We start from the raw sequence: 56359 nt of genomic DNA on the forward strand, positions 1-56359 counted from the left end.
TTCCCGGCAGCGCTGCGTTTTCAGCAGCAGAGAAGCGAGATTATGAACCGTGTTTCGCAGCTCGTCAACAACTTTCTGCACTACATCGTTGCGACTGCGGGGCCATCTTTCTGCGCCGTCGGGCTCGTGACTTCCGAACTCCAACAGCACCGCTTCCCTTCCTCCCGCGCCGTGTTTCCGTTGGCGCGAAAGAGGCGTGATTCTATGCATCCCCCGGCAATCGCGCAAGGGGTTTCGCAAAAAATATAAGGCGCCGCACGCTATCGCGTGCGGCGCCTTATATAGAAGCAGCCGAACCGTCAGGAGGCCGCGCGCACCTGGCGCGCGACGATCTCCATATAGTGGTCGAGATCCGGTGTCACCCTGCCTTCTTCCTTCGCCGCGTCGTCCCAGCGGCGCAGGCGCAGCGCGTCCTCCGCGAACGGGCGCTGCTGGAACGCTACCGCCTCCTCTTCACTGAAGATGCCACCCTGTAACGCCAGGCTGCGCACAGAGTCCGGCGACAGGCTCTCGAAGTAGCCGGCATCCGTGCGGCACAGGCACCGCTTCGCGTCGACGTGCAGCCGGATCGGCTCGAGCACCGCATCGTTGAACAGCGGCCGCAGGAACGGCAGCACATAATACTGATGCAGATCGTCGATCCCGCGCGCGCTCGGCGTCTCGCCCTGGCGATTCAGCAAATGGCCGAGGTCGTGCAGGAACGCCGCCGCAACCAGCGCTTCGTCCGCCCCGGACGCCTCCGCCAGCCATCCGCTCTGCAATGCATGCTCGAGCTGCGTGACCGGTTCGCCGCTATAGGCCACATGGCCATGCTCGCGATACAGCCCGTGGATCTCTTCCACCGTCAGCGCCATCTGTTTACTCCCAAGGCAGCGAAAACGTCTTCAGGTTCGTGAAACTCTTCATCGCCTCCTGGACGCCTTCCTTGTAGCCGAGCCCCGAATCCTTGATCCCGCCGAACGGCGACAGTTCGATCCGGTATCCCGGCACTTCCCACACGTTCACCGTGCCGACGTTCAGTTCGTTCACGAACCGCACGACGGCCGCCGTGCTGTCCGTACAGACACCCGACGACAGCCCGAACGCCGTCCCGTTGCTGATCCGGATCGCGTCGTCGATCGTGTCGAACGCGATGACGGGCGAGACGGGGCCGAAGGTCTCCTCGCGCACGATCGTCATCGACGGATCGACGTTGTCGAGCACGGTCGGCGCATACAGCGCGCCGCGCCGAACATTTCCGGTCAGCAGGCGCGCGCCCTGCGCGACCGCCTCGTTCACGCGCGCCTCGAACAGCCGTGCCGCCGCTTCGTCGATCACCGTGCCCATTTCGTTCTCGGGATCGAATGGATCGCCGTATTTCCATGCGCGCGTCTTCTCGACGAGCAAGTCGGTGAACGCGGGCGCGATCGAGCGCTGCACCAGCATCCGCTTGACGGCCGTACAGCGCTGGCCCGAATTCCGGTACGAGCCGAGCACCGCGAGCGACGCCGCGCGGTCGAGATCGGCATCGGCGAGGACGATCAGCGGATCGTTGCCGCCCAGTTCCAGCACGATGCGCCGGTAACCGGCCCGTGCGGCAATCGCCTTGCCGATCGCGACGCCGCCGGTGAACGTGATCAGCGACGCATGCGGATGCGTGACGAGTTCGTCCGCGAGCTCGGCCGGATTGCCGGTCAGCACCTGCAGCATCGGCTCCGGCAGCCCCGCTTCATATAACAGGTCGGCCAGATAGAACGCCGACAGCGGCACCTTCTCCGACGGCTTCACGATCACGCGATTGTTGGTCGCGATCGCCGGCGCGATCTTGTGCGCCACCTGGTTCATCGGATGATTGAACGGCGTGATCGCGACGATCACGCCGTCGAGCGGCTGCCGCTGCGAGAACACGCGCCGCACCTTGCCGTGGGGCGTCAGGTCGCACGAGAAACTCTGCGCATCGTCGCGCAGCGCCTCGACCGCCGCGAACTTCAGCACATCGGCCACACGGCCGATCTCGTAGCGCGAATCCCGTTTCGACAGCCCCGACTCGAGCGTGATCAGGTCGGACGCTTCCTCGGTGCGCTCGCGCAGCAGCGCGCCCGCACGTTCGAGAATCTGCGAACGCTCGTAGCGCGTGAGCGTCGGCCGGTAGGCCATCGCGTAATCGAACGCCGCGCGCACGTCGTCGACACTGGCGAGCGGCGCGGTGCCGACGCGTGTTCCGGTGTACGGATCCGTGACGTCGAGCGTGCGCTCGCGCATCGCACGCGTGCCGCGCCAGCGCAATGCTTCCGCACGAAACGACGGATGATCCTGCCGCGGATGAGCCATCATGTCGCGATCCGGTTCAACACGAAATCGAACACGTCGAAGTTGCGCGGGCGACGTGCGGGATCGTCCCGCTCGATACGGCGATTGAACAACAGCGGCACTTCCTGCTCGGACACGCCGCCATGCGAACGCAGCGGCACCGTGAGGCCCGACAGGTCGTGTTCGCGCTCGCGCGTGCCGAGCGTCATGTCGCGGCGGCCGATCACGACGAGATCGCCGATCCGGTCGGCCGGCAGTTCGAAGCGCGCGGCGGCTTCCGCGTTGTCGAGCACGAGCTCGACGCCGTCGAGGCCGCCGACGCGCCACATCGCCTCGGCCCGGTCGACACCCGGCGCCAGGTAGATCGTCGCGAACGAACCGAGCGCACCGTGGTGCACGACGTACGGATCGGTGATCGGCAGGATCACGCGCGCAGCCTGCGCGCCGTACCAGCCGTCGAAGGCATCCTGCAGATAGATCACGTTCGGCCGGCCCGTCGCCGGATCGTGCTTCGCGTTCATCCCGTGGTCGGCCGTGAGGCCGATCGCCCAGCCGAGCGCGTCGAGCTGGGCGAGGTAGCCGTCCATCATCGCGTAGAACGCGTTCGCGCCGGCACTGCCCGGCGCGCACTTGTGCTGCACGTAGTCGGTGGTCGACAGATACATCAGGTCGACCTGGCGCGTCTGCGCGAGCCGTACGCCGGCCGCGAACACGAATTCGGACAATGCCGCGCTGTACACGTCCGGCGACGGCAGGCCGACCCAGTCGAGCACGTCGACGATCCCGTTTTCCGCGAGATTGGCCTGTGCGGCCTTCTCGGCCGAAAAGCAGATGCCGTTCAGCCGCCAGCCGAGCAGCCTGCGCAGCTTGTCCTTCGCGGTCACGACGGCCACCCGCGCGCCGACGTCGGCCGCCGCCGCGAGCAGCGTACCGGCCCGCAGATAGGCCGGGTCGTTCATCATGACTTCGGCGCCGCGCCCGCCGTCGGCGGCCGGGTCCCAGAAATAGTTGCCGCAGATGCCGTGGACCGACGGCGGCACGCCGCAGACGATCGACAGGTTGTTCGGGTTGGTGAAGGTCGGCACGACGCAATCGGCGCGCCAGGCCGTGCCCTCCGCGATCATCCGGCCGATGAACGGCGCGACGCCCGCTTCCACCGCGCGTTCGAGATAGTCGTACTCGCAGCCGTCGACACAGACGACGACGGTCGGCTCGATCGGCAACCGGTAGCACCGACCATTGACGTCGATCGTGCGTCCGGCGAGACCGGTCGACGCGCCGGCGGGCGACGCATCGCCGGGATGGCGCAACGCGAACGCGGCGTTCATGATGCCGCCCGCGAGCCGCGCGGCACGCGCGCGGCGATCAGCAGCAGCGCCGCGAGCGACGCGCCGAGCATCAGCAGCGACAGCGCCGACGCCGGCAGGTAATAGCCGCGCTCCACCTGGCCGATCACGACGATCGGCACGGTCGCGAAGCCGGGCGGATAAACCGTGAGCGTCGCGCCGAGCTCGCCGAGCGACAGCGCAAAACCGAGCGCGAGGCTCGCGCGCAGCGCCGGCACGAGTTGCGGCAGCAGCACGCGGCGCAGCACCATCGCGGGCGGCGCACCGAGGCTCGCGGCGGCTTCGCGCAACACGGTCAGCTCCGGACGCAACGCGGCGGCGGCGCAGCGATAGCAGAACGGCAGAATCAGCGCCAGTTGCACCAGCACGACGATCGCCGCCGAGCTCGACAGGTCGAGCGGCTTCTGGTGATACGCGATCAGCACCGCGAGCCCGAGCACGACGCTCGGTACGCCGTTCGGCACCATCACGAGCGCGTCGACGACCGCGCCGAGGCCGCGCCGGTCGCGCCCTTCGAGCGCGAGCGCCAGCCACAGCCCGAGGATCGTGCCGAGCGCCGATACGCCGAAGCCGATTTCGAGGCTCGTCAGCAGCGCGTCGTATTCCTGCGAGCCGAGCCGCTCGAACCAGCGCAGACTGTAGCCGGCCGGCAGGATCGTGCCCGACCACTGCGTCGACACGCTCGACAGCGCGACGACGATTACCGGCAGCACGAACAGCCAGAAGCATGCGAAGGCGGCCAGCGCGAGCGCGACGCGCGACGCATGCTTGAGCAGCGCGTCGGTCCAGCCGATCGGGTGGCGCGGCACGGCGTGCTCGATACGGAATTCAGCGGACATCGTTTCCTCCCGTCGCACGCCGGTTCACCCGGCGATAAACCGTATACAGCGCCAGCGACAGCGACAACATCACGACCGCGCCGGCCGATGCGGTCGGCAGATCGAGATCGACGGTCGCGCTGCTGTAGATGGCAACCGGCAACGTAACGAGCCGCGCACTGCCGAGCACGAGCAGAATCCCGAATTCGTTCAGCGTCAGCAGGAAGCACAACACGGTGCCGGCGGCGATACCCGGCCACGCGATCGGCAGCACGACGCGGCGCGCGAGCATCCAGCCGGGCGCGCCGAGGCTGCGCGCGGCTTCGATCAACCGCAGGTCGAGCGTCGCGAACGACGCGAGCGTCGGCCGCACGACGAACGGCGTGTAGAACACGGTCTGAGCAAGGATCACGCCGCCGATCCCGAACAGGAAGTCGAGCGGCGGGTTCTCGAGATGGAACAGGTGCTGCAGCGCGATGCTGATCGAGCCTTGCGAGCCGTACAGGAAGATCAGCGTGAACGCGACGAGGAACGACGGAAACGCGACGTACAGCTCCAGGAAGCGCGTGACGAGCGACGCGCCCGGGAACGGCCTGAAGAACAGCAGCGCAGCCAGCAGCACGCCGAGCACCGACGCGGTGCCAGCGCTCGCGAACAGGACGCCGAGTGTCGTCAGCAGCACGTTGCGCGTGTCGGGATTGCCGAAGAAGGTCCGGTACGCGGCGAAACTCAACCCGTGATCGCCCGAGACGCTCAGCAGCACGAGCTTCACCAGCGGATAGACGACGAGCGGGCCGAGCACGACGATCGCGAGCGCGGCCAGGTGCAGGTCGCCCATGCGCCTGCGACGCCGCGCGGCGGCGGCATGGGCGGCGGCCGACGCGAGCACGTGCGGCGGCAGGCCGGTTTCAGGGCTCGATAAGGACGACATCGTCTGCCTCGCAATGCAGGGACACGCGCGCACCGCGCTCGGGGGCCGCGCCGCGGCCGCGTTGCATCGTGACGCGCACGGGCTCGTCGGGCGCCGCGTCGATCACGACCGCGATCGACAGGTCCGCGCCCTGCCATTCGACCGACGACACGGTGCCGTGCAGGCCGCCCGCCGCGGGCGGCATCACCGTCAGCCGCTCGGGGCGCACGCATGCGACCTTGCCGCGCACCTCGTGGCGCGGATCGCCGAGCGGGAAGATCACGTGCGGCGGCAGCAGGTTCGCCGGGCCGAGATAGCGCGCGACGTAACCGTCGCGCGGCGCGTCGTACAACTGCTGCGGCGTGCCGAGCTGCGCGATGTGGCCGTCGCGCATCAGCAGCGCGCGGTCGGACAGCACGAGCGCGTCGTCGCGGTCGTGCGTCACGCAGACGACGGTCAGGTTCGGCAGGCGCTCGTGCAACGCCTTCAGTTCGCTGCGCACCGACGCACGCAGGTTGGCGTCGAGCGCCGACAGCGGCTCGTCGAGCAGCAGCACGTCGGGCTCGATCACGAGCGCGCGGGCCAGCGCGACGCGCTGCTGCATCCCGCCCGACAGTTGCGCGGGCAGATGGTGGCCGGCATCGCCGAGTTGCACGAGCTTGAGCGCATCGGCGACGCGACGGGTCACTTCCGACGACGCCATGCCGCGTGCGCGCAGCCCGAATGCGACGTTCTCGAACACCGACAGGTGCGGGAACAGCGCGTAATTCTGGAACAGCAGACCGAGGTTGCGCTTGTGCGGCGGCGCATAGGTCAGGTCGCGCCCGGCCACGGTGAGCGTGCCGGTCAGGCCGTCGGCCTTCACGAACCCGGCGATGAAGCGCAGCAGCGTCGTCTTGCCGCAGCCGCTCTTGCCGAGCACGGTCAGAAATTCACCGGCGCCGATCGACAGCGACAGATCGTCGAGCACCGTGCGTGCGCCGTAGCGCACGCTCAGGTGTTCGATCTGCACGCCGCCCGGCGCGCCGGACCGCAACGTCGCGTGCGGTTCGGCGGCGCCGAATGCGCCGGGATGGGTCAGGGTGGTTTCCACCGGGTTCATCCTCTTGCTTGCTGATACGGACGGCGTGCGCCGATCACTTCGGCTTGACGACGTCGAGCTGCTTGCCCGAGCTGCCGATCACGTCTTTCTTCCAGCGCTCGATCCACACCGGCTTCTTCGCCATCACCTGGGTCCAGTCGACCGGAATCAGCTTCACGCCCGCGATCGCCTTCTTGACCGCTTCGCCGTTCTTGCCGGCCAGCGGCACGTCGGTGCGGCCCGGGATGCCGTACATGTCCGGCACCTTCGACTGCACTTCCGTCGACATCAGGTAGTCGATCAGCTTCCGGCCGGCGTCCTGGTTCGGGCCGCTCTTGATCAGGCCGATGCCGTACGGGAGCTGGAACGTGGTCGGCTGGTCGCCTTCCTTCGCGGCCAGGAAGATCGGCTTGACGGACAGCGCGCCGTGCTCGGCGTCGTCGAGGTCCATCTGCAGGTCGCCGTTCGCGACGCTGATCTCGTTACGCGACAGCAGCACGTTCAGGTAGCCCGTGCCCTTCGTGTGGAACTTCACGCTCTGCGACAGCTTCGCGAGGTAGTCGAAGGCCTTGTCCTCGCCCATCAGCGACGTCGTCAGGATCAGCACGGCCATCCCGTCGCCGGCCGTGGCCGGGTTCGAGTACGCGACCTTGCCGGCGTAGGCCGGCGCGAGCAGGTCGGCGAACGTCTTCGGCTGGTTCTTCACGACGTCCGGGTTGATCGCGAACGAGAAGTAGTTGTTCACGAAGGTCGCCCACGTGCCGTCCTCGGCCTTCGCGATGGCCGGCACGTTCTTGTAGTTCACGCTCTGGTACGGCTGCAGCAGGCCCATCTGGCCGGCTTGCTGGATGAACGGCGGCAGCGTGACGATCACGTCGGCCTTCGGTGAATTCTTCTCGATGTTCGCGCGGTTCACTACCTCGCCGCTGCCTGCCGTCACGATGTTGACCTTCACGCCTTCCTTCTTCTCGAAGGCCGGCAGCACATCGCGATAGAGGTTCTCGAGGCCGTCCGCCGTGTACAGCACGACCGCGTTCGCCGCATGCGCCGGCATCGCGGCGCCTTGCAGCAGACCGGCGGCGCAGGCGGCCAGCGCGAGCTTGCGGAACGCGCCGGCAGCGGCGCGCGAGGGTTTCTGCAGTGTCATCTCACTTCTCCGTAGGCGGAACACCAAACGGCCGGGGCACGATCCGGCTCTCCTGTCGTCTCCGGGCAGGCCGCCTGGCGGCCCGCCTCGCTACCGCGCTCAGGCTGGGTGCGGCGCGGCAACCGAAGGATCACAGCGTTCGATGACAAACCCGTGACGAATGCCACAATTTCCAAAAAATGACACATTTTGCCACTATCATGCAAGTCATTCAGAAATGCCGTCCCGCGTTTCATTCGCCCTTTGCCGGAGATAAAAACCATGCCCGACCCGATCCTGCTCACGCCTGGCCCGCTCACCACGTCCGCCACAACACGCCACGCAATGCAACATGACTGGGGGTCGTGGGACGCCGCTTTCAATCGACTGACGGCCAGCGTCTGTGCCGACCTCGTCGCCATCGCGGGCGGCGGCGATGCGTACGTGTGCGTGCCGATGCAGGGCAGCGGCACGTTCTCGGTCGAAGCCGCGCTCGGCACGCTGGTGCCGCGCGACGGCGTCGTGCTGGTCCCCGACAACGGCGCGTATTGCGCGCGCATCCTGAAGATTCTCGGCCGGCTCGGTATCGACGCGATCGCGTTGCCGTTCGGCGAAGACGCGGCCGTCGACGCAGCGGCCGTCGAAGCCGCGTTCGCCCGCGAGCCGCGCATCACGCACGTCGCGCTCGTGCACCTGGAAACGAGCGCCGGGATCCTGAATCCGCTCGATGCGATCGCGGCCGCGTGCCGGCGGCACGGCAAGCGACTGATCGTCGATGCGATGAGTTCGTTCGGCGCGCTGCCGATCGCGCTGGCGGACAGCGGCATCGACGCGCTGATCTCGGCCAGCGGCAAATGCCTCGAAGGCGTGCCGGGAATGGGGTTCGCGATCGTGCGGCGCGATGCGCTCGACGCGAGCGAAGGCAATTCGCCGTCGCTCGCGCTCGATCTGCACGATCAATACGCGTATCTGCGCAAGACGGGGCAATGGCGCTTCACGCCGCCGACGCACGTGATCGCCGCGTTGCGCGCCGCGCTCGACCAGTACCTCGCCGAAGGCGGCCAGCCGGCGCGCGGCGCACGCTATGCGGACAACTGCCGGACGCTGGTCGAATCGATGCGCGCGCTCGGCTTCGTGCCGTTCCTCGACGCCAGCGTGCAGGCGCCGGTAATCGTCACGTTCCACGCGCCCGACCATCCGGCCTACGATTTCCGCCGCTTCTACGACGCGGTGCGCGACGCGGGCTTCATCCTGTATCCGGGCAAGCTCACGCGCGTCGAGACGTTCCGCGTCGGCTGCATCGGCGCGATCGACGCGAACGATATCCGGCGTGCGGTCGCCGCCATCGCGGCCGCAGTCGAATCGCTCGGCATCGCGATGCAGCACGCATGAAAGTGCGTACGTGCCGGCCGCCCGCCGACACGCGCAAATAAAAACGCCCGACGGCCGATCGGCCGCCGGGCGAACGCACCGAATGTGCGGGGAACCGGTCCTTACAACTCGATCCGCTTGATGTCGCCGACGACGAAGATGTACGACAGCGCACCGACCAGCGCGATCACGCCGATGAACACGAGCGCGCCGACGAACGAGCCGGTCGACGCGACGATGAAGCCGACGACGAGCGGCGTGATGATGCCGGCGAGGTTCGCCGCGAAGTTGAAGATGCCGCCCGTCACGCCGAGCAGGCCGTCCGGCGCGATGTCCGACACGAGCGTCCAGCCGAGTGCGGCCATCCCCTGCGCGAAGAACGCGACCGACATGATCGCGATCACCGCTTCGTTGCTCTGCACGTAGTTCGCGAGAATGATCGTCGACGCGAGCAGCAGGCCCGCGATGATCGGCAGCTTGCGCGCGAGGTTCGCGGACTTGCCGCGGCGCAGCAGCCAGTCGGAGAAGACGCCGCCGAACATCACGCCGACCGACGCGGCGATGAACGGCATCACCGCGAAGAAGCCGATCTTCAGCCAGCCCATGTGGCGCTCCGTTGCCAGATAGGTCGGGAACCAGGTCAGGAAGAACACGAGCGTCGAGTTGCCGGCGAACTGGCCGAGGCAGATGCCCGCGAGCTGGCGCTTCTTCAGCAGTTTGCCGGCCATCGCCCAGCTGAACTTCGGCTGCGCGGCCTTGCCGCTCTTGTCGTCGGTCTTGCGCGCGCCGTGCACGAGGCCGCCGCCCGCCTCGATATAGGCCAGCTCCGCCGCGTTCGCGCCCGGATGGTTGCGCGGCTCGTGGTAGAGCTTCCACCAGACGAGGCCGAACGCAATGCCGACTGCGCCCACGACCCAGAACAGCGAGCGCCAGCCGAACGCGCCCATCAGCGCGAACAGCACGGGGCTGAAGAACGCGAGGCCGATGTATTCGCCGACGGTATAGGTGCCCGTCGCCATCGCGCGCTCGTTCTGCGGGAACCACGTCGCGACGACGCGGCTGTTGGTCGGGAAGCACGGCGCCTCGGTGATGCCGAGGCCGAGGCGACACGCGAGCAGCGTCGCGACGCCCGGCACGAAGCCTTGCAGGAACGTGCACAACGACCACAGCGTCATCGACCAGTAGTAGGTGATCTTGCTGCCGAAGCGGTCGAGGAACAGGCCGCCGGGAACCTGCATCGCCACGTACGTCCACGAAAACGCGGAGAACATGATGCCCATCACGGCCGCGTTGATGCCGAGCTCCTTGGTGAGCTGCGGCGCAGCCACGCCCAGCACGGTGCGGTCGAGATAGTTGATCATCGTGCCGATCGCGAGCAGCGCGAGGATCTTGTAGCGCGCCGACGTGCGCCGGACCGTGCCGGCCGCCTGCGCCGGCGCGGCGCTCGTGTGGGTGGTGTGCTGCATGGTCGTCTCCTGGTCTCTTTCTGTGTCTGTAAGGGGTCAGCGCGCGACGAGCGACTGAAAGTGATCGAACATCCGCTCGGCGTCGGGCGTGCGCCCGGTGAAGATCTCGAACGCGTCGACGGCCTGGTACACGGCCATCCCGCCGCCCGGCAGCGTCGCGCAGCCGGCCGCGCGCGCGGCATGGATCAGCTCGGTTTCGAGCGGGAAATACACGATGTCGGCCACCCACATGCCCGCGTGGAGCAGTTCGGCCGGCAGCGGCAGGCCCGGATGCTTGACCATGCCGGTCGGCGTTGCGTGGATCAGGCCGGTCGCGGCGCGCATCGCGGCCGCGAGATCGCTACCCGGCGCGACCCGGGCCGCGGGGAAGCGCTGCTGCAATTCGCCCGCCAGCGCGGTGGCCCGCGTGCCGTCGACGTCGAAAATCGTCAGTTCGGCCGCGCCCATCTGCAGCGCCGCGTGCGCGACAGCCGCGCCCGCGCCGCCCGCGCCGAGCTGGACGACGCGTTCGAGCGACGCGCCGGGCAGCCCGCGGCGAAACGATTTCGCGAAGCCCGACCAGTCGGTGTTGTGGCCGATCCTCTTGCCGTCCTTGAACAGCACGGTGTTCACCGCGCCGAGCGCACGCGCGTCGTCCGACAGCGCGTCGAGATGCTCGATCACGCGCTGCTTGCACGGGTGCGTGATGTTCAGCCCGTTGTAGCCCATCCGCTGCGCGGCCTCGAGCAGCTGCGGCAGCGCGTCGACGTTCACGCCCAGCACGTCGAGATCGATGCGCCGGTACACGTAGCCAAAGCCCTGGCGGAATCCCTCTTCCTCGTGCATCGCGGGCGACAGCGAACCGCCGATGCCCTGGCCGATCAGGCCGATCAGAAACGACGGGCGGCTCATCGGGCGGCTCCCTGCGCGAACAGCGTCGCCAGGCGCTGCAGCGCGAACACGTAGCCTTCGGTGCCGCAGCCGCAGATCACGGCTTCGGCGATCGCCGACACATACGAATGGTGGCGAAACGCCTCGCGGCGATGGACGTTCGAGATATGCACCTCGATCACCGGCTTCGCGATCGCGGACAGCGCGTCGGCCAGCGCCACCGACGTATGCGTATAGGCGGCCGGGTTGATCACGATGCCGCGCGTGTCGTGACGCGCGGCATGCAGCCAGTCGATCAGTTGATGCTCGGCGTTCGACTGGCGGAACTCGATTTCCAATCCGAGCCCTTCCGCCGCCGTGCGGCAGCGCTGCTCGAGATCGGCGAGCGTTTCCGCGCCGTAGATGTGGGGCTCGCGCGTGCCCAGCAGATTCAGATTCGGGCCGTTCAGCACCAGCACCTTGTGCTTGCTCATGTGATTTTGCTCCAGAAACGGGGGCGAATCGTGAGCCGACTTCGTCCCCTGACGTCGAGATTTGGCGCTAGTGTGCGCTTGCGCAAGCGCAATGTCTTTTCGGGTTTTCGCTAATTTGTACCATCTAGTTAGTTTGTACAATATGCATCACTAGCCCAGTAAATTCGGGATATGGCGCCCGCGCCGAACTCAACGACTGGTTCATTCAGGGTCGGTTCGACCGGCGTCATGCCCCGCTCATCCGCAGGAATCGCCCATGCAGCGCTCGATCGCCACCGTGTCCCTGTCCGGCACGCTCGCCGAGAAGCTCGCCGCCATCCAGGCCGCGGGCTTCGATGGCGTCGAAATCTTCGAAAACGACCTCGTCTACTTCGACGGATCGCCGGCCGACGTCCGGCGCATGGCCGCCGATCTCGGCCTCGACATCGTGCTGTTCCAGCCGTTTCGCGACTTCGAGGGCGTGAGCGCGGCCCAGCTCGCGCGCAATCTCGACCGGATCAAGCGCAAGTTCGACGTGATGCATGCGCTCGGCACCGACCGCATCCTCGTCTGCAGCAGCGTGTCGGCCGATACGATCGCCGACGACGGATTGCTCGTCGACCAGCTCGGCGCGCTCGCCGAGGCCGCGCGGCAGGCCGGTGTGGTGGCCGCGTACGAAGCGCTCGCGTGGGGCCGCGTCGTGAAACGGTACGGCCACGCGTGGCAACTGGTGAATGCGGTGAACAGCCCGCACCTCGGCCTCGCGCTCGACAGCTTCCACACGCTGTCGCTCGACGATTCGCCGGACGCGATCGCCGACATCCCCGGCGACCGGATCGCGTTCGTGCAGATCGCCGACGCGCCGAAGCTCGCGATGGACGTACTCGAATGGAGCCGCCACTACCGCTCGTTCCCGGGCCAGGGCGACTTCGACCTGGCGCGCTTCACCGCGCGCGTGATCGAGTCGGGCTATACGGGGCCGCTGTCGCTCGAGATCTTCAACGACGGTTTCCGCGCGGCGCCGACCGCGCTCACGGCCGCGGACGGCCATCGCTCGCTGCTCTACCTGGAAGACCTGACGCGCGCGCGGCTCGCACGGGAGGGTCGCGCGCCGGCCGCCGGCCAGCCGCTGTTCGCACCGCCCGCGCCGCCGGCACACGTCGGGTTCCAGTTCATCGAATTCGCGGTCGACGCGCAGGCGGCGGCGACCGTCGGCGAATGGCTCGGCCGGATGCGCTTCCGGCTCGCCGGCCGGCATCGCTCGAAGGACGTGACGCTGTTCCAGCACGGCGCCGCATCGATCGTGCTGAACGCCGAGCGCGACTCGTTCGCCGATGCGTTCTTCCAGCAGCACGGGCTGTCGCTGTGCGCGTCCGCGTTTCGCGTCGACGACGCCAAAGTGGCGTTCGAACGCGCGGCCGGCTTCGGCTACGCGCCGTTCTCGGGCCGGGTCGGGCCGAACGAACGCGTGCTGCCGAGCGTGAAGGCGCCCGACGGCAGCCTCGAATATTTCGTCGACGAAGCGCCGGATGCGCCGACGCTGTATGAATCGGACTTCGTGCTGACCGACATCGACGGCCCGAGCGAAGTCGGCCCGCTGACGGGCATCGACCACGTGTGCCTCGCGCTGCCGGCCGACGCGCTCGACACGTGGATCCTGTTCTTCAAGACGGCGTTCGGCTTCGAAGCCGAGCGCAGCTGGCTCGTGCCCGACCCGTACGGGCTGATGCGCAGCCGCGCGGTGCGCAGCGCCGATGGCTCGGTCCGGATCGCGCTGAACGCATCGGTCGACCGTCACACGGCCGTCGCCGAATCGCTCGACCGCTACCACGGCACCGGGCTGAACCACGTCGCGTTCCGCACCGACGACATCGTGAAGACGGTCGCCGCGTTCGCGGCCGACGGCGTGCCGTTCCTGCGCATTCCGGCCAACTACTACGACGATCTCGCCGCGCGTTACGCGCTGCCGGACGAACTGATCGACACGCTGAGCTCGCACCACCTGCTCTACGACCGCGACGAGCACGGCGGCGAATTCCTGCATGCGTATACGGAACTGGTCGACAACCGCTTCTCGCTCGAGATCGTCGAGCGGCGCGGCGGGTACGACGGCTACGGCGCCGCGAATGCGGCCGTGCGGCTCGCCGCGCAGGCGCAGCGCAGGAAATAAGGAACGGACCGGCGTTTGGGGGCCGGACCGCGTTCGCACGTCGGCAGTCGAGCGGACGGGCGCCGCTCGCCCGCGCCATCGTGGCAAAGCGCGGCCACGGGGCCGGCCGCGCGGCCGGCCCGCGCACATGCCGGAAGCCGCGCGTCGTCTGACGTTACATCCGGTAACCCACGCCGCAGTGCAGCATTGCGTCGCCCGCCACGGTTTTAAGAATCGCTTAAGTCTTCGACGGCACCATCCGCAACCAGTACCCGATGGTTATCTTGAAAAGGAGGAAAGCGATGAGCGCCGTAGAAGCACCCGCGGGCCGCCCGGCCGCGCCCCCTGCAAAGAAGACGATGCTGCGCCGCCTGCTCAGTCATCATGAAATCGCGACGTTGCTCGTGCTGCTGCATGCACCGATCGGCGCGAACGCCAAACCCGAATTGCCCGCGCTGCAGGAAGCCGGCCTCGTCGAAATGGTCAAGCTCGACCCCGATACGGCCCCGAGCTTCCGGCTGACCGAAGACGGCACGGCCGTCCTGAAAGGGCTCGGCTACCGCTGAGCCGCCGCTTTCCCCCTTCCCTTCGTTTCCCGCCCGCCCCCGATCCCCGCGACCCGCCGGCCACGCCGGCGAGTAGCATCACCCCGCGCGTTCCTGCAGCATCAGCCGGTATTCCGTCGGCGTCACGCCGACCGTCGCCTTGAACTGGCGCGTGAACGCGCTGTGATCCGTGTAGCCGCATAGCGCGGCCACGTCGGTCACCTTGTCGTGGGTGACCAGCAGCGCGGTGGCCGCGTCGAGCCGCGTCTTCAGCAGCACCTGGCGCGGCGTCAGGTGGAACACCTTGTGGAAGTAGCGTTCGAGCTGCGCGACCGACATCCCGGCCATCTGCGCGAGCTGCTTCAGGTTCAGCGGCTGCACGTAGTGATCCTGGATGTGCTGGACCACATCGGCGAGCCGGCTGTACGCCGGGTGCGATCCCTCGTGCGCCTTCAGGTCGCGCGAGATGCCCGCGAGGCCGACCACCCGGCCCGCGGCGTCGCGCAGCGGCTCCTTGCAGGTCAGGCACCAGCCCGGCTGGCGGCCCGGATACAGGTGCAGCTCGAGCTGGTCCATCAACTGCTGGCCGGCATTGATCGTCGCCATGTCCTGTTCGAAGTAACTCCGGCCGAAGCGGCGCGGAAACACCTCGTCGGCCGTCTTGCCGAGCAGGTCGCGCTTGTCCTTGTAGCCGCAGCGCATCGCCAGCGTGCGATTGACGAGCGCGTAGCGGCCGCTCGCATCCTTCACGAAGAACGCGACATCCGGCAGCGCATCGAATACCGGTTCGAGCAGGCGGAAATGCGCGAGCATCGCACTGAGATCGGCGTTGTCGGGCTGGTGGCGCAACGTATCGGACAGGCTCATGGGCGGTACGGCAAGCAAGGTCGTCATCCCGGCAACCGCGAAGCGAGTGGCAGATGGCGTCGATTATAGGAGCGCCCCTTCGATCGCGTCGCGCCGAACGCGGGGCAGGCAAGACGGCGGCCGGTTGCGTCGTGTGTCCCGGCCGGTTGCATCGGTCAGCGGGACAGGTTGCGCGCGCAACCACTACTACGCCATTACGCGGCAGGTGTGCGGCCGGCAGCCGTTCCCGCCGCTACCGCCGCCGCAGCGCATCGACACGCCGGCGCCACGCTCCCGAATCCGTCATCCTAAAAATGCCGACGACCCGCGTCTTGGCGGGTTTGCGCATTCGTCATGACGATTTCGGCATATATCAGGGTTATCGACGATATGCCGATATCGTCGCCAGCCACGCATCGAACGCGCAAGACGCACGCATTTTCGTTACCTAGACTTCGCTTCACGGTCACGAGACGACATCCCGCCGCTGCCGCAATCGGCACGCGCGGCCCACCGCATCCGCCGCCGCGCACGCCGATTCCGGCACAGCGCGCGCAGCACGCGACAAGCACGCACGGCCTGCACGTCGGCCTGCGGACCGATACGTCTCGCCCGGTTTACCGGCGCCGGCCCGCATGCCGGCGGCGGCCCAACCACGCCATCAAGGGGAAGTGAAAGTGAAGCTGAAGGTATCGCACGTCGCGCTGGCCGCCGCCTGCGCACTGTCGGGCGCGCACGCCGTCGCCGCCGACGTCGTCAAGATCGGTTTCGCCGCACCGCTGACCGGCCTGCAGTCGAATTACGGCACGGACATGCAGAAGGGCGTGCAGCTCGCGATCGCCGATTTCAACGCGACGCATCCGACGATCGGCGGCAAGCCGGTCACGTTTCAGCTCGACTCGCAGGACGACCAGGCCGACCCGCGCACCGGCACGACCGTCGCGCAGCGGCTGATCGACGACAACGTCCGCGGGATCATCGGCCACTTCAACTCGGGCACCAGCATCCCCGCGTCCGACCTGTACGATCGCGCGGGGCTGCCGCAGATCTCGATGGCGACGTCGCCGCAATACACGGCGCGCGGCTACAAGACCACCTACCGGCTGCTGACGAGCGACGCGCAGGCCGGCCGCATCGTCGGCACGTATGCGGTGAAGACGCTGCGCTTCAAGCGCATCGCGATCATCGACAACCGCACGGCCTACGGCCAGGGCATCGCCGACGAATTCGCGAAGGCCGTGGAAGCGGCCGGCGGCACGATCGTCAAGCGCGACTTCACGAACGACAAGGCGCTCGATTTCTCGGCGATCCTGACCAACCTGAAGGGCGTGAATCCGGACGCGGTCTTCTACGGCGGCGGCGACGCGCAATCGTCGCCGATGATCCGCAAGATGCGCCAGCTCGGGATGAAGTCGGCGTTCGTGACGGGCGAGATGTCGCGCTCGCCGACGTTCCTGAAGGTCGGCGGCGACGCGGCCGAAGGCGCGATCGTCTACATGGGCGGGCTGCCGAAGGAAAAGATGCCGGGCTTCTCCGGCTACGCGGCACGCTACAAGGCGCGCTTCAACGAAGACGTGATCACGTATTCGCCGTACTCGTACGACGGCACGATCGCGCTGCTCACCGCGATGAAGGAAGCGAATTCGACCGATCCGAAGGTGTATACGCCGTACCTCGGCAAGGTGTCGATCAAGGGCGTGTCGGCCGCGAGCATCGCGTACGACTCGAAGGGAGACCTGAAGGATGCGCCGGTGACGATCTACAAGGTCGAACGCGGCGCGTTCAAGCCGGTCGATACGATCGCCGGCAACTGATTACGCCGGCCCTGCCTCGCGCGGCGCACTGGCGGCTCACCGGCCGCACACGCCGCGCGCGCTTCGGCTGCATGGTCCGAAGCCGTTCTCGGCGCGCGCCCGCGTGCAGGCATTTCGCGCTCCTGTAGAATCCCCCCACCCGCTTTGACGCCTCGTCTCCGCCGTGCCCCATCCCGGTGCGGCGGCGCGTGTCGCGTGCCTCACCCGGCACGCGGCATGCTTCGACGACGCAAGCCGCGCCTTGTCAGTCCATGCCGATAGCGGGCCCTGGAGACGCAGCACCGACAACAACATTCGAAAACCGATCGTCCTGACCATGCAAGCTTCCGAAATGAGCGGCGTGCCTCGCGCCGCCGAACGCGCGCTCACGCGCAGCGACTACAAGACCCTTGGCCTTGCCGCACTCGGCGGCGCCCTCGAGTTCTACGACTTCATCATCTTCGTGTTCTTCGCGCCGGCGATAGGACAACTCTTCTTCCCGCACGACATTCCCGACTGGCTGCGCCAGTTGCAGACGTTCGGCATCTTCGCGGCCGGCTATCTCGCGCGCCCGCTCGGCGGCGTGATCATGGCGCACTTCGGCGACCTGTTCGGCCGCAAGCGGATGTTCACGCTGAGCGTGCTGATGATGTCGGTGCCGACGCTGCTGATGGGCATGCTGCCGACCTACGACACGATCGGCATCCTCGCGCCGGTGTTGCTGCTGCTGTTCCGCGTGCTGCAGGGCGCGGCGGTCGGCGGCGAAGTGCCGGGCGCGTGGGTGTTCGTGTCCGAGCACGTGCCGTCGCGCCATATCGGCTACGCATGCGGCACGCTGACCGCGGGCCTGACGGCCGGCATCCTGCTCGGCTCGCTCGTCGCGGCCGGCATCAACAGCCGCTACTCGACGGCCGAAGTCGGCGCGTTCGCGTGGCGCATCCCGTTCCTGCTCGGCGGCGTGTTCGGGCTGTTCTCCGTGTACCTGCGCCGCTGGCTGCACGAAACGCCGGTGTTCGCCGAGATGAAGGCGAAGAAGGCGCTCGCGGCCGAAATTCCGCTGAAGGCGGTATTGCGCGACCACGGCCGCGCGGTGATCGTGTCGATGCTGCTCACGTGGATGCTGTCGGCCGCGATCGTCGTCGTGATCCTGATGACGCCCGCGCTGCTGCAGAAGCAGTTCCACCTGACGCCGGCGACGACGCTGTTCGCGAACAGCGTCGCGACGCTGTGCCTGACGGCCGGCTGCATCGCCGCGGGTTCGCTCGCGGGCTGGATCGGCGCGAAGCGCGTGCTCGGCATCGGCGGCATCGGGCTGGCCGCGTGCTACTACCTGCTGTTCGCGCAGGTCGCGGCCGATGCGTCGACGCTGCCGCTCTACTACGGGATCGCGGGCTTCATGGTCGGCACGATCGGCGCGGTGCCGTTCGTGATGGTGAAGAGCTTCCCGGCCGTCGTGCGCTTCTCGGGCATCTCGTTCTCGTACAACGTCGCGTATGCGATCTTCGGCGGCCTCACGCCGGTGATCGTGTCGCTGATGATGAAGTCGAATCCGCTCGCACCGGTCGTGTACGTCGCGGCGATCTGCGTGCTCGGCGCGATCGCCGTGCAGTTCTCGAAGGATGCGAAGGACGTGCAGGGCACGCACTGAACGCCGGCGCCCGCGCCCGCTGGATGAACGAAGGGCCGAATCCCGCGGCGTGCGGGATTCGGCCCTTTTGACTTGCCTTCGCGTAGCGGCGCGCGCCCGGTCAGTTCAACGCAGCACCCCGTACGACGAACTCGGCCGACGCAACGCGTCGATGCTCGCGCCGCCGGCGCCGGTGACGAACAGCAGCAGGAAGCCGCCGGAAATCGCGACGTTCTTCCAGAAGTGAATCACCATGTCGTGCTGGACGGCCGCGTTGGTCGCGTCCCAGAAATTGTGCCCGACCATCGCGGTCGCGATCGTGTAGACCGCCATCAGCAACGCGAGCGGCCGGACCTTGTAGCCGACGATCAACAGCAGGCCGCCCAGCCCCTCGATCGCGACGACGATCGGCGCGACGACCTGTTGATAGGGCACGTTCATCGTGTGCAGATACGCGACGAAATCGCCGTAGCCGAGCAGCTTCATGATGCCGCCCCACAAGAACAACGCCGCCAGCGCCAGGCGTGCGAAAAAAATGACGCCGGAATCGACGGTACGCGTCATGCCTCTCTCCTCGTATGCAATTCGGCCGCCCACGCGGGGCGCGCCCGTGCGGTTCGGCGCCGCGCGGCCCCGGAAGGGCGCGCGGCAAATGGGCCAGCATAGAGGGTCTTTTCGCGGTGTCCAAGAAAAAGGTTGTAGCAAATCTTTACACCGCGGCGGCGGCGCCGACAGCCCGGCGCGCCGAAAAAACGCGTTTAGCCCGCGTCGCTCAACAGCACGCCCTTCTTGAAGATGAAGCAGCCGTAGCCGCGCTGTTCGCCGGTCACGATCACCGCATATGCCTGCTGCGCGCGCTCGTAGAACGCGAAACGCTCGACGCCGGTGAGCGGCACTGAACGCCCCTCCGCGCGGTCGATCTCGGCCTGCACTTCGCGCTGCACGGGCGGCACCGCGGCGGCATCGCCGACGACTTCCATCCGCCACGCGGGCGTGTCGACGAACGTGTCGAGCGGCAGCACGGACAGCACCGCGCGCACGACGCGCGCCGAATCGGCGCCGTCGATCCGCAGCGCACGGCCGACCACCGTGTGCTCCGCGACGGATTCCGCGGGGAAATTCGCATCGCAGATCGCGATTTCGTCGCCGTGGCCCATCGCGCGCAGCGTGTGCAGGATGTCGGCGTGCAGCAGCGGATCGAGATTCTTCAACATGTGGGCTAGTCTCCGGGTTCAGGAACGAATCGCATAACGTTACCCGATCCCGGCGACCGCGGTGCGTACATCGTTCAGGTCACGAAGCCGCGGCCGGCATTTCGTCGATGAAACCCGTGACCGATGCGAGGCGGCCCGACGCGTCGACGGTGCCGAAGTCCGAGCCCTTCACGATCGCCGCGCCGTCGGGCGACACGAGCGCCCACGAGAATCGCAGGTGCTGGCCGAACGCGTCGACGTCGGTCGTACGCCGGAAGCGGTATGCGGGGAAACGTTGCTGCACGGCGGCGATCATCGTGTCGATGCCCGCGTGGCCGTCGCCGGCCATCAGCGGATCGCGATAGGCCGCGTCGCTCGCGTACGTCGCATCGATCAGCGCGCGGCGGCGCACGACGTCGGGTTCGTTCCAGGCGGCGAAGTAGCGGTCGATCAGATCGGCGTGAACGGACGATGCGGATTGAGCGGTGTTCATGGCGAGACTCCTTGTGTCGGTGACTGACGTTGTCGCGGACGTTTCGTGTCCGCGTGCCGCTATCGTCGCCCGGCCGGCGGGGGCGGTCGATTACGCGGGAGGTAAGGAAATCGCGCCGGCCACGTGCCGCATGCCCGCGCCCGATCGCCACGTGCATCGCAACGAAAACGGGCGCCCGAAGGCGCCCGCATCGTCTTGCCGCCCCCCCGCATACGCGTCAGGTCACCGGCGCCGGATTGAACAGCGTCAGCGCATTCGCGAGCTTCCATTGCTCGGCCCACGTGCGGCGCTTGCCGCTGGCGACGTCGAGCATCAGCCGGAACAGCGCCCAGCCCGTGTCCTCGATCGTCGCCGCACCGGTCGCGATCTGCCCCGCGTCGAGATCCATCAGGTCGTGCCAGCGGCGTGCGAGATCGCTGCGCGTCGCGACCTTGATCACCGGCACCTGCGCGAGGCCGTACGGCGTACCGCGGCCGGTCGTGAAAATGTGCAGGTTCATCCCCGCCGCGAGCTGCAGCGTGCCGCAGATGAAATCGCTCGCGGGCGTCGCCGCGTACAGCAGCCCCTTTTGCCGCGCGCGATCGCCGGGGCGCACGACGCCGGCGATCGGCGCGCTGCCCGACTTCACGATCGACCCCATCGCCTTCTCGACGATGTTCGACAGGCCGCCCTTCTTGTTGCCCGGCGTCGTGTTCGCGCTGCGGTCGACGCGGCCGCGCTGCAGGTAACGGTCGTACCAGTCCATCTCGCGGATGATCTCGCGCGCGACGTCCTCGTTCGCCGCGCGCGACGTGAGCTGCGCGACGCCGTCGCGCACTTCGGTCACCTCCGAGAACATGATCGTCGCGCCCGCGCGCACGAGCAGGTCGGCCGCGAAGCCGACCGCCGGATTCGCGGTGAGCCCCGAGAACGCGTCGCTGCCGCCGCATTGCACGCCGACGACGAGATCCGACGCCGGGCAGGTTTCGCGACGGCGGCGGTTCAGCCGCTCGAGATGCGATTCGGCCATCTTCATGATCGAATCGATCATCGAGTTGAAGCCGACGTGCGCGGCGTCCTGCAGGCACACCACGCCGCCGTTGTCGGTCGCGCCGTCGGCCGCCACCGGAATCGCGCCCGGCGGCAGCAGGCGCTCGGGCTGCAGCTTCTCGCAGCCGAGGCTCACGGTCATCACTTCGCCGCCGAAGTTCGGATTCAGGCTGATGTTGCGCAGCGTGCGGATCGGGATGTCGGCGTCGGGCGCGTCGATCGCGACGCCGCAGCCGTACGTGTGTTCGAGCCCGACCACGTCGTCGACGTTCGGGTAGCGCGGCAGCAGTTCGTCCTTGATCCGCTTCACCGCATGCTCGACGACGCCCGACACGCACTGCACGGTCGTCGTGATCGCGAGGATGTTGCGCGTGCCGACCGAGCCGTCGGCATTGCGAAAGCCCTCGAACGTATAGCCTTCGAGCGGCTCGAGCGGCGGCGCGGCACGCGTGGCGAGCGGCAGGTCGTCGAGGCCCGGCGGCTCGGGCATGCGCATCGTGCGCTCGTTGACCCAGCTGCCGCGCCGCAGGTCGGTCAGCGCGTAGCCGATCACCACGTTGTAGCGCACGACCGGATCGCCGGCCGCGAGGTCGACGAGCGCGACCTTGTGCCCCTGCGGCACGCCTTCGCACAGCGTCAGCCCGTCGGCGAACGTCGCGCCTGCGGGCAAACCGCCGTCGTTGACGACGATCGCGACGTTGTCGTCCGGATGCACGCGGATGTAGAGAGGGGAAGCAGTCATGGATTTCCTGGCGCTATCTGCGATATCGTTAGTCATCATACGACATTCAACCTCATTCGACGATGCTGCGTAAACCCCTATCCGGAAAGACCCTACCCTTGACCAGCCAGCAAACCGCTTGCGCCGCTCATTCTTGCGTTGTACGATGACATACAACGACATCGCCAATATGGCCCGGATGCCGTACCGACGAACCCCGCACTCGCGCTAGACGGACGACCCAACCATGACTTCACCGCAAGAACTCAAACAGATCATCTCCCACGGCCTGCTGTCGTTTCCGCTGACGGATTTCGACGCCGACGGGAGCTTCCGCCCGTCCACCTATGCCGAGCGCCTGGAATGGCTGGCGCCGTATGGCGCGAGCGCACTGTTCGCGGCCGGCGGCACCGGCGAATTCTTCTCGCTCACGCAGCGCGAGTATTCGGACGTGATCCGCGTCGCGACGGAAACCTGCAAGGGCAAGGTGCCGATCCTCGCCGGCGCGGGCGGCGCGACGCGCGTCGCGATCGAATATGCGCAGGAAGCCGAGCGCCTCGGCGCGAGCGGCGTGCTGCTGATGCCGCACTACCTGACCGAAGCGAGCCAGGAAGGGATCGCCGAGCACGTCGAGCAGGTCTGCCGCGCGCTGAAGATCGGCGTCGTGGTGTACAACCGCGCGAATTCGAAGCTGAATGCGGACATGCTCGAGCGCCTCGCCGACCGTTGCCCGAACCTGATCGGCTTCAAGGACGGCGTCGGCGAAATCGAAAGCATGGTCACGATCCGCCGCCGCCTCGGCGACCGTTTCGCGTACCTCGGCGGCCTGCCCACGGCCGAAGTCTATGCGGCCGCGTACAAGGCACTCGGCGTGCCGGTGTACTCGTCGGCGGTGTTCAACTTCATCCCGAAGACGGCGATGCAATTCTACGAAGCGATCGCGAAGGACGACCACGCGACGGTCGGCCGCCTGATCGACGAATTCTTCCTGCCGTACCTGAAGATCCGCAATCGCCGCGCGGGCTACGCGGTCAGCATCGTGAAGGCGGGCGCGAAGCTCGTCGGCCACGACGCGGGCCCGGTGCGCGCACCGCTCGTCGACCTGACCGACGAAGAAGCGGCCGAGCTCGACGTGCTGATCAAGAAGATGGGCCCGCAGTAAGCGGGATTCGCCGGCGGCGCGGGGCCTTGATCGGCGCGGCGCGCCGGCTCCCGCACGCGTCCGTATCCGTATCACGCGATGGCCGCGCGGCTCGACGAGCCGGCGCGGCCACTTCATTACATCTGCGCGATCGCGCCGATGATCCGCTGCCGCACGCTCGCGAGCGTCCGCTGCGTCTCGTCGATCCCTTTGCGCGCCGCAAGCGGCCGGCCGCGCGCCGGCGACTCGGCGCTCATGATCTGTTCCAGCACGTCGCGGTCGACGACCGCATCGAAGAACCGCCCGACGGTAAACATCGCGTACTGCTTCGCGGTCGCCAGATGCGTGTTGGCCTGCGTGAGCGCGTCGGCACGCTGCGCGCCGTTCGGCCCGTCGATGCTGCGGCGATGCTTCAGCGCGAACACTACCGCCTGCATGTCGTACCTGAAGCGCTCGACGGCTCTGCCGAAGATCAACGAATGCGGATCGGCACCCGCGACGGGCCGCCCCTGGTTGATCGTCACGTCGAATTCGCTGCCGCCCAGCTCGCGCTGCAGCGCGAACAGCGCGTCGGCCAGCACGCGCCCTTCGCTGTATTCGCCGATCTGGGTACGGACCGATTTCGCGACGTCGCCGATCGCTTTCCACAACCCGGCTGCGAACAGGTGGTCGCCACGCTTGCTGATATTCATCGGATGGTTCCTTGTTGGTCTTGTGATCTCTCAGGCTCGCCTGCGGGCCGAACGGCCCGCGGCTTCGCTACTGTAAGAGAAGGTCGGGGTAGCAGGGAAGATGGGAGCGATAACATGCGTCGCGGTTGATATGGGTGTGGATATCTGTGTCGACTGACGGAAAAATCAATGCATTCGAGTCTCCGGGGCACATCAGTGTGCCAACCCTATCCATCAACAACGCATTGCTTGCCAAAGCGCAGCAATTGACCGGTATTGCCGAAACGTCAGCTCGAGTCAGAGAGGGCTGCTCCCCGCTCATTGCGCGCGAAAGTACACGGCGACTCGCCGGCTCGGCGGCACTGAACCGTGCATCGGAGCCCTTCTGCGTAACCAATTGGATGCCCGGACGATTCTTACCGGCACTTCCGTTTGGATTGACTACCTACGAACCTGGAATGCGGCGCCCGACTGTGTGCGCTACGCGACTTCACACTTGGAAACGAGTTCCTCGCGTACTTCCGTCGACTTCGCTTATCGACTGCAGAAACAACCGTCGAGCCTCACTACGCTATGTTTCTCCGAAGCGAAGCGGTCGCCTAACCTTGCGCTGAACTGTAGATTTATCTATGTTTCATGTACCCTAATAGGGTTACGGGGATTATTCACTGCACACAGGTATAAGTAGATGTCATGGATTGACGAATTTGTTGAGATGCTTTTCCCGCTTGATGCATCCTCTCTGAGAATCGAACAGGCGTTCACGCTGAAGCATCAGAATCTACCGAAGACGGTTTTCAAATATCGAGGCGTTAACAAGCACTCGCTAAAAAATCTGCGAGACAACACCATATGGCTGGCAGACCCGCGATCATTTAATGATCCATACGATTGCTCCGTCTTTGTGGATTTCGACAGGATGGCGAAGGATCTTTACAAAAATCCGCCTCGGGAACTCATCGAACGACTCACGAAACACCTCCCAGCACAACGAGTGATTGATATTCAGGCCGCCATGCGAAATGCGGATAACACGCAAGATGCATTACTTGATGAAGTACTAAGAGACATGCCCGCAGAAAAGATCGAGGTAGCAAAGGCGGCTCTGAAGGCCATAAACACCATGACCTATCATGACATGGCATCGAAGAGTTCTGAGGCCTTCAAGAATGGATTTAAGGTATGCTCATTCTCCGCACGAAAAGATTCAACATTAATGTGGTCACACTATGCAGACTATCACAAAGGTTTCTGCATTGAGTACTCTTTAGAGAATACAACGCCGAAAGATTTCCTCTCCAGATTTATGTATCCAGTAATATATTCCGAGCGTCCATTTGACGCAACCGACAATATAAGTAACTTCGCAGAAAAATCACCCAACAGCCTTTACTTAAACAAAGCCGGCCTAATTAAATCCACAGATTGGGAGTATGAGCGCGAGTGGAGATTAATATTTTCAAATGGAGTAATGAAATCCGAGCAAGCCTACGATATGCCGCCCCCGACGGCAGTCTATCTCGGATCGCATATAAGCCAGAAAGATCAGGATGATATCTTGAATATCTGCAAAGAAAAGGGTATTCCGGTCAAGAAAATGAAGCACTCGCCGTCCGTTTTCCGTATGGAGGCCCTGGACATCAATAAGGCGTCCACGGGTTGAATCCGTAGCCAACCTCCGACAGCACATATCCCCCTTCCCGGCAACCTGTGACACGACGAACGAAAAAACGGAAGCGACCGCCGGTCGCTTCCTCTTCTTCGTTCCCCCCCATCCACTCCGGTGTCAGCGTCAGTCATCGAAACGATGCTTTCAGTCGTCCCGCCACGTCACTCCGCCTTCCCGTCGCGCAGCCGCGGAATCGCCAGCGGATTGCCTTCCCGCAGCCCTTCGGGCAACAGGTCGTCCGGGAAGTCCTGATAGCACACCGGCCGCAGGAAACGCTCGATCGCGGTCGCCCCGACCGACGTGACGGACGGGTTCGACGTGGCGGGGAACGGGCCGCCGTGCACCATCGCATCGCACACTTCGACGCCGGTCGGGTAGCCGTTGACGAGCAGGCGCCCGGCCTTGCGTTCGAGGATCGGCAGCAGCCGGCGCGCGAGCGGCTTGTCGTCGGCGTCGATCTGCAGCGTGGCCGTCAACTGGCCTTCGAGCGCGTCGAGCACGCGCGCGACTTCGTCGAGATCGCGGCAGCGCACGATCAGCGACGCCGGCCCGAACACCTCGTGGCTGAACGCCGGCTCGGCCAGGAACGCCTGCGCGCCGACTTCGTACAGCGCGCCGCCCGCCTGGCAGTCGGTCTGCGCAGCCTCGCCCGCGCCGATTTCGCGCACGCCGGGCAGCTCGGCGAGCTTGCCGCGACCGTTGCGGTACGCATCGGCGATGCCGCGCGTGAGCATCACGCCGGCCGGCTTCTTCGCGAGCGCCTGCGCGGCGACCGTCTCGAAGCGGTCGAGATCGGGGCCGTCGATCGCGAGCACGAGGCCCGGATTGGTACAGAACTGGCCGACGCCGAGCGTCAGCGAATCGACGAAGCCCGTCGCGATCGCATCGCCGCGCGCGGCCAGCGCGGCCGGAAACAGCACGACGGGGTTGATGCTGCTCATTTCCGCATAGACGGGAATCGGTTGCGGGCGCGCGTTCGCGAGCTGCACGAGCGCCATCCCGCCCTGCCGGGAACCGGTGAAACCGACGGCCTGGATCGCCGGATGGCTGACCAGCGCCGCGCCGGTCACGCGGCCGGGGCCGACCAGCAGCGAGAACACGCCGGCCGGCATGCCGGTTTTCGCGACCGCGGCGCGAATCGCACGGCCGACCAGCTCGGACGTGCCGAGGTGCGCTTCGTGCGCCTTCACGATCACCGGGCAGCCGGCCGCGAGCGCCGACGCGGTATCGCCGCCGGCCACCGAGAACGCGAGCGGGAAATTGCTCGCGCCGAACACGGCGACGGGCCCGAGCGCGATTTTCTGCAGCCGCAGGTCCGCACGCGGCAGCGGCGTGCGGGCCGGCTGCGCGGGATCGATCGACGCGGCGAGGAAGCGCCCGTCGCGCACGACGCGCGCGAACAGCCGAAGCTGGCCGACGGTGCGGCCGCGCTCGCCCTGCAGCCGCGCGACCGGCAGGCCCGTTTCGGCATGCGCGCGCTCGATCAGCGCGTCGCCGAGCGCGACGATTTCATCGGCGATCGCGTCGAGAAACGCCGCACGGGCCGCGAGCGGCTGCGTGCGGTACGCTTCGAACGCGTCGCGTGCGAGCTCGCACGCGCGATCGACGTCGGCCTGCGTCGCGACGCCGAACGCCGGGACGTCGATCGGCACGCCCTTCGTCGGGTCGAACGCGTGCAAGATTCCGGCCGAGCCGGCCACCGCTTCGGCGCCGATCAGCATCTCTCCTGTCAGTTGCATGGGGTGTGCTCCGTGGTTCGGGAATGGATTGCTCATTGTAGCTCAACAGATACGATGTCTGCCGACGGTATCGCGCCGCCCGCGAAGGCGCCGACGATACACCCGCCCGCCTCGCGGGGGCAGAGAATCACGGTCTTCCCATATTGTGACGACGATCCTCAAGGGAAAACCCGAGGTTTCTGGATTCGCACATTCTCAATAAACTTTCGCCCATGTCATACGACGACGTACGTTTAAAGTGAGCAATCAGACCTCCCCTCGCGATCTCCCGCTCGACCTCGCGCGCACCGCGCGTCGAACCGCCGTGCGCTACTGGATCCTGGCGATGCTGTTCGTCGTCACGACGCTCAACTACGCGGACCGCGCGACGCTGTCGATCACCGGCACGCCGATCCGCAAGGCGTTCGGCATCGATCCGGTGACGATGGGCTACATCTTCTCGGCATTCAGCTGGGCGTACGTGCTCGCGCAACTGCCGAGCGGCTGGCTGCTCGATCGCTTCGGCGCGCGGCGCGTGTATGCGGCGAGCATCTTCCTGTGGTCGGCGTTCACGCTGCTGCAGAGCACGATCGGCCTCGGCGGCAGCGCCGCGTTCGCGGTCGCCGCGCTGTTCGCGATGCGCTTCGCGGTCGGCATCGCGGAAGCGCCCGCGTTTCCGGCGAACGCGAAGGTCGTCGCGAGCTGGTTCCCGACCGCCGAGCGCGGCACGGCATCGGCGATCTTCAACGCCGCGCAGTATTTCGCGGCCGTCGTGTTCTCGCCGCTGATGGCGTGGCTCACGCATGCGTACGGCTGGCACCACGTGTACCTGTGGCTCGGTCTCGCCGGCATCGCACTGGCACTCCTGTGGCTGCGCGTGATGAAGGATCCGGTCGACCATCCGGGCGTAAACCGCGCGGAACTCGAGCATATCGAACAGGGCGGCGGGCTGGTGCGCTCGACGGGCCGGCCGGCCGGCGCGCGCGGCAGCGGCGGCGCGTCCGAAGGCAGCCGCGTGGCGGGTTGGTACTACGTGCGTCAGCTGCTGTCGAACCGGATGCTGCTCGGCGTCTATCTCGGCCAGTACTGCGTGAACGTGCTGACGTACTTCTTCCTCACGTGGTTCCCGATCTACCTCGTGCAGGCGCGCGGGATGTCGCTGCTGAAGGCCGGCTTCATGACGTCGCTGCCGGCGATCTGCGGGTTCCTCGGCGGCGTGCTCGGCGGGATGCTGTCGGACGCGCTGATCCGCCGCGGCGTGTCGCTGACGCTCGCACGCAAGATTCCGATCGTCGGCGGGATGGCGCTGTCGATGGCGATCATCGGCTGCAACTACGTCGACAGCGAAGCGCTGGTCATCACGCTGATGGCCCTGTCGTTCTTCGGCAAGGGGATCGGCTCGCTCGGCTGGGCCGTCGTCGCGGACACCGCGCCGAAAGAGGCGATCGGCCTGTCGGGCAGCCTGTTCAACATGTTCGGCAATACGGCGGGCATCGTCGCGCCGATCGCGATCGGCTACCTCGTCGGCGCGAGCGGCTCGTTCAACGGCGCGCTCGTGTTCGTCGGGTTGAACGCGCTCGTCACCGTGTTCAGCTATCTCGTGATCGTGAAGGACATCAAGCGCGTCGAACTGCGGCATCGCGACGCGTGAGGTTCGATCTTCGAGCAACGGCGGCCGCGTAGCAGCGGCCGCCGTTTTTTTGCATCGAATCGACGTCAGGTCGACGCATGCACGACGCGCAGCATGTCGTGCACGCCGGACGTCATCAGCGCGAGGAACGCGAGCAGGCCGACGTAGCAGAGTGCGTAGGTCGTCTTCGTCTCGATCGACGTCGCGTAGTACACCCGATTCTCCGGCGCGTCGGGATCGTAGCGCCACGCGCGCTTCAGTTGCGGCAGCGCGAGGATCGCCATCACGATCAGCAGCGGGCTCGGCCGATACACGAACAGCGCGATCAGCACCGGCACGCCCGCGAACCAGATGCGCGGCGACAGCACCGCGGTGATCCGGCCGCCGTCGAACGGCGACAGCGGAATCATGTTGAAGAGATTCAGGAAGAAACCCGTGTACGACAGCGCGAGCAGCAGGTTGCTGTCGTAGTGGCGCGCGGCCGCATAGCAGGCCAGCGCGCCGAGCGTGCCGACGAACGGCCCGGCGAGGCCGACGTATGCCTCCGTTTCCGCGTCGTGCGGCATTTCCTTCAACTGGATCCACGCGCCGACGAACGGGATGAAGGTCGGCAGCCCGACGTCGAGCCCGCGCCGCTGCGCGGCGACGTAATGGCCGGCTTCGTGCACCAGCAGCAATGCGACGAAACCGGCCGCGAAGCGCCAGCCGTAGAACAGCGCATAGACCGCGATCGAAGCGAGCATCGTGCCGGCCGATACGAGCACCTTGCCGAGCTTCAGGCCGCCGAAGATCAGCAGCAACAGCTTCGTCATTCCTTGCGCTCCGTGGCGGCCGCGTCGGATGCGTCGGCGACGGCCGGCACCGCGGTCGCCTTCGGCTTGCGCCCGAAGAAGCGCTTGAGCGCCGCGCCGCCGGCCAGCAGCGCGACCGCGCCGATCTTGAAGAACTTCACCGCGAACGCGCCGATCAGCGCGAGCAGCCCGAGCTTTTTCGCGCCGACGCCGACGATCAGCGCCGCGAGCCCGTACTCGGCGACGTGGTCCGTCGACTGGTTGAAATCGGCATAGCGCTTGCCGTCGTTGAAGCTGATGTTCGCCAGCAACGCGTCGGCCGACGCCTTGTACTTCGGCAGGTCGGCGAGCGTCGACGCCATCGTCAGCGACAGGTAGCCGTCGCGGCCGAGCACGAGCGTCCGATAGTTCACGCCGTCGTTGCCGGCATTCGGCGCCGCGCCCTTGTCGCGGATGATCGCCGACCACACGAGCCGGTGCGTGGCCGCGTCGTATGCGGGCGCCTTCGCCCAGCCGACCACCTCGGTTTCGGGCAGGCCGCGCTCCTTGCGCGCCGGGTTGTTCGCCTCGGTGCCGGCCTGCAGGCTTTTCAGCAGCTCGTCGGGCTTCCAGTCCTTCGCGTCGTCGTCGCGGATGTAGCCGCTCGGCTCGAACGACACGACCGAGATCCAGTCGGCGTCGGGATCGTCGGGCAGCACGAGGCCGACCAGCTTCGATTCGTCGATCGCGTTGCCCATCGAACGCAGGTAGCGGCCGGCCTCGGCGGCCGGCACGAACGATTCGCCGGCCTTCAGTTTCAGCACGGCTTCGTGTTTCACGTCGATGTCGGTCGGTCCCTTCACGACCGCTTCGTTGGCGGCCGCGGCGGCGGCCCTCATTTCCACCTGCGCAGCTTCGGTCTGCGCGTGGCCGCTGGTCGCGGCGAGTGCGAGCGTCGCCACGCAGGCGAGCCGGACGGCGAGTTTTTTCATTGTTGGATTCCCCTGGAATGCCTTGTTGTCGATGTGCGCGGCGGCCGGCCCATGCGTTGTCGTCGCGGGTCCGGCGCCGCCTCTCAGGTGGCACGGGGGCTATGGTAACGCAGCGGCCGTGCGCGCCGGGGTGGGCGTGGCGCGGCGCTTACCTCGCAGGTAATGCCAAAGCGGCGCGGGATTGCCTATCATCTGCGCCATGAACCCGACCGCCGCCCTCCATTCGCCCTCCCCGTCCGCCGGCCGCGCGTCCGGCATCGGTCCGCTGCTGCGCACGTGGCGGCAACGCCGTCGCCTGAGCCAGATGGCGCTCGCGCTCGACGCGGACGTATCCGCGCGCCACCTGAGCTTCGTCGAATCGGGCCGCGCGCAGCCGAGCCGCGAGATGGTGCTGCATCTCGCCGAACGCCTCGACGTGCCGCTGCGCGAGCGCAATGCGCTGCTCGTCGCGGCCGGCTTTGCGCCGCTGTTTCGCGAACGGCCGTTTTCGGACCCGGAACTGGATGCGGCGCGTCATGCGGTCGAGGCCGTGCTGCGTGGGCACGAGCCGTACCCGGCGCTTGCGGTGGACCGCCACTGGACGCTGCTCGCGGCGAACCGGATGCTCGGCGCGCTGGTCGCGCAGGCCGATCCGGCGCTGCTGCAGCCGCCCGTCAACGTGCTGCGGTTGAGCCTGCATCCGGACGGTCTCGCGTCGCAGATCGTCAACTGGCACGAATGGCGCGCGCACATCCTGCATCGGCTGCAGCGGCAGATCGATGCGAGCGGCGACCGCACGCTGCATACGCTGCGCGACGAACTCGCCGCGTATCCGGCGCCGGCCGGCCAGCCCGACGACGCGCCCGCGCGCACCGATTTCGCGGAGATCGCCGTGCCGCTGCGGCTACGCACGGCAAGCGGCGAGCTGACGTTCTTCAGTACGACGACGGTGTTCGGCACGCCGGTCGACGTGACGCTGTCGGAACTGGCGATCGAGGCGTTCTTTCCGGCGAATCCGGACACGGTGGATGCGATGCGGGCGTTGGCGGACGCGTTGCCGGCGGCGTAACGCCGGCCGGCGCGCCGGCATCGTGCCCCGATCAGCGACGCTCGAGCGCCAGCTTCACGCCCAGCGCCAGCAAGACGACGCCGCTGACGCGATGCATGCGCGTCAGGATGCGCGGGTTGCGGCGGATCGACGCCGACAGCAGGCCGGCGAACAACGCGACCGGCCCCTTGACGAGAAACGTCAGCCCGGCGAACGTCGCGCCGAGCACGAACAGCGACAGCATCGGATGCGGGGCGCCCGCCGGAACGAATTGCGGCAGGAACGCCAGATAGAAAAGCGCGACCTTCGGATTCGACACGTTGGACAGCGCGCCTTGCGCGAACGTCCGGAGCCGCGATGCCGGCGCATTGCCGTTGCCCGCGAGCGTCAATTCGCCCGACGAACGCAGCAGCGTGATGCCGAGGTACAGCAGGTACAGCGCGCCGATCACCTTCAGCGCGGTGAACAGCCATTCGGATGCCTGAAGCAGCGCACCCAGCCCGAGCGTCGCGAGCATCGTATGGACGAGCAGCCCGACGCTGACGCCCGCGGCGGTCACGAGGCCCGCGCGCGTGCCGCCGGACAGCGTGCGCGACATCACGAGCACCATGTCCTGGCCCGGCGTCAGAATGATCAGAAGGGAGGTGACCATGAACGGCAACCAGGCGACGTGCGGCATCGGGAAGCTCCTGAAAGTGGCGCCGCGGCGGGCGGGGATCGCGCGCGCGGGTTCGGGCAGTCGTCGGATTATCGGCAACTTCCGTTGGAGATTGGATGCAAAGTCGGCTATTTTCGGCCATGAATTTGGAGTTATTCTCCAATACTCATATTGCGGGTAGCCAAAAATGCCAATCAAACTGGACGCGATCGATCGACGCATTTTGCGTGCATTGCAGCAGAATTCGAACCAGACGAACGCCGACATCGCGCAGCAGGCCGGCCTGTCGCCCACGCCGTGCCTGCGCCGTGTTCACCTGCTCGAGGAACAGGGCGTGATCGACGCCTACGTCGCGCTGCTGAACCCGGCGGCCGTCGAGCTGCGCTTCACGGCATTCGTGCGCGTGACGCTGGAGCGCCAGGACAAGACGACGGTCGAACGCTTCGCGCGCGAGATGGAACGGGCGCCCGAGGTGCTCGAATGCCATCTGATGGCCGGCAGCTACGACTATCTGCTGCGCGTGATCGCGAAGGATCTCGACGACTATCAGCGCTTTCAGATGGAAACGCTCACGCAGATCGAAGGCGTACGCAATGTCGAAACCGAGATCCCGCTGAAGCGCATCAAGCAGACGGTGCGGCTGCCGATCTAGGTGTCGAGGAACGTCACGGCCTTCCCGGCCGGCCGGCCGTTCAACTCGCCGTCACGCACGACGCCCCGCCCGCGCACGACCGTATGCACGGGCCAGCCCGTGACCGCGCATCCGTCGTACGGCGTCCAGCCGCTCACGCTCGCGATCCATTCGTCGCGGACGGTCTGCCAGAGCGCGTCCCGACGATGCCGCTCGCGCACCGGCAATCAGAACTCGTTCTGGATGTGCTTGTAGCCGCGCACCAGCGCATTGTTCGTCCGCGCGACGTCCTCGGAGAAATCGCTCGCGTCGGGCGTCACTTGCGGCAACGCGGCGAGGTCGGTTTCCGGCCCGATGCGTTCGGTCGAGCGCACGTAGAAGCCCGGCGGCAGGCGGCAGCCGTCGACGACCGCGTTGTAGCGCACCACGCAGCCGTCGTCGATCGTGCAATTGAACAGCACGCTGTTGAATCCGACGAACACGCCGTCGCCGACCGTGCACGGCCCGTGGACGATCGCGCGATGCGCGATCGACGTGTGCCGGCCGATCGTCACGCTCGCGCCCGATTTCGAATGGATCACGACGCCGTCCTGGATGTTCGAATGCGCACCGATCACGATCGGCGCGATCTGGCCGTCCGCATCCGTCTCGTCGGCGCGGATCACCGCGTACGGGCCGATGAACACGTTCTCCTCGACGATCACGCGCCCGCACAGGATGGCGGTCGGGTCGACGAACGCGTTCGGATGAATCTGCGGCAGGTCGCCGCGCGGGTTTTTTCGGATCATGAGGATTCCTGCCGGGAAAGAACCTGACCGCGCTTGAGCCGCTCGAACAGACCCGGATCGCGCCACTGCGCGACGATCGCGGGCGCGAACACGATCGCGTCGAGGTCGATGCGGCCCATGCGCGGGTTGAATGCATCGTCGCGGAAGCACTGTGCGTAGCCGGTCTCGGTTTCGTGAACGATCACCGAATGCAGTCGCACGTCGGCTTCGCCGTTCGACATCGGCGTGCCCGACAACGCGGCATCGACGAGCCGGAACAGCACGCGCGAGAACTGCTCGGCGCTCGGCGACACCGGCAGCCGCACCCAGCGCTCCGAATGCAGTTGCATGCTTTCGACGTAGCGCGGATCGTCGTCCGACCACAGCGTCACCGCATGGTCGAACGCGTCGATCAGGTCGCGCACGTCGCCCTTGAGCAGCCCGAAGTCGTAGATCATCTGCCCGTGATCCAGCGCATGCGCTTCGAGCAGCAACTCGACACGGTACGAGTGGCCATGGATCGAATGCGAGCAGCGTCGCGTGCTGCAGCCGCGTACGACGTGTGCGTTCTCGAACCGGAACAGCTTGCGGATCAGCATGCGTCGCTCCCTTCGCGTACCGGTGCGGCCCACGCCACTGCATCGTGCGGATGCAGGCTTTCGAGATGGCGCACGTGCACGCGCGGGCTCGCATGGCGATCCGCCAGCGCGGCCTGCACGCGGCGCGCGGCATCCTCGACGAACATCAGGTTCTCGCCGTTCAGCACCGCGAACGCCTGCTCGTCCGCACGCTTGACGGCCGTCTGCACCGGTGTGCCCAGCGCACGCTCGACGCGATCGACGAGGTCGATCAGCCCCAGTGTCGCGCCATCGGCCGGCAGCGCCACGCCAACGACGGCTTCGCTGCGCTGGCTGTGCGGCGTGGCGGCCGTCGCATGCCGTTTCAGCCACGCGGCGACCGCCGCCGGCTCCACGCGATCGTCGCGGCCGAACGCCGTCAGAAACGCCTGTTCGACCCAGTGCCGCGACAACGCGGCCGAGCACGGGCACGTCGACGAATAGACGATCGTCGCCTGCGCACGCAGCGCGAACGCCTCCCCGGCCAGCGTCGCGTCGATCTGCACCGGATAAGCCTTCCAGCCGGCCAGCCCGTCGGTCACGAGCGCGGCGCGACGGGCCAGCAGGTCGAAGCGCAGCCGCACGCGCGCGCTGCGCGTATCGCAGTCGCGGTGGCTGTCGATCATCGCGCGCAGCATGCGCTGCAAGCCCGCCGGCGACAGCGCTTCGCCGTCGGCCAGCCCGTCGAGCAGCCCGTACAGCCGCGACATGTGGATGCCTTTCACCCGCGGCGCAGGCAGATCGACCTGGACGTCGGCACGCGCATGCACGTCGCGCCGGCAGCCGGGCTCCGCCACGACGACGGGCAGATCGATGCCCTGCATGCCGACCCATTCGAGCGGGCCAGGGCCCGGCGCGGCATCGGTCAGGGAAATATCGGGAAGCGCTGCATTCATGTCTGGAATCCGGTGGAGCGCCTTCTCCATCCGGATCGATGCAGGCAGCGCGCGTTCAGGTCAGGGCCAGTCGCGAAACGGGTTGTCCCACGTGGTCCAGTGTTCGGGGCCGGTCGCCATCTCGGCGTCGGTCAGCAGACACGCGTCGAAGCGCGCGCGCAGCGCCGGCTCGTCCATGTCCATGCCGATCAGCACGAGTTCCTGCCGTGCGTCGCCGACGTGCTCGTCCCAGCGCGCGCGGATCTGCGCGACGGCTTCCGGATCCTGCGGCCAGCGCTCGGGCGGCACCGCCGCCCACCAGTGGCCGGCGGGCCCGTGCCGCGCGACCGCGCCCGCCTGCGACCACGAACCGGCGACGGTCGGATGCGTGGCCAGCCAGAAGAACCCCTTCGAGCGGACGACGCCCGGCCATTCGCTTTCGACGAGATCGAGGAAGCGCTGCGGATGGAACGGCCGCCGCGCGCGATAGACGAAGCTGCGAATGCCGTATTCGTCGGTCTCCGGCGTGTGCGTGCCGCGCAGTTCCTGCAGCCAGCCCGGCGCGCGCGACGCCGCGTCGAAGTCGAACAGGCCCGTGTCGAGCACACGTTCGAGCGGCACCTTGCCGAATTCGGCGATCTCGATCCGCGCTCGCGGGTTCAGCCCGCGCAGCAGTGCGACCAGCCGCTCGCGCGCGCTGTCGTCGATCAGGTCGATCTTGTTGATCACGAGCACGTCGCAGAACTCGATCTGGTCGATCAGCAGATCGACGACCGTGCGCGCGTCCTCGTCGCCCATCGACTCGCCGCGCGATTGCAGGCTGTCGCGCGACGCGTAGTCGCGCAGGAAATTGAACGCGTCGACCACCGTCACCATCGTGTCGAGCCGCGCGACTTCGCCGAGACTGCGGCCGTCCTCGCCTTCGAACGTGAACGTCTCGGCCACCGGCAGCGGCTCCGAGATGCCGGTCGATTCGATCACGAGTTGATCGAAGCGCCCTTCGCGCGCGAGCCGGTCGACCTCGATCAGCAGATCCTCGCGCAGCGTGCAGCAGATGCAGCCGTTGCTCATCTCGACCAGCTTCTCGTCGGTGCGCGACAGCCCCGCGCCGCCGTCGCGCACGAGCGCGGCGTCGATGTTGACCTCGGACATGTCGTTGACGATGACCGCGACGCGACGGCCCTCGCGATTGTTGAGGATGTGGTTGAGCAGCGTCGTCTTGCCGGCGCCGAGAAAGCCGGACAGGACGGTCACGGGAAGCCGCGTGGACGGGTGAAGGGCGGGACTCATCGGGCAATTCCGGAACGGGACGTTGGGGATGAAATGATATATTGTATCGCTACGATATAACATATCATTTCGGACGTCCAGCAGGCCGGCTCGTCGATGCGGCAACAGCGAAAGCAGCAGCACACGGCGCCGTGCCGGTGCCGCCGCGCTGCGTATCACGTATAGAGCGACGCGGGCGGCAATTCCGCGGTGAGCGCGAACCGGCCCACGTCGCGCAGCCGGTAGTCGAGCGGATCGTGCAGCGTATGCGTGCGCGCATTCCGCCAGAAGCGGTCGAGGCCGAGCGATGCGGCCGTCGCGCGCGCGCCGCACGCATCGAACAGCGCCTCGCCGTTGTCGAGCGCCGCGCGCTGCGCGACGATCTTCGCTTCCGATACGGCGAGCGCGACTTCGGCGCGTTCGTCGGCCGTCAGCGCATCCTGCCGCGCCCACGCGTGCTGCAACGCGCTGGCCGCGCGATCGGCCAGCGCGGCCGCGGCAATCGCGCGCACGCGCATGTCGCCGAAGCGCTGGAGCGTGTACGGATCGTCTTCGGCCCGCTCGACGCCCGAATGAATCCACGGGCGGCCATGCTGCCGCACGTAGTCGCGCGCCTCGGCCAGCGCGCCTTCCGCCAGGCCGACGAACAGGTTCGTCAGCACGAGCTGCGACACGAGCGTGCGCAGCGTCGCGCGCGGCGTCGGCGGGGTCTCGGAACGATGCAGCACCTCGTCCGCCGCGAGCGCCACGCCGGCGAAGCGCACGCTGCCGCTGTCGGTCTGGCGCTGGCCGATCGGGTCCCAATCCTCGTCGACCGCGATCCCCACCCGATCAGTCGGCACCACGCCGAACACGGTCCGGCCGGTGGCCGGATCGTGCGCGGACACCGTCATCCGCTGCGAGCCGCGCGTGCCGGAACAGAAGCCTTTCACGCCGTCGAGCCGGTAGCCGCCGTCGGGCGTCGCCGTGGCCACGAGCCGCGTGTCGAGCGGATTGACCGCGTTGCCCCACCACCAGCGCTCGTCGACCGTGCCGCGCAGGTAGCGCTCGCGCTGCGCGGCGCTGCCCCACACGTCGACGCTCACCACTTGCAGGCACTGGAACCCGACGAGATGCGCGAGCGCGCTGTCGACCCGCGCGACCTGCCGGATCGTGTCGTAGATCGCGGGCCACGCCGCTTCCTGACCGCCGAATGCGCGCGGCACCGCGAGCGTCAGCAGGCCCGCATCGGCGAGCCACTGCTTCTCCTGTGCCGCATGACCGCCCGCGCGGTCGCGCTCGGCGGCACTCGCGCGCAGTGCGTCGATCGCGCGCGCCAGCGCAGCGCGGTCGACGGCCGGCGTATCGGTATCCGGCGCGAGGGTCGCCGGACGGCGTGGATCGTTCATGCGACGGCTTCCTGTTCAGCGGTTTCGCCCGACAGCGGTACGAGCGCGCCGAGCCGGCGGCCGGTCAGCCGCGACAGGATCTCGCGCCGCCAGTCGTCGTAGATCGCACGATATTCCGCGATATCCGCGCCGAACACCAGCGCGGTGTGCGCGTACTCGTCGTGCAGGTAGCCGTCGAGTCGCGCCTGGGTTTCCTCGTCGGCCGCGATCACGCGATCGATCAGCGCGTCGCGCTCGGCGGCCGGCAGCGCCTGTAACGTGTCGAACCACCACTGGACGATCTGCACGCGATGCCACTCCTCGTCCGGGCGAATCCGGTTCTCGCCGTGCTCGCGCATCGCGCTGTCGCCGATGCGGCCGGTCTTGCGCTGAATCCACAGCTTCGCGAGGATGTGCAGCTCGTAATGCCATTCGAACGCGAGAAACCCCGCGACGTCGCGCACCGCGATGTCGCCGATGCGCGCCCAGTGCGCGGCGACGAGCCGGTCGACTTCCGGCAGCGGATCGCGCCCGGTGAGTGCGGTCACGCGCTCGCGGCCGATCGCCGCATGCGCGCCGTCATCGCCGAGCTGGCGCGACAGGATCAGCTGGAAATGCGGATCGTCGCGGAACAGCGTGTCGATCGCCTTCGCGACGACCTGCACGATGAACAGGTCGTGCGACGCCATCTTCGTGTAGTAGTCGGCGACGGCGGCCAGCTCGTCGTCGTTGCGCGGCTCGCGCGGCGGCGTCGCCAATTTGTCGGGGAAGTCCGGACGATGGCGTCGCGCCACGTCGAGAAACAGCGCTTCCTCGAATTGTCCGTTCCATTCGCGCGGCGCGCCGAGGGGCAAGGTCATCGTTTTTCTCTCTCAGGATCATGAAGGAAGCGAGCGGACGCTCGTGGCGTCGCTCAGGTACGCCGGGTCACGCGTCGGACCAGGCGGTCGCCCGTGATTTGCACGGCCGAGACGAGCGCGATCAGGATCACGATCACGGTCGCCATGACGGTGGTGTCGAAACGTTGATAGCCGTAGCGGATCGCGAGATCGCCGAGGCCGCCCGCGCCGACGGCGCCCGCCATCGCGGTCGAGCCGATCAGCGCGACGACGGTGATCGTGAAGCCGCCGAGCATGCCGGGCAGCGCTTCGGGCAGCAGCACGTGCCACACGATGTGGCGACGCTTCGCGCCCATCGCGAGCGCGGCCTCGATCAGCCCGCGATCGACTTCGCGCAGGCTCACTTCGGCGATCCGCGCGAAGAACGGGATCGCGGCGATCGACAGCGGCACGACGGCCGCCCAGACACCGATCGTCGTGCCGATCAGCACGCGCGTGAACGGCAGCAGCGCGACCAGCAGGATGATGAACGGCGTCGAGCGGAACACGTTGACGAGCGCGCCGAGCACCGCGTTCACGCCGCGCCGCGCGTAAATGCCGCCCGGCGCGGTGGTCACGAGAATCACCGCGAGCGGGATGCCGACCAGCGCGGCGATCGCGGCCGACGCGGCGACCATCGACAGCGTGTCGCGGATCGCGTCGAGCAGTTCGGGCCACCAGAGCTCAAACATAGCCGAGCACCTCCGCGCGATTCGCATGGCGGCGCGCGCGTTCGAGCAGCGCGGCGACCGCACCGCCGCGCGCCGCCGACGGGCCGGCGTCGTCCGCACGCGGCGTCGCGGCGATCACGAGCCGCCCCTGCGCATGCCCGCGGATGCTTTCGATGCCGCCGTGCAGGAACCGTACGGAGCCGCCGAGCGCCGCCGCGAGCGCGCCGACGTCCGGCTCGCCGCCGCTCTCGCCCGTATAGCGGACGTCGAGCACGATCTGCGCGCCGTCGGGCAGCGCGGCCGGCTCGGGCAGCGGCCGCACGCGCGCGGCCAGCTCGGCCGGCAGGTCGTACCCGAGCGTGCTCAGCAGCGCACGCGTCGCACCGTGGCGCGGATCGCCGAACACGCGCCACACCGGCCCCGTTTCGACGACCTCGCCCTGTTCGATGACCGCAACGGTGTCGCACACCGCGCGGATCACCTCCATCTCGTGCGTGATCAGCACGATCGTCAGACCGAGGCGGCGATTGATGTCCGCGAGCAGCGCGAGGATCGATTGCGTGGTCTCCGGATCGAGCGCCGACGTCGCCTCGTCGCACAGCAGCACCTCGGGATCGTGCACGAGCGCCCGCGCAATGCCGACACGCTGCTTCTGTCCGCCCGACAGGCTCACCGGATACGCATCGCGCTTCGCGGCGAGCCCGACGAGATCGAGCAGCGCCTCGACCTTGCGCACGCGCTCCGCCTTCGGTACGCCGGCAATCTTCAGCGGCAGCGCGACGTTCTCGAACACCGTCTTCGCGGACAGCAGGTTGAAATGCTGGAACACCATGCCGGTGCGGCGCCGCAACGCGACGAGGCCATCCTCGTCGAGCGCGCCGACGTCGACGCCCTGCACGCGCACGCGGCCCGAGCTCGGCCGTTCGAGGCCGTTCACGAGCCGCAGCAGCGTCGACTTGCCGGCCCCGCTGCGGCCGATGATCCCGAACACCTCGCCGCGCCGCACGTCGAGCGTCACGTCGCGCAGCGCGGCGGCGTGGCCGCGCGGCGTCGCGAACACCTTGCCGACCTGCTCCAGCGACACGGCCGCGCCATCGGCCGGCGCGGCCGTTTCCTCATGCGCCGTCGGACCGGCGCCGGCGCTCACGGCCGATGCCTCGATGAAACCCAGCGTATCGAACAATTGCGTCATCGCTTCGCTCCGTCACGTTCAGGCATGCGCGGGATGCGCGGGTTCGGATACGGCGGTCAGCCGGTGCTGCGCGCCGGTGTGCCACGCGGGCAGGCGCGGGCCTGCGCCGAACAGCTTCTCGCGCAGCGTCGGCGCGGGATCGTAGTCTTCCTTATAGACGCCGCGGTTCTGCAACTCGGGCACGACCCAATCGACGAAATCCTCGAACGATTCCGGCATCACGGTGCGCGTCAGGTTGAAGCCGTCGATGCCCGTCTCGTCGATCCACGACTGCAGCTCGTCCGCGACCTGCGACGGCGAGCCGACGATCGGTGCATAGCGGCCGCCGAGCGACATCTGCTCGAGCATCCGGCGCACCGTCCACGTACCGGTCGTGCTCTTGCGCGAGATCGCGTCGACCGCCGACTGGATCGAATCGGTCTTCACGTACGAGATCGGCTCGTCGAGGCCGTATTTCGCGAAGTCGATGCCGGTCGAGCTCGCGAAGTGCGCGAGGCCGGCTTCCGGGCTCGCGTAGCGCCGGTACTCGTCGAATTTCTCGCGCGCGAGCCGCTCGGTCTCGGCGGTCACGACGCTCACCCCGGCGAAAATCCTGATCGACGCCGGGTCGCGCCCCTGCCGCGCGGCGGCCGCGCGGATGTCGAGCGCCGCCGCGCGCGCCGCGGCCTTGCTCTGTCCGTTCACGAACACGCATTCCGCGTGGCGGCCCGCGAACTCGACGCCGCGCGCGGACGAGCCGGCCTGGTACAGCACCGGCGTGCGCTGCAGCGACGGTTCGCTCAGATGAATCGCATCGATCGAATAGAACGGGCCGTCGTGCTTCACGCGCCGCACCTTGCCCGGCTGCGCGAACACACGCGCCTGCGCGTCGCGGATCACCGCATCGTCGTCCCAACTCCGTTCCCACAACTTGTAGACGACGTCCATGTAATCGTCGGCGCGTTCGTAGCGGTCGTCGTGGCCGATCTGCTGCGCGAGGCCCATCCCGCGCGCGGCGCTGTCGAGGTAGCCGGTGACGATGTTCCAGCCCACGCGCCCTTTCGTCAGATGATCGAGCGTCGACATGCGGCGCGCGAACAGGTACGGCGGTTCGTAGGTCAGGTTCGCGGTCACGCCGAAGCCGAGATGCCGCGTGACCTGCGCCATCGCCGGCACGAGCAGCAGCGGATCGTTGACGGGCACCTGCACCGATTCGCGCAGTGCGACGTCCGGGCTGCCGCCGAACACGTCGTACACGCCGACGATGTCCGCGAGAAAGATCCCGTCGAATTTGCCGCGTTCGAGCGTCTTCGCGAGATCGGCCCAGTAGTCGAGATCGGTGTAGTGCGCGGAGCGGTCGCGCGGATGCGTCCACAGCCCGTGGTTGATGTGCCCGACGCAGTTCATGTTGAACGCGTTGAGCAGAATCTTCTTGCGGTTCGCCGTCGTCATGTCGCCCCCGTCACCATGCGATCGCGTACAACGAGCCGAACGCGTTGTCGAGCGCTTTACGCACGGCCGGCGAGTGCTGGTAGATCGCGATGAACTTGCGGATGCGCGGATCGTTCGCGCTCTCGGGCCGCACGACCCACTGGATCGCGAAGTTCTTGTTCTCGGTGCCGTCGAACAGCAGCGCGCCGTTCGGGTCGGCCGTGCCCGCGAGCTTGATGAAGCTCGGGTAGCCCTGCGCGAGGTCGACGTCGTCGAGCGAGCGCGCGAGCTGCGACGCTTCGAGCGGAATGATCTTCAGGTGCTTCGGATTGGCGACGATGTCGTGCGTCGTCGCACGGTAGTCGGCGCCCGGCTTCAGCGTGATCAGCCCCGCGCGCTGCAGCAGCAACAGCCCGCGCCCGCCGTTGACCGGGTCGTTCGCGATCGCGACGCGCGCGCCGTCCTTCAGCTCGGCGAAGCTTTTCACCTTCTTCGAATAGAGGCCGATCTTCATGATCGTGCCGGGCGCGATCGCGATGAAATCGTAGCCGCCCTGCTTCTTCGCGTTCTCGAGAAACGGGATGTGCTGGAAGTAGTTGACGTCGATATCCTTGTTCGCGAGCGCCGCGTTCGGCGTATTCCAGTCGGTGAATTCGACGATCTTCACGTCGAGGCCCTGCGCCTTCGCCTCCTTCGCGGCGATCTTCAGCGCCTCGATCTGCGGGCTGGTCGAGATGCCGACCTTCAGCGGCGCGGTGTCGGCGCGCGCGCCGTTCGGCAGCACGAGGCCGAGCCACGCCGCGAGCAGCGCGGCCGTCAGCAGGCGGGCCACGCGGCCGGCGGAAAAGCGGGCGGAAAAAACGGGATGCAGCATGGAAACCACTCTCCTGTCCAAGGACGGTATCGACGGATGAGCGACGCCGCGGCGAACGCACGGGCGCTCTCCGGACAGTCGTCGTTGCATCGGAAAAGGATCAGCCGATGATAGAGAGCGGCGGCAGGGCGGTCTACGAAGCGATTGTGCGAAGAAAATCGCGCGCGGCGATATGGCGGCCGTCGGGCGCGCTGCGCCGCCCGGCAGACCGAATGCCGCCCATGCCGCGCCGATCGCCCGCGCGCGCCGCAGCGGAGCAACGGCCGACTGCCCGGGCCGCCGCCAGGCCGAAATCTCGGCCTGCCCGCCGCGCCGATTCCGAAATCTCGGCCAGCCGGCGTGGAAACCCTTTCCGCAGACGAAATAAATCCCTTATGAATCAATGCATTGAAAATATTCCAGCAAGCCGCGATGCTGGCACGGGGGTTGCATAACAGACGGCACACGATGCCGCGAAGCGAATGCAGGCATTCCAAACATCAGGAGACACGTCTTGCAGACCTCTATCCAAACCCCGTCCCAGCCGGAGCCGATTGCCGCCACCGGTCCCGCCACGCGCGAACGTTTCTGGCCGGAAGGCTGGTGGAAGCTGATGGAAATCCGCATCGGCATCATCCCGCTGCCGGTCTACGTGATCCTGTTCGGGCTGATCGTCGGCTTCGCGGTGACGGGCAAGGTGCCCGGCGAAATCTCGATGGCGATCGCCGTCCTCGCGTTCTTCGGATTCACCTGCGCGGAACTGGGCAAGCGCCTGCCGCTGCTGCGCAACATCGGCGCGGCCGCGATCTTCGCGACCTTCGTGCCGTCGGCGCTCACCTATTACCACGTGCTGCCGAAGCCGGTGCTGAACCTGACGGTCGAATTCACGAAGTCGACCAACTTCCTGTACCTGTTCATCGCGTCGATCATCGTCGGCAGCATCTTGAGCATGGACCGGCGCGTGCTGATCCAGGGCTTCGTGAAGATCTTCGTCCCGCTCGCGGTCGGCTCCATCGCGGCCGCGATCGTCGGCACGGCGGTCGGCACCGCGCTCGGCCTCGGCGCACGCCACACGCTGCTGTACATCGTCGTGCCGATCATGGCGGGCGGCGTCGGCGAAGGCGCGATTCCGCTGTCGATCGGCTATTCGGAACTGATGCACCTGCCGCAAGGCGAGATGTTCGCGATGGTGCTGCCGTCGGTGATGCTCGGCAGCCTGACCGCGATCATCCTGTCGGGCGCGCTCGACATGGTCGGCAAGCGCCTGCCGCACCTGACCGGCAACGGTCGCCTGCAAGTCGGAGAAAGCGGCGACATGACGCCGGAAAGCGAGGAGATCCGCGGCCACGTCGACGTCACGCACATCGCCGGCGCCGGCATCACGGCGATCACGCTGTACCTGGTCGGCCTGATGGCGCACAAGCTGTTCGGCCTGCCCGCGCCGGTCGCGATGCTGTTCCTCGCGGTGCTGGTGAAGCTCGCGCGTGCGGTGTCGCCGCCGCTGCAGGAAGGCGCGTTCGTCGTCTACAAGTTCTTCTCGACCGCCGTCACGTATCCGCTGCTGTTCGCGATCGGCGTCGCGATGACGCCGTGGGACAAGCTGACCGCCGCCTTCACGATCGTCAACGTGGTCACGATCGTGTCGACCGTCGCGACGCTGATGGGCACCGGTTTCGTGGTCGGCCGCCTGTTGAAGATGTACCCTATCGACACCGCAATCGTGAACGCCTGCCACAGCGGGCAAGGCGGCACCGGCGACGTCGCGATCCTGACCGCCGCGAACCGGATGCAGCTGATGCCGTTCGCGCAGATCGCCACCCGCATCGGCGGCGCGATCGTCGTCACGGTGACGCTGATCCTGGTCGCGCACTTCGGATAATGTGCGGCCGCGCGCATCGTCGCGCCGGCTGCCTCGCACGCGCCGCCGCCGGCCCTGCCGGCGCGCGGCGCGCGTCGTTCAGCGCGGCCAGGGCCGGTTCACGCCGATAGCGGGCTTCGATGAGGGCGAACGTGCAGAAGAGCTTCAAGGGAATCCCGTGGTGGGGCTGGGCATCGGCCGCGGTGCTGTATGTCGGCGTGGCCGGCGCGGCCGTCGATTTCGCGTGGGAACGTGCGATCGACGCGCTCGAGGAGGCCGGCGCGCACCGGCTCGACCTGTACGCGTCGAGCCTGAAAAGCGAGCTCGGCCGCTTCGAGATCCTGCCCGGCCTGGTCGCGCGGCAGGACGGCGTGCGGGCGATGCTGAAGGCCGCGCCGAACGATGCGCCCGAACTCGTGCATGCGGTGAACACCTACCTCGAAGCCGTGAATCGCGACGCGGGCAGCGGCGCGGTCGACGTGATCGATCTGCAAGGCGACGTGATCGCCGCCAGCAACTGGAACGAGACGATCAGTTTCGTCGGCACCAACGTGTCGTACCGGCCGTACTTCAAGGACGCGCTCGCGCGCGGCAGCGGCCGCTTCTTCGGCATCGGCACCAACACCGGCGTGCCGGGCGTCTACTTCGCGAGCGCGGTGCGCAGCGACGGCGTGCCGATCGGCGTGGCCGCCGTGAAGATCAGCGTCGACCCGCTCGAATCGGCGTGGCGCGCGCCGGGCGTCGCCGCACTGGTGGTCGACGGCAACGGCGTGGTCGTGATCTCGACCGAGCCCTCGTGGAAATTCACCGCGCTGCGCCCGATCACCGCGCAGCAGCAGCGCGACATCCAGGCGTCGCGCCAGTACGCGGGCCGCACCGTCGACGCGCTGCCCTATCGCCGCATCGGCGACCGCAGCTCGGCCGCCTGGTTCGGCACCTTCCCCGATCCGCACCACGCCGGCCGCACCGCGCGCTATCTCGTGATGTCGCGCCCCGCGCCGCAGGCCGGCGATTCGCTGATGGTGCTGCTCGACATCGCCGGCGCGCGGCGCCAGCAGCAGACCGCGTTCGTGTTCGTCACCGGCGCGTTCCTGATCGTCGCGCTGCTGGTCGGCTATGCGATCCAGCGCCGCCGGGCGATCATCGCGCGGCTGAGCGCGCAGGACGCGCTGCGCCGCGCGAACGACCGGCTCGAACTGACGGTCGCGCAGCGCACGGCCGCGCTGACGGCCGCGAACGAGCGGATGCAGCGCGAGATCGACGAGCGCGAACGCACCGAACAGCGCCTGCGCGCATCGCAGCAGGAAGTCGTGCACGCGGGCAAGCTCGCGGTGCTCGGGCAGATGGCCGCCGGCCTCACGCACGAGCTGAACCAGCCGCTCGTCGCGATCCGCACGCTGTGCGACAACGCGCGCACGTTCTTCGAGCGCGGCCAGCCGGCGCCGGCGCTCGCGAATCTCGAACGGATCGGCAAGCTGGTCGACGGCATGGCCGTGCTCACCGGCGAGCTGAAGACCTTCGCGCGCAAGCCCGACGTCGAGCGCGTCGCGGTGTCGCTGAACGAGGCCGTCGCGCATGCGCGGCTCATCTACGAAGCGCGCATTCGCGACGAAGGCGTGCGGCTCGACGTGAACATCGCGCCCGGCACGGTGGTATCGGCCGAATCGAGCCAGTTGCAGCAGGTGATCGTGAACCTGCTCGGCAATGCGCTCGACGCGGTGCACGACGCGCCGGTGCGCCGCATCGTCATCGAGGCGGCCGAAGCGGACGATGCCGGCCGCGTGCGCTTCACGGTAGCCGACAGCGGCGCCGGCATCGCGCCCGACGTGCTGCCGCACCTGTTCGAGCCGTTCGTCACGACCAAGCCGCGCGGCCAGGGCCTCGGGCTCGGCCTCGCGATCACGTCGCGCATCGTCGAGGCGTTCGGCGCGAGGATCGCCGCGACGAACCGCGACGAAGGCGGCGCGCAGTTCACCATCGAATTCGCGGCGGCGACGCCGCAACAAAGGACAGAGCATGGAAGATGAGATTCGGGTGCTGGTCGTCGAGGACGATGAAAACGTCCGGATCGGCGTCGAGCAGGCCGTCGCGCTCGCCGGGTTCCCGGTCGACGCGTTCCCGTCGGCCGCCGACGCGCTCGCGCACGTCGCGCCCGGCGCGCCGGTGGTGATCGTGTCGGACGTGCGGATGCCGGGCATCGACGGGCTGCAGTTGCTCGACCGCGTGATGGCCGTCGATGCGCAGATCCCTGTCGTGCTGATCAGCGGCCACGCGGACATCTCGACGGCCGTCGGCGCGATGCAGGTCGGCGCGTACGACTTCATCGAGAAGCCGTTTTCGTCGGACGTGATCGCCGGCCGCGTCGCGCGCGCGGTCGAGAAGCGCCGGCTCACGCTCGAGGTGCAGGGGCTGCGCGCGGCGCTGAACAACTGGCAGGGCATCGAGGCGTTCGTGCTCGGCAAGTCGCCCGCGATGGCCGACGTGCGCAAGAAGATCCTGCGCCTCGCGGATACGTCGGTGTCGGTGCTGATCACCGGCGAGACGGGCACCGGCAAGGAGCTGATCGCGCGCAGCCTGCACGACTTCGGCGGCCGGCGCGATGCGCATTTCGTCGCGCTGAACTGCGGCGGTCTGCCCGAGCAGGTGTTCGAGAGCGAGCTGTTCGGCCATGAAGCCGGCGCGTTCACCGGCGCGATCAAGAAACGCATCGGCAAGATCGAATGGGCGGATGGCGGCACGCTGTTCCTCGACGAAATCGAGACGATGCCGATTGCGCTGCAGATCAAGATGCTGCGCGTGCTGCAGGAGCGCGTGATCGAGCGGCTCGGCGCGAACGAACTGATTCCGGTCGACTGCCGCGTGATCGCCGCGTCGAAGGCCGATCTGGCCGAACTCGCGGCCGACGGGCGCTTTCGTGCGGATCTGCTGTATCGCCTCAACGTCGCGCAGATCGAATTGCCGCCGCTACGCGAGCGGCGCGAGGACGTGCCGCTGCTGTTCGAGCATTTCGTGCTCGCGGCCGCGCGGCGCTTCGGGCAGCCGGCGCCGGTCGTCACCGCCGCGCAGGTGTCCGAACTGATGACGCATGCGTGGCCCGGCAACGTGCGCGAGCTGCAGAACGTGGCCGACCGCTTCGTGCTCGGGTTGACCGGCGACAGCCTGCTGTCGTCCGGCGGCGCGCCGACGGCCGGCGGCACGCTCGCGGAACAGCTCGCGTATTTCGAGCGGATGCTGATCGAGGACATGCTGCGGCGTCACGGCGGCAACGTCGCGGACGCGAGCGAGGCGCTCGGCATGCCGAAGAAAACGCTCTATCACAAGCTGCGCCACCTGCGGATTCCCGCGCGCGGCGACGCCGCGGCCGACGGCGGCGAATGACGCGAATCGAGGACACGCACGACAGCATGGATCGCATCGACATCAACGAACGCGGCCGTCTCCACGGTCATCTGATTCGCGGCGTCACGCACGCGCGGAAAACCTTTCGCCCGAGCGACTGGCCCGAGCGGCTCGCGGGCGTCATCACGCTGTTCGTCGGCGAACGGCGGCCCGGCTATCCGTGCGCGCTGTCGCGGCTCGCGATGCCGGTCGTCGACGGCGGCGTCAAATGCCTGTTCGTGTCCGACGAGTTGCGCGACGTGTGCGCCGATGCGTTCGAGTTCGCGATGCGGTTTGCGGCGGACAATGATTTGCCGGTCGAGGTTCGGAGCGCGCCGGTGTTGACGGTGCGCTGACCGGCAACCTTCCCTTTCCCGAGGCCAAGGTGCGTGCAGGCCGTCGCACGCCCTTTCAGCGTCGAAATGATTCGTCGGATGACTGAAAGCTTCGGCGCATGACCACGCTCCGACAAGGGTTTCCGGCGCAGCCATCAATAAAATTGATCGTCGCGATGAAAATTATGCGTTTTCCTTGCAGCTCGCCGTGATGCATAGTTGCGTCGTGTTGACGCACCTTTGAGTCTTTCAGTCATGAACATGCGAATCGAGCCGTCCGTGCTCGCGAACCCCGACCTGCAATTTGCGACGCTGTCGTCAGGCATCAGCCTGCCGTATGTCGAGCGGGGCAGCGGCGCGCCGATGGTGTTCGTGCACGGCTCGCTGTGCGACTACCGTTACTGGGATCCGCAGCTCGCATCGCTGTCGGCACACTACCGCTGCATCGCGCCGAGCCTGAGCCACTACTGGCCGGCCGTCGAAGCGGGCATCCAGGACGAGTTCAGCTGGCAGAACCACGTCGACGAGCTCGCCGAATTCATCGACGCGCTCGATCTCGGCCCCGTGCATCTGGTCGGTCATTCGCGCGGCGGCAGCGTCGCGTTCAACGTCGCGCGCCAGCATCCGCACCTCGTCGAGTCGCTGACGCTCGCCGATCCGGGCGGCCCGCTGCAACAGCCGGGCGTGCGCGAAGCCGCATTGCCCGCCGCCGCGATCGCGCTGCGCACGAAAGCCGTGAACCTGATCGAGCAAGGCGACGTCGAAGCCGGCCTCGAGATGTTCGTCGATTCCGTGAGCCTGCCCGGCGCGTGGAAGAAGAGCACATCGCGCTTTCGCACGATGGCGATCGACAACGCGAGCACGCTGCCGAAGCAACTGCGCGATCCGCTGCCCGCGTATTCGGCCGAAACCGCAGGCGATATCGCCTGCCGCACGCTGCTGATCGACGGCCAGCGCAGCCCGAAGATGTTCCGCCACAACGTCGACACGCTGTCGCAGTGGATCGGCAATGCACGACGGCAGACCGTCGCCGGCGCATCGCACGGAATGAACGCGGCAAGCCCCGCCGTGTTCAACCGTTACGTGCACGAGTTCGTCGCCGCGTAACGTCGCGGGCGGCCGGCGCGCCGCCCGTCTTTCCCGCTCGTCGCACTACCCGCGACCGAACCGAAACGACGTGCGCCGCCCGCATCGAATCGTTTCGTACCCCTCGGCGTCATGCCACCAATGCGGCCCCGGCGCACACACGCGGCCCGGTAAGCATCGAGTAAGCATCGCGGCCTACAGTGGGTTCGCTTACGCGATGCCATCGCGGCATCGAATCGCATTTCGGGAACCGCTCGCCAGATCAGACGAAAGGAGAACGCGTGATCAGCCGGCCAGCCATGAGGGACGTCTGCGCGATTGGGCCGAACGGAAGCCGCGTCAGTTGGCATCCGCCGCACAAGTGGAGAAGGCAGCCCGTCGCGCCGTCGTTCGCCGCGGTCTCGATCGAGCACTACATCGCCAGCGCCACGGAAATCGTCGATCTGGAGACGACCGGCCCGATCCTGGGTATGTACCTGCAGGCGCCGACGACGCTCGAGCTGCGCACGAACACCGGCCGGTGGGCGCCCGCCCGCGTCCGCGGGCCACTGGCCTATGTTCCGCCCGGCTTCTCGTTTTCCGGCCGATGGTCCGATGAAATCGAGTGGATCAGCGTCCACTTCGAACCCTCGTGGCTGTCGCGGACGGGGCTGCAAAGCGACGGCTGGTTTGCGTCGGGCGCGCTCCGGATGGACGTGATCGACGACCTCCTCGCGCAGATCGTCCGCAGCCTCCATGAAGACGCCGTCGCGGGGATGCCGCAAGGTCCGACCTATGCGGAAGCGCTCGGGTCCGCCGCGCTGCATCGCATGTTGCACCTGGAGTCGCGGCCGCAGGCGAAGCAATATGCGCATGCGGGCATGATGCGCAAGGCCGGCGAGTACATCAGGGATCATTTCCGCGGCCCGCTGACGCTGATGATGGTGGCCGAGGCTGTCGGCTACCCGGGCGATCTCTATTCGTTCATCCGGAGTTTCAGAAAAGCCCACGGACTGACGCCGCACCAGTACATCATCGAGAGCCGCCTTCAAGCCGCCCGCCGCCTGATCGAGCGCGGCGCATGCGACGTGACGGAAGCCGCGCTCGACTGCGGCTTCTCGTCGGCCAGCCACTTTTCGGCGACATTCCGCAAGCGGTGGGGCGTGTCGCCATCCGCGCTCAAGCCGCGTGCCGCGACCGCTATGCCAGCGGAAGCGAAAGAATCCACAGGCCGCTGATCGTCAATGCGATCGTCAGCACCAGCAACGGCAACTGGCCGACGGTCGCGCTTCCGGCCGGACGGCCGCTCCGGACGGCAATCGCATGCGTGAGCATCACGCTCACGATGTGCCCGGCGAGAATCAGGAGTACCTGCGCATGCCAGACGTATCCGACGTCGATGAGCGCCTGGGCCGCCGACACCTGATCGGCCGCCGTCGCCGCCGGCAACAGATTCCACCCGAGTCCGAGCGGATCGGATGCGAGCCGGACGATCTGCCGCCCCTGATCCCAGAACAGCGTGAAGTAATGGCAGACGTTGTAGAAGAACGCGATCGGCAGCAGTAGCAGACAAAACTGCCGCGAGAACGACGCCCCGCCCGACGACGACCGCGAACCGATCGCGCCCAGCGTGCAGCAGCCGCGGAATACCAAGTAGTACGCGATGCCGACGATCGCGAACGCCAGCCATTGCCATGTCAGCAGGATTTCCGCTGAAAAAGCGTAGTCACGGCCCAGCGACGGAAACAGACCGACGACGTGCGGATAGATGCTGCGCCAGAAGAACGCGTGCCACGTAGCCGTATCGCGCAAGCCGTCGTAGGCCGTCGACGACAGCATGAACGACAGCAAGGCGACGACGCTGGTACCCGCCGGCCCGTCGCGCGACATGTCCACAATCGGGTTTCTCGATTCCACGATCACGTGACGGTGCGCTGTCCAACGCCATTTCAGCGGTGACAACTTCGCGCATAGCCGGCACAGCACGCCGAACGTATCGCCGTGGGCGAGCCAGCGCTCGCGCCCGAAGCAGAACGCGCCGATCAGCGCATAGGCGACATACGCGACGAGGAACAGACCGACGTCTCGGGGGCGCCCCGCACCGAACAGTTCCAGCGCGATGAGCGCGATGTAGCCGCCCAACGCGGGCCACGAGGCAAGATGTTGCGGATAACGATAGCGCCCGCATTCCAGGATGGGGAAACAGCGCGCGGCGATTCGCAACAGCAGCGCAAACGGATTGGTGAACGCATAAACGTCGCCCAGTATTGCGCTGACATACAAAGCGCCCAGATAGAACCAGATCCAGAAGCCCGACATCGCCAGGTTCAGGAACGGATTCGCGGTTCCCGCGAGGCCGGCAACGATCAGGATCGCGACGAATGCCGCACTCGCGAGTTGCCCTGCGTTCACAAGGAAAATCGGAATTCTCACCGCCTTCGTCCACGTTCCGGATCGCCTTCCCGGCTCGGGCACGCGCGTGCCCGACGCAAACGCCAGGATCATGAAGGACGCCAGCAGCGTGCCCGTTGCGGCATAGGCATACAGCCACAACGGCACCGGGAGGTAGTACGGGATATTCCACGCGTGGGCGCTCGCGCCGGTCGGCATGCAGAGCACGATCCACGCGAGCCCCGTGGGCGGCCATCCTCTTTTGCGCAATGCCAAGCCTTCGAAGTGACCGCTCGCGCGCGCCGTTCGATGCACGATATCGTCACGCATCTCGACCTCTTCCCGATCAGTAGTCGGCGGACGAGACCCACCCCGTCACCTTCCAGCCGGCCCCATTGCGCTTCTCCGACACGATCCCCACGGTGTCGTACGGCGCGTCGAGCAATTTGACGAGTGCAACGGCGCGCGGGTTGCCGGCGCTCGAGCGCGGTAGCGCAAACACGAGGAAAGGCAGGACGGGGGACGGTTTCTCGCCTTCGACGATCAGCGGCAGTACGGCGTCGTTCAGTGACCTGAACACCTCGAACGAGGCGCGATCGTGCGCAGGCGTGGGCGAATGCGTCGTCGAATGCGGCAGCCCTTCGACGGCCAGATGAGCGCCGTGATCCCTCAGTCTCCATTCGACGAGCGCATCGACCAGTGCATCGTCGGGCTTCTTCCCGCGCTCGGCCGAAATCGCAGGCAGCCAGCGCTTGTCGACCGGCGACGTCGTGACCCAGTCGACGAAAAAGCGCGTGTAGAAATCGACGACGTCCTTGTCGACGCCGGCCTGCGTCGCCGACGGCAGCGGCACGGGCAGGTCGCGCCGCCCGTGCCATCGGACGGCCTTCCACGCAGGCCCGTCGGGCAGGCTGATACCGTCGAGAAACGACGTATCCGCGATGCCGTTCGCGACGAACCAGTCCGACTTCGCGCGCTTCGTTCGCGCGGCGACGAAGCCGGGAAGCCGTTGCCGGACCTGATCCCACGGTGCCGCCTTCCGTGCCGCTCCATCTATGTTCGGATACCTGATCATCTGGAGATAGGTCGCCCGCGCCATCTCCTCCGCATCGGCGGGCCGACGCCAGGTCAGATCCGCCGCGTGGCTCGACGGCGTGCGTCGATCGAGCGGCGCCGCCATCGCCAGGCCGGCATCGCACGCGATGCCTTCGCGGCTCCAGTCCGGAACGGACGGCACCCCGCGATGCGCCCACGAATCCTGCCAGCCATGGAGCGCGCGGCCGAATTCGCCGAGCATGAACGCGGCCTTGCCGCCGCCGGCCTTGCCGAGCGCCGCGTCGACAGGCGCCAGCGCAGCCGGCCCGCCGGGCACGACTACGCTTGCCCGCGCATCGGCCGGCACGCTGCGCGCGCCCGGATAGTGCCGAGCCTGCGCATCGACGGCATCGGGGACAAAGCGCGACAAGCACGCGTACTGCAACGGCGACGTCATGTACTCGATCGATCCTGCGTCGATGCGTTGATCCGCGAGCGCAATGGCCTCGGCGTCGCGCGGCGCGAAGCCGGCCTGCCGGGCGAGCCACAGCGTGAGGCCGAAGTGCACGTCGGCCTCGAAACCGGCACACGTCAGCGGCATCGCGAATGCCATCGCGCAAACCAGCAAGCCGCGGCGAAAGCGCATCAATTGCCGATCTCCGTTGCCTTCGTGCTTTCAGGGAACGGCCAACTGCCGTTCTCGAACGACAGCACGAGCATGCCGTTGTCCTGGCACGCGGTAGTCAGGAGATGACGATCGAAATCGAAATCCAGACGCGACGCGCACCAGTCCGGCCCGCCCGCACGGTACTGGCCGAACATCAGATGCGCCGAGCCCGCGCCGGGCGACTTCACGGAAGCCGGGTTGTAGTACGCGATCTCCTTCGGCTTCGACGGATCGCGAATGTCGAAAACGCGAATGCCGGAGTTGAAGTAACTGCACGCGAGCGCGGTCGCATTCTGCCGATTGTCGACGCTGCAGTAGTGCGCGCCGTACGTGAACGTGGTCAGGCCGGCGATATCGGGCATGACCTTGCTGCAGTTCGCGATCGCGTGCGTTTCGAGCCGGAGCTCCGACACGAGTCGCGGCACGGCTTCGTTGGACATGTCGTAGATGTGCCCCATCGGGAACGGCGCCACGCCGGCATTGCACGCGGCCTTGACGGCCGTTGCGCCCGGATCCTGGATCCCGCCGCCCCCGCCCTCGTCGACTTCGATCAGATACGGCTTGCCCGCCACGGCGAACGAGATCGTATGTTGCGCGATGCTGCCGTTCCGCACCGGCACGGTCGCGATCCGGTGCATCTGCGCATTGGGACGCCGGCTCTGCACTTCGCTGGTATCGACGACGAAAAAGCCGTTGTCGCCGGTCGCGTTCGCGTCGTTCAGCGGCGGCGCACTCATGCCGACGGCCGCGCCGCCGTTCCCCGACGCGACGAAGTACGCCCGCGTTCCGTCCTGGCTCACCGACAGGCCGTGCGAGAAGCTGCCCATGCCCAGATCCGACAGGCTGATCGCGGCAATCATCTTCGGCCGGGTCGGCACGGTCAGGTCGACCGCGTAGTAGCTTTTCGTGAAGGCGCCGCCGACGTAATAGGTCAGCCCGTCTGGTGAAAATCCGCCTTCGTGACCGAGCGACCGGGTGGCCGGTACGATGCCGTCGTCCTCGCCCGTGCCGACAGGCACGCTCGCCAGCAACTGCGGCCGTTTGCAATCCGAAGCAATGTCGTACAGGTCGATCTCCGGGCCGCCACCGCCGCCCAGGCCGTTGTCGGCGGCGAGGATCCCGCGCGCGACGTTCACGCGCAGCGACTCCCACGGATCGATCATCGACGTGGACGTCAGCGAGCTCACCCGCACCGGCTGCGCCGGGTTGGTGATGTCGATCACCGGCACGCCCGGGTTCACGCGCGGCGGCGCATCGGGATTGTTGAACAGCGCGCTCGCGCCCATCGTCGCGTGATAGAAGCAGGTCTGGCCTTTCCTGTCGGTATACGTGGCGGCCGACCACGACGCGCCTTCGCCCTGAACCTGGCTGACGCGTTTCAGGTTGCAGTTGAAGCCGCCGAATCCGGCCTGTCGAAGCGCGGCCGGCACCTGCCCCTGCAGCGCGGTCTCGGGCGTATCGCCCGGGCTGCAGCTCGGCACGCGCGGCACGACATAGTCGGCCACGGACACGCCGGGCGTGGCCGCCGGCGTGTCGTCGGCCTCTCCGCCGCAGCCGGCCAGCACGAACATGCAGAGCGACAGCGCGAACGCTGCGCGAATCGGTGATTGCATCGTTGTCTCCTTCCGTCTCTTTGTCGTGGTGAAAATGCGCTGCGGTCACGGCCCCGGATAGATTTCGATCACGGCGACCTCGATCGTGTCGCCTGTCCGGCTGTGGAAATGCAGCGAGAAACGCCCGGTGATGCCGACCGGGAGAATGTCCAGCGACTGCACGCTGCCGGACGCGCATGCCGCCAACGCGCCCGGTATTTCATGCGCCATCAGGACGCCGGTTTCCCGCGCATGCACGTCGATGTGCACCGGCACGCCTTCGCGCATCGCGATCACGGGTCGCGCCCACGGCGCCCTGTCGCGGTCAACGTCGACGGAGAAATGCCGTTGCTCCGGCGGCACCGGCGATGCCCGCGACGCATGCCTCGCGACGCCGTATGCCAGCAGCAGCGTCGCCGCGAAGGCGATCCATGCCGGCCACCGGCCGCGTGACGGCCGGTGGCCGGCCTCGATGCTCGTGCTTCGTTCCATCGGTACTCACGCCACGCGAGGTGGCTCCGTCAAACCGCCCGCCCATCGGGTGGATTCGATATCGATGGATGGTAGTGAGCGGTGCCGCGACGAGATATCGGCTTATTGCGGACTGTCGAAAAATTGCGTACCGAGTAACCCGAGTCGTTGCGACGAATGAAGCGCGGCGCCGATGTCGCTTCGGCCGGTGCAGGGACAGGGAGCGGCACCCCGGCACGACGGCCGGCCGGGAAATCGCATCGCGGCAGGCGGCCCGTCAGCGGCACACGGGGCGCGCCCGCGCGGCAGACGAACGTGACGGCACGACGCAGGCGACGGACTGAATACGACGACAATCGACCGGTGTGGCGGCGACCGCCGCCACACCATCGGCCAACGTCGAACGGCTTGGCCGCCAGTCGCGCTTAGTGTGCTACCGCCGCCCCCTGAATCGAGTCGACGAGCGACGCGTTGTCATAGCGCCGTCCGGCTATTCCCCATCCGCCGTCGACCGCATGCACGACATTCACCCACACCTGCGCCGGCGTCAGCCGCCCGCGAGCGCGGTGCAGCACGATCCCGGTCGCCCGTTCGACGAACAGTCGCTGCTTGTCGGGCGCCGCGAGCGCCACCGCA

General features: G+C 67.3%; 51 protein-coding genes and 2 pseudogenes (1 of these 53 cut by a window edge). 17 read left to right on the forward strand and 36 right to left on the reverse strand.

All coding sequences use genetic code 11. The features are described 5' to 3' along the window. A pseudogene (locus WS95_RS35455) lies at window positions 1-249 on the forward strand (hypothetical protein); the annotation flags it as partial. Window positions 250-299: 50 nt separating this feature from the next. Here the strand turns inward: WS95_RS35455 and WS95_RS00840 are convergent. The 7 genes from WS95_RS00840 to phnS are packed head-to-tail and all read right to left on the reverse strand — an operon-like array spanning window position 300 to window position 7591. Beyond that, on the reverse strand, window positions 300-854 hold the full coding sequence (locus WS95_RS00840; protein ID WP_034206102.1) for a phosphonate degradation HD-domain oxygenase: 555 nt from the start codon (window positions 852-854) through the stop codon (window positions 300-302). 4 nt (window positions 855-858) lie between these two features. Then, window positions 859-2313: a phosphonoacetaldehyde dehydrogenase gene (gene phnY, locus WS95_RS00845; protein ID WP_059821777.1), complete on the reverse strand. Its 1455-nt coding sequence runs from the start codon at window positions 2311-2313 to the stop codon at window positions 859-861. Continuing rightward, window positions 2310-3617 (reverse strand): phosphonoacetate hydrolase, encoded by a 1308-nt coding sequence (gene phnA / locus WS95_RS00850; protein ID WP_059821779.1) that lies wholly within the window; start codon window positions 3615-3617, stop codon window positions 2310-2312. The genes phnY and phnA overlap by 4 nt, the downstream gene beginning before the upstream one ends. Further along, on the reverse strand, window positions 3614-4474 hold the full coding sequence (phnV, locus tag WS95_RS00855) for a 2-aminoethylphosphonate ABC transport system, membrane component PhnV (RefSeq protein ID WP_059821781.1): 861 nt from the start codon (window positions 4472-4474) through the stop codon (window positions 3614-3616). Before phnV ends, phnA begins: the two co-directional genes overlap by 4 nt. Next, the gene (phnU, locus tag WS95_RS00860; RefSeq protein ID WP_034206098.1) at window positions 4464-5384 is read right to left on the reverse strand and encodes a 2-aminoethylphosphonate ABC transporter permease subunit; all 921 of its coding nucleotides are present in this window, start codon (window positions 5382-5384) and stop codon (window positions 4464-4466) included. The genes phnV and phnU overlap by 11 nt, the downstream gene beginning before the upstream one ends. Next, a complete protein-coding gene (phnT, locus tag WS95_RS00865) occupies window positions 5362-6465 on the reverse strand; it encodes a 2-aminoethylphosphonate ABC transport system ATP-binding subunit PhnT (RefSeq protein WP_034206097.1) in 1104 nt (367 codons plus the stop codon). Before phnT ends, phnU begins: the two co-directional genes overlap by 23 nt. Before the next feature lie 34 nt (window positions 6466-6499). Further along, window positions 6500-7591, reverse strand: a complete 1092-nt coding sequence (gene phnS / locus WS95_RS00870; protein WP_034206096.1) for a 2-aminoethylphosphonate ABC transporter substrate-binding protein — start codon at window positions 7589-7591, stop codon at window positions 6500-6502. Window positions 7592-7852: 261 nt separating this feature from the next. On the opposite strand from phnS, the gene WS95_RS00875 reads away from it, so the two are divergent. Next, complete coding sequence (locus WS95_RS00875) at window positions 7853-8962, forward strand: 2-aminoethylphosphonate--pyruvate transaminase (protein ID WP_059780019.1); 1110 nt, start codon at window positions 7853-7855, stop codon at window positions 8960-8962. Window positions 8963-9063: 101 nt separating this feature from the next. Here the strand turns inward: WS95_RS00875 and WS95_RS00880 are convergent, their stop codons facing one another. Genes WS95_RS00880 through aroQ form a run of 3 tightly spaced genes read right to left on the reverse strand, consistent with a single transcriptional unit; the run spans window position 9064 to window position 11750 of the window. After that, entirely contained in the window at window positions 9064-10407 is a 1344-nt protein-coding gene (locus tag WS95_RS00880) for an MFS transporter (protein ID WP_034206094.1), read from the reverse strand. Window positions 10408-10443: 36 nt separating this feature from the next. After that, window positions 10444-11298: a shikimate dehydrogenase gene (locus tag WS95_RS00885; RefSeq protein ID WP_059821783.1), complete on the reverse strand. Its 855-nt coding sequence runs from the start codon at window positions 11296-11298 to the stop codon at window positions 10444-10446. After that, window positions 11295-11750 carry a type II 3-dehydroquinate dehydratase gene (aroQ, locus tag WS95_RS00890; protein WP_059821786.1) on the reverse strand — a complete coding sequence of 152 codons (456 nt, stop codon included), beginning with the start codon at window positions 11748-11750 and terminating at the stop codon, window positions 11295-11297. The genes WS95_RS00885 and aroQ overlap by 4 nt, the downstream gene beginning before the upstream one ends. Before the next feature lie 256 nt (window positions 11751-12006). Between aroQ and WS95_RS00895 the strand changes: the two genes are divergently transcribed. Beyond that, complete coding sequence (locus tag WS95_RS00895) at window positions 12007-13899, forward strand: bifunctional sugar phosphate isomerase/epimerase/4-hydroxyphenylpyruvate dioxygenase family protein (RefSeq protein WP_059780021.1); 1893 nt, start codon at window positions 12007-12009, stop codon at window positions 13897-13899. Between the two features lie 281 nt (window positions 13900-14180). Then, the gene (locus WS95_RS00900; RefSeq protein ID WP_006489463.1) at window positions 14181-14444 is read left to right on the forward strand and encodes a hypothetical protein; all 264 of its coding nucleotides are present in this window, start codon (window positions 14181-14183) and stop codon (window positions 14442-14444) included. Window positions 14445-14522: 78 nt separating this feature from the next. Here the strand turns inward: WS95_RS00900 and WS95_RS00905 are convergent, their stop codons facing one another. After that, complete coding sequence (locus WS95_RS00905) at window positions 14523-15317, reverse strand: AraC family transcriptional regulator (RefSeq protein ID WP_034206091.1); 795 nt, start codon at window positions 15315-15317, stop codon at window positions 14523-14525. A gap of 587 nt (window positions 15318-15904) precedes the next feature. Between WS95_RS00905 and WS95_RS00910 the strand changes: the two genes are divergently transcribed. Further along, window positions 15905-17083 carry a branched-chain amino acid ABC transporter substrate-binding protein gene (locus WS95_RS00910; RefSeq protein WP_059821788.1) on the forward strand — a complete coding sequence of 393 codons (1179 nt, stop codon included), beginning with the start codon at window positions 15905-15907 and terminating at the stop codon, window positions 17081-17083. A 316-nt stretch (window positions 17084-17399) separates the two neighbouring features. Continuing rightward, the gene (locus WS95_RS00915) at window positions 17400-18710 is read left to right on the forward strand and encodes an MFS transporter (RefSeq protein WP_059821790.1); all 1311 of its coding nucleotides are present in this window, start codon (window positions 17400-17402) and stop codon (window positions 18708-18710) included. Window positions 18711-18815: 105 nt separating this feature from the next. Here WS95_RS00915 and WS95_RS00920 read toward each other — a convergent pair whose 3' ends face one another. The 4 genes from WS95_RS00920 to garD form a co-directional block, all read right to left on the reverse strand. Beyond that, a complete protein-coding gene (locus tag WS95_RS00920) occupies window positions 18816-19253 on the reverse strand; it encodes a DoxX family protein (RefSeq protein WP_034206089.1) in 438 nt (145 codons plus the stop codon). A gap of 194 nt (window positions 19254-19447) precedes the next feature. Beyond that, window positions 19448-19903, reverse strand: a complete 456-nt coding sequence (locus WS95_RS00925) for an RbsD/FucU family protein (RefSeq protein ID WP_034206088.1) — start codon at window positions 19901-19903, stop codon at window positions 19448-19450. A gap of 79 nt (window positions 19904-19982) precedes the next feature. Further along, window positions 19983-20375 (reverse strand): nuclear transport factor 2 family protein, encoded by a 393-nt coding sequence (locus WS95_RS00930; protein ID WP_059821792.1) that lies wholly within the window; start codon window positions 20373-20375, stop codon window positions 19983-19985. 217 nt (window positions 20376-20592) lie between these two features. Beyond that, window positions 20593-22146, reverse strand: a complete 1554-nt coding sequence (gene garD, locus WS95_RS00935; RefSeq protein WP_034206086.1) for a galactarate dehydratase — start codon at window positions 22144-22146, stop codon at window positions 20593-20595. Between the two features lie 226 nt (window positions 22147-22372). Here garD and kdgD point away from each other — a divergent pair, with 226 nt between their 5' ends. Next, window positions 22373-23287 carry a 5-dehydro-4-deoxyglucarate dehydratase gene (gene kdgD, locus WS95_RS00940; RefSeq protein WP_059821794.1) on the forward strand — a complete coding sequence of 305 codons (915 nt, stop codon included), beginning with the start codon at window positions 22373-22375 and terminating at the stop codon, window positions 23285-23287. A gap of 116 nt (window positions 23288-23403) precedes the next feature. Here kdgD and WS95_RS00945 read toward each other — a convergent pair whose 3' ends face one another. Then, a complete protein-coding gene (locus WS95_RS00945; protein ID WP_059821796.1) occupies window positions 23404-23958 on the reverse strand; it encodes a hypothetical protein in 555 nt (184 codons plus the stop codon). A 667-nt stretch (window positions 23959-24625) separates the two neighbouring features. Between WS95_RS00945 and WS95_RS32515 the strand changes: the two genes are divergently transcribed. Then, on the forward strand, window positions 24626-25600 hold the full coding sequence (locus WS95_RS32515) for a DUF2971 domain-containing protein (RefSeq protein ID WP_082746828.1): 975 nt from the start codon (window positions 24626-24628) through the stop codon (window positions 25598-25600). Between the two features lie 167 nt (window positions 25601-25767). On the opposite strand, the gene WS95_RS00955 is transcribed toward WS95_RS32515, so the two are convergent. Then, window positions 25768-27345 (reverse strand): aldehyde dehydrogenase (NADP(+)), encoded by a 1578-nt coding sequence (locus tag WS95_RS00955; RefSeq protein WP_059821799.1) that lies wholly within the window; start codon window positions 27343-27345, stop codon window positions 25768-25770. Between the two features lie 238 nt (window positions 27346-27583). Here WS95_RS00955 and WS95_RS00960 point away from each other — a divergent pair, with 238 nt between their 5' ends. Next, a complete protein-coding gene (locus WS95_RS00960; protein ID WP_034206081.1) occupies window positions 27584-28975 on the forward strand; it encodes an MFS transporter in 1392 nt (463 codons plus the stop codon). A gap of 65 nt (window positions 28976-29040) precedes the next feature. Here the strand turns inward: WS95_RS00960 and WS95_RS00965 are convergent, their stop codons facing one another. Continuing rightward, the gene (locus tag WS95_RS00965) at window positions 29041-29766 is read right to left on the reverse strand and encodes a site-2 protease family protein (protein WP_034206080.1); all 726 of its coding nucleotides are present in this window, start codon (window positions 29764-29766) and stop codon (window positions 29041-29043) included. Further along, the gene (locus WS95_RS00970) at window positions 29763-30716 is read right to left on the reverse strand and encodes a DUF2167 domain-containing protein (RefSeq protein WP_059821801.1); all 954 of its coding nucleotides are present in this window, start codon (window positions 30714-30716) and stop codon (window positions 29763-29765) included. The genes WS95_RS00965 and WS95_RS00970 overlap by 4 nt, the downstream gene beginning before the upstream one ends. A gap of 199 nt (window positions 30717-30915) precedes the next feature. Here WS95_RS00970 and WS95_RS00975 point away from each other — a divergent pair, with 199 nt between their 5' ends. Beyond that, window positions 30916-31764 (forward strand): helix-turn-helix domain-containing protein, encoded by an 849-nt coding sequence (locus WS95_RS00975; RefSeq protein WP_059821802.1) that lies wholly within the window; start codon window positions 30916-30918, stop codon window positions 31762-31764. Window positions 31765-31795: 31 nt separating this feature from the next. On the opposite strand, the gene WS95_RS00980 is transcribed toward WS95_RS00975, so the two are convergent. Next, window positions 31796-32422, reverse strand: coding sequence for a LysE family translocator (locus tag WS95_RS00980; protein ID WP_059821804.1), 627 nt, complete (start codon window positions 32420-32422; stop codon window positions 31796-31798). 166 nt (window positions 32423-32588) lie between these two features. Between WS95_RS00980 and WS95_RS00985 the strand changes: the two genes are divergently transcribed. Then, window positions 32589-33053, forward strand: coding sequence for an Lrp/AsnC family transcriptional regulator (locus WS95_RS00985; protein WP_059780030.1), 465 nt, complete (start codon window positions 32589-32591; stop codon window positions 33051-33053). Here WS95_RS00985 and WS95_RS00990 read toward each other — a convergent pair. From WS95_RS00990 to WS95_RS01040, 11 genes and pseudogenes are all read right to left on the reverse strand, one after another. After that, window positions 33050-33214, reverse strand: a pseudogene (locus tag WS95_RS00990) (dihydroorotase); the annotation flags it as partial. The gene WS95_RS00985 and the pseudogene WS95_RS00990 overlap by 4 nt on opposite strands. A gap of 45 nt (window positions 33215-33259) precedes the next feature. Beyond that, entirely contained in the window at window positions 33260-33820 is a 561-nt protein-coding gene (locus tag WS95_RS00995; protein ID WP_034206075.1) for a gamma carbonic anhydrase family protein, read from the reverse strand. Next, window positions 33817-34398, reverse strand: coding sequence for a 6-pyruvoyl trahydropterin synthase family protein (locus tag WS95_RS01000; protein ID WP_059821806.1), 582 nt, complete (start codon window positions 34396-34398; stop codon window positions 33817-33819). The genes WS95_RS00995 and WS95_RS01000 overlap by 4 nt, the downstream gene beginning before the upstream one ends. Then, complete coding sequence (gene folE2 / locus WS95_RS01005) at window positions 34392-35312, reverse strand: GTP cyclohydrolase FolE2 (protein ID WP_179949015.1); 921 nt, start codon at window positions 35310-35312, stop codon at window positions 34392-34394. Before folE2 ends, WS95_RS01000 begins: the two co-directional genes overlap by 7 nt. Window positions 35313-35372: 60 nt before the next feature. Next, a complete protein-coding gene (gene zigA, locus WS95_RS01010; protein WP_179949014.1) occupies window positions 35373-36581 on the reverse strand; it encodes a zinc metallochaperone GTPase ZigA in 1209 nt (402 codons plus the stop codon). A gap of 155 nt (window positions 36582-36736) precedes the next feature. After that, window positions 36737-37948: an acyl-CoA dehydrogenase family protein gene (locus tag WS95_RS01015; RefSeq protein WP_059821808.1), complete on the reverse strand. Its 1212-nt coding sequence runs from the start codon at window positions 37946-37948 to the stop codon at window positions 36737-36739. Beyond that, window positions 37945-38787 carry a hypothetical protein gene (locus tag WS95_RS01020; RefSeq protein ID WP_034206070.1) on the reverse strand — a complete coding sequence of 281 codons (843 nt, stop codon included), beginning with the start codon at window positions 38785-38787 and terminating at the stop codon, window positions 37945-37947. The genes WS95_RS01015 and WS95_RS01020 overlap by 4 nt, the downstream gene beginning before the upstream one ends. A gap of 53 nt (window positions 38788-38840) precedes the next feature. Further along, on the reverse strand, window positions 38841-39497 hold the full coding sequence (locus tag WS95_RS01025) for a methionine ABC transporter permease (RefSeq protein WP_034206069.1): 657 nt from the start codon (window positions 39495-39497) through the stop codon (window positions 38841-38843). Next, window positions 39490-40668: a methionine ABC transporter ATP-binding protein gene (locus tag WS95_RS01030; RefSeq protein ID WP_059821809.1), complete on the reverse strand. Its 1179-nt coding sequence runs from the start codon at window positions 40666-40668 to the stop codon at window positions 39490-39492. Before WS95_RS01030 ends, WS95_RS01025 begins: the two co-directional genes overlap by 8 nt. 18 nt (window positions 40669-40686) lie before the next feature. Further along, the gene (locus WS95_RS01035; RefSeq protein WP_059821811.1) at window positions 40687-42099 is read right to left on the reverse strand and encodes an LLM class flavin-dependent oxidoreductase; all 1413 of its coding nucleotides are present in this window, start codon (window positions 42097-42099) and stop codon (window positions 40687-40689) included. Window positions 42100-42109: 10 nt separating this feature from the next. After that, window positions 42110-42952, reverse strand: coding sequence for a MetQ/NlpA family ABC transporter substrate-binding protein (locus tag WS95_RS01040; RefSeq protein WP_059821812.1), 843 nt, complete (start codon window positions 42950-42952; stop codon window positions 42110-42112). A gap of 493 nt (window positions 42953-43445) precedes the next feature. Between WS95_RS01040 and WS95_RS01045 the strand changes: the two genes are divergently transcribed. The 6 genes from WS95_RS01045 to WS95_RS01070 all read left to right on the forward strand — a co-directional run bounded on the left by WS95_RS01045 (window position 43446) and on the right by WS95_RS01070 (window position 50805). After that, window positions 43446-44810 carry a 2-hydroxycarboxylate transporter family protein gene (locus tag WS95_RS01045; RefSeq protein WP_034206065.1) on the forward strand — a complete coding sequence of 455 codons (1365 nt, stop codon included), beginning with the start codon at window positions 43446-43448 and terminating at the stop codon, window positions 44808-44810. Window positions 44811-44929: 119 nt separating this feature from the next. Then, complete coding sequence (locus WS95_RS01050) at window positions 44930-46816, forward strand: sensor histidine kinase (RefSeq protein ID WP_059821814.1); 1887 nt, start codon at window positions 44930-44932, stop codon at window positions 46814-46816. Then, window positions 46806-48167 carry a sigma-54-dependent transcriptional regulator gene (locus WS95_RS01055; RefSeq protein ID WP_034206063.1) on the forward strand — a complete coding sequence of 454 codons (1362 nt, stop codon included), beginning with the start codon at window positions 46806-46808 and terminating at the stop codon, window positions 48165-48167. Before WS95_RS01050 ends, WS95_RS01055 begins: the two co-directional genes overlap by 11 nt. A gap of 26 nt (window positions 48168-48193) precedes the next feature. After that, a complete protein-coding gene (locus tag WS95_RS01060; protein ID WP_059821930.1) occupies window positions 48194-48523 on the forward strand; it encodes a DUF3579 domain-containing protein in 330 nt (109 codons plus the stop codon). Between the two features lie 234 nt (window positions 48524-48757). Beyond that, complete coding sequence (locus WS95_RS01065; RefSeq protein ID WP_059780038.1) at window positions 48758-49609, forward strand: alpha/beta fold hydrolase; 852 nt, start codon at window positions 48758-48760, stop codon at window positions 49607-49609. Between the two features lie 260 nt (window positions 49610-49869). Beyond that, entirely contained in the window at window positions 49870-50805 is a 936-nt protein-coding gene (locus WS95_RS01070; RefSeq protein ID WP_179950154.1) for a helix-turn-helix transcriptional regulator, read from the forward strand. On the opposite strand, the gene WS95_RS01075 is transcribed toward WS95_RS01070, so the two are convergent. The 5 genes from WS95_RS01075 to WS95_RS01095 all read right to left on the reverse strand — a co-directional run. After that, window positions 50768-52288: a hypothetical protein gene (locus tag WS95_RS01075; protein ID WP_059821816.1), complete on the reverse strand. Its 1521-nt coding sequence runs from the start codon at window positions 52286-52288 to the stop codon at window positions 50768-50770. The two genes, WS95_RS01070 and WS95_RS01075, sit on opposite strands and share 38 nt — an antisense overlap. A 16-nt stretch (window positions 52289-52304) precedes the next feature. Continuing rightward, window positions 52305-53606, reverse strand: a complete 1302-nt coding sequence (locus WS95_RS01080) for a DUF6765 family protein (protein ID WP_257139533.1) — start codon at window positions 53604-53606, stop codon at window positions 52305-52307. Between the two features lie 32 nt (window positions 53607-53638). After that, a complete protein-coding gene (locus WS95_RS01085; RefSeq protein WP_059821820.1) occupies window positions 53639-55273 on the reverse strand; it encodes an LVIVD repeat-containing protein in 1635 nt (544 codons plus the stop codon). Window positions 55274-55318: 45 nt separating this feature from the next. Then, window positions 55319-55744 (reverse strand): hypothetical protein, encoded by a 426-nt coding sequence (locus WS95_RS01090; protein ID WP_034206057.1) that lies wholly within the window; start codon window positions 55742-55744, stop codon window positions 55319-55321. A 404-nt stretch (window positions 55745-56148) separates the two neighbouring features. Further along, window positions 56149-56359 carry the final stretch of a hypothetical protein gene (locus WS95_RS01095; protein ID WP_034206056.1) on the reverse strand. The gene runs 218 nt beyond the window's last position, so the window shows 211 of its 429 coding nt (coding positions 219-429); its start codon lies off the right edge, out of view; the stop codon is at window positions 56149-56151.

The sequence above is a fragment of the Burkholderia sp. MSMB1826 genome, assembly GCF_001526325.1.
In the GTDB taxonomy this organism is placed as follows: Bacteria; Pseudomonadota; Gammaproteobacteria; order Burkholderiales; family Burkholderiaceae; genus Burkholderia.

What these genes read in the sequence shown, in the direction of transcription:
- WS95_RS00840 (WP_034206102.1), bottom strand. Translation starts at nt 854, where the DNA reads ATGGCGCTGACGGTGGAAGAGATCCACGGGCTGTATCGCGAGCATGGC.
- phnY (WP_059821777.1), bottom strand. Translation starts at nt 2,313, where the DNA reads ATGATGGCTCATCCGCGGCAGGATCATCCGTCGTTTCGTGCGGAAGCA.
- phnA (WP_059821779.1), bottom strand. Translation starts at nt 3,617, where the DNA reads ATGAACGCCGCGTTCGCGTTGCGCCATCCCGGCGATGCGTCGCCCGCC.
- phnV (WP_059821781.1), bottom strand. Translation starts at nt 4,474, where the DNA reads ATGTCCGCTGAATTCCGTATCGAGCACGCCGTGCCGCGCCACCCGATC.
- phnU (WP_034206098.1), bottom strand. Translation starts at nt 5,384, where the DNA reads ATGTCGTCCTTATCGAGCCCTGAAACCGGCCTGCCGCCGCACGTGCTC.
- phnT (WP_034206097.1), bottom strand. Translation starts at nt 6,465, where the DNA reads ATGAACCCGGTGGAAACCACCCTGACCCATCCCGGCGCATTCGGCGCC.
- phnS (WP_034206096.1), bottom strand. Translation starts at nt 7,591, where the DNA reads ATGACACTGCAGAAACCCTCGCGCGCCGCTGCCGGCGCGTTCCGCAAG.
- WS95_RS00875 (WP_059780019.1), top strand. Translation starts at nt 7,853, where the DNA reads ATGCCCGACCCGATCCTGCTCACGCCTGGCCCGCTCACCACGTCCGCC.
- WS95_RS00880 (WP_034206094.1), bottom strand. Translation starts at nt 10,407, where the DNA reads ATGCAGCACACCACCCACACGAGCGCCGCGCCGGCGCAGGCGGCCGGC.
- WS95_RS00885 (WP_059821783.1), bottom strand. Translation starts at nt 11,298, where the DNA reads ATGAGCCGCCCGTCGTTTCTGATCGGCCTGATCGGCCAGGGCATCGGC.
- aroQ (WP_059821786.1), bottom strand. Translation starts at nt 11,750, where the DNA reads ATGAGCAAGCACAAGGTGCTGGTGCTGAACGGCCCGAATCTGAATCTG.
- WS95_RS00895 (WP_059780021.1), top strand. Translation starts at nt 12,007, where the DNA reads ATGCAGCGCTCGATCGCCACCGTGTCCCTGTCCGGCACGCTCGCCGAG.
- WS95_RS00900 (WP_006489463.1), top strand. Translation starts at nt 14,181, where the DNA reads ATGAGCGCCGTAGAAGCACCCGCGGGCCGCCCGGCCGCGCCCCCTGCA.
- WS95_RS00905 (WP_034206091.1), bottom strand. Translation starts at nt 15,317, where the DNA reads ATGACGACCTTGCTTGCCGTACCGCCCATGAGCCTGTCCGATACGTTG.
- WS95_RS00910 (WP_059821788.1), top strand. Translation starts at nt 15,905, where the DNA reads ATGCCGGCGGCGGCCCAACCACGCCATCAAGGGGAAGTGAAAGTGAAG.
- WS95_RS00915 (WP_059821790.1), top strand. Translation starts at nt 17,400, where the DNA reads ATGCAAGCTTCCGAAATGAGCGGCGTGCCTCGCGCCGCCGAACGCGCG.
- WS95_RS00920 (WP_034206089.1), bottom strand. Translation starts at nt 19,253, where the DNA reads ATGACGCGTACCGTCGATTCCGGCGTCATTTTTTTCGCACGCCTGGCG.
- WS95_RS00925 (WP_034206088.1), bottom strand. Translation starts at nt 19,903, where the DNA reads ATGTTGAAGAATCTCGATCCGCTGCTGCACGCCGACATCCTGCACACG.
- WS95_RS00930 (WP_059821792.1), bottom strand. Translation starts at nt 20,375, where the DNA reads ATGAACACCGCTCAATCCGCATCGTCCGTTCACGCCGATCTGATCGAC.
- garD (WP_034206086.1), bottom strand. Translation starts at nt 22,146, where the DNA reads ATGACTGCTTCCCCTCTCTACATCCGCGTGCATCCGGACGACAACGTC.
- kdgD (WP_059821794.1), top strand. Translation starts at nt 22,373, where the DNA reads ATGACTTCACCGCAAGAACTCAAACAGATCATCTCCCACGGCCTGCTG.
- WS95_RS00945 (WP_059821796.1), bottom strand. Translation starts at nt 23,958, where the DNA reads ATGAATATCAGCAAGCGTGGCGACCACCTGTTCGCAGCCGGGTTGTGG.
- WS95_RS32515 (WP_082746828.1), top strand. Translation starts at nt 24,626, where the DNA reads ATGTCATGGATTGACGAATTTGTTGAGATGCTTTTCCCGCTTGATGCA.
- WS95_RS00955 (WP_059821799.1), bottom strand. Translation starts at nt 27,345, where the DNA reads ATGCAACTGACAGGAGAGATGCTGATCGGCGCCGAAGCGGTGGCCGGC.
- WS95_RS00965 (WP_034206080.1), bottom strand. Translation starts at nt 29,766, where the DNA reads ATGACGAAGCTGTTGCTGCTGATCTTCGGCGGCCTGAAGCTCGGCAAG.
- WS95_RS00970 (WP_059821801.1), bottom strand. Translation starts at nt 30,716, where the DNA reads ATGAAAAAACTCGCCGTCCGGCTCGCCTGCGTGGCGACGCTCGCACTC.
- WS95_RS00975 (WP_059821802.1), top strand. Translation starts at nt 30,916, where the DNA reads ATGAACCCGACCGCCGCCCTCCATTCGCCCTCCCCGTCCGCCGGCCGC.
- WS95_RS00980 (WP_059821804.1), bottom strand. Translation starts at nt 32,422, where the DNA reads ATGCCGCACGTCGCCTGGTTGCCGTTCATGGTCACCTCCCTTCTGATC.
- WS95_RS00985 (WP_059780030.1), top strand. Translation starts at nt 32,589, where the DNA reads ATGCCAATCAAACTGGACGCGATCGATCGACGCATTTTGCGTGCATTG.
- WS95_RS00995 (WP_034206075.1), bottom strand. Translation starts at nt 33,820, where the DNA reads ATGATCCGAAAAAACCCGCGCGGCGACCTGCCGCAGATTCATCCGAAC.
- WS95_RS01000 (WP_059821806.1), bottom strand. Translation starts at nt 34,398, where the DNA reads ATGCTGATCCGCAAGCTGTTCCGGTTCGAGAACGCACACGTCGTACGC.
- folE2 (WP_179949015.1), bottom strand. Translation starts at nt 35,312, where the DNA reads ATGAATGCAGCGCTTCCCGATATTTCCCTGACCGATGCCGCGCCGGGC.
- zigA (WP_179949014.1), bottom strand. Translation starts at nt 36,581, where the DNA reads ATGAGTCCCGCCCTTCACCCGTCCACGCGGCTTCCCGTGACCGTCCTG.
- WS95_RS01015 (WP_059821808.1), bottom strand. Translation starts at nt 37,948, where the DNA reads ATGAACGATCCACGCCGTCCGGCGACCCTCGCGCCGGATACCGATACG.
- WS95_RS01020 (WP_034206070.1), bottom strand. Translation starts at nt 38,787, where the DNA reads ATGACCTTGCCCCTCGGCGCGCCGCGCGAATGGAACGGACAATTCGAG.
- WS95_RS01025 (WP_034206069.1), bottom strand. Translation starts at nt 39,497, where the DNA reads ATGTTTGAGCTCTGGTGGCCCGAACTGCTCGACGCGATCCGCGACACG.
- WS95_RS01030 (WP_059821809.1), bottom strand. Translation starts at nt 40,668, where the DNA reads ATGACGCAATTGTTCGATACGCTGGGTTTCATCGAGGCATCGGCCGTG.
- WS95_RS01035 (WP_059821811.1), bottom strand. Translation starts at nt 42,099, where the DNA reads ATGACGACGGCGAACCGCAAGAAGATTCTGCTCAACGCGTTCAACATG.
- WS95_RS01040 (WP_059821812.1), bottom strand. Translation starts at nt 42,952, where the DNA reads ATGCTGCATCCCGTTTTTTCCGCCCGCTTTTCCGCCGGCCGCGTGGCC.
- WS95_RS01050 (WP_059821814.1), top strand. Translation starts at nt 44,930, where the DNA reads ATGAGGGCGAACGTGCAGAAGAGCTTCAAGGGAATCCCGTGGTGGGGC.
- WS95_RS01055 (WP_034206063.1), top strand. Translation starts at nt 46,806, where the DNA reads ATGGAAGATGAGATTCGGGTGCTGGTCGTCGAGGACGATGAAAACGTC.
- WS95_RS01060 (WP_059821930.1), top strand. Translation starts at nt 48,194, where the DNA reads ATGGATCGCATCGACATCAACGAACGCGGCCGTCTCCACGGTCATCTG.
- WS95_RS01065 (WP_059780038.1), top strand. Translation starts at nt 48,758, where the DNA reads ATGAACATGCGAATCGAGCCGTCCGTGCTCGCGAACCCCGACCTGCAA.
- WS95_RS01075 (WP_059821816.1), bottom strand. Translation starts at nt 52,288, where the DNA reads ATGCGTGACGATATCGTGCATCGAACGGCGCGCGCGAGCGGTCACTTC.
- WS95_RS01080 (WP_257139533.1), bottom strand. Translation starts at nt 53,606, where the DNA reads ATGGCATTCGCGATGCCGCTGACGTGTGCCGGTTTCGAGGCCGACGTG.
- WS95_RS01085 (WP_059821820.1), bottom strand. Translation starts at nt 55,273, where the DNA reads ATGCAATCACCGATTCGCGCAGCGTTCGCGCTGTCGCTCTGCATGTTC.
- WS95_RS01090 (WP_034206057.1), bottom strand. Translation starts at nt 55,744, where the DNA reads ATGGAACGAAGCACGAGCATCGAGGCCGGCCACCGGCCGTCACGCGGC.